Below are 57,671 nucleotides of genomic sequence, written 5' to 3'. Positions count from 1 at the left end.
GTGGTCGGTGCCGGCCTGTTTGAACTGGTTGGTATGAAAGCCGATCTCGGCGCACTTATCATGGGTCTGATGCTGGCCGGACACAAAAAAGCGTCTGAACTGTCCAAGTCTTTATTTAACCTGAAAGAACTCTTTTTGGTGTGCTTCTTCCTCAGTATCGGCCTGGAAGAGCACCCGACCCTGTCTGGTCTCGCTCTGGCCGTAGTGTTCCTATTGATGCTGCCGCTTAAAGGGGCGCTGTACTTTTTTGTCCTTAACCGTTTTAAGTTTCGTGTACGCACGTCGCTGCTGGCCTCTCTGAGTCTGTTTAACTACAGCGAGTTTGGACTGATTGTCGGTGGTCTGGCATTCAAGATGGGTTGGATGAGCGGCGACATTCTGGTCGCTATCGCGCTGGCGGTTTCGATTTCGTTTGTCTTATCTGCGCCTATCAATCGCATGGGCCATGACATCTACCGTAAATCCGGCCGCTGGCTGAAAGAACATGCCGCCGAAGAACTGAATGTCCGCGATCAATTGATCAATCCTGGCAGTGCGCAAATTCTGATCCTTGGCATGGGCCGGATCGGAAGTGGGGCATACGATGCACTCAGAACTCGTTACGGCAAAGTGTGCCTTGGGGTTGAGATCCGTGACGATGCAGCCCAATTGCACCGTAAAGAGGGGCGGAATGTGATTGCCGGAGACGCCACCGATCCAGACTTCTGGGAGCGTATCTTGGATACGGGCCGGGTCAAGTTGGTTCTGCTGGCGATGCCGAATCATCAAGGAAATCAGATCGCGCTGGAACAACTGCGCAGCCGCGGTTACACCGGTCAGATAGCGGCGATTGCCGCTTATCAGGACCAAATGGATGAACTGCTCAATAACGGCGCCGACGCGGCTTTCAATATCTACAATGAAGCCGGTAGCGGTTTCGCTCGCCACGTTTGTGACCGACTGCATGTCACCTTTGACCACGTTCGATAAACTGTCTTAACAAGAAAGAGGTGCCAAAACGCCTCTTTTTAACCCCCATTCTGTTTAAAAAGCGTCCGCACTTAACTTTTGTTCACTCAAACAGAGTTAACATTAAATAAAATTCACCTCAATGGCTTTTATATAAACTTTTCAATCAACCCTGGTTGCTTTTTTTAATCAAACTGGCACATTTTAACTCATCAGGTTAAACAAGATTTAAAAAAGGATGTGGTTATGTGCTCTATCTTCGGTATTCTAGACATCAAAAGTGATGCAACGGCATTGCGCCCTGTCGCTCTGGAAATGTCTAAAAAACTTCGTCATCGTGGCCCTGACTGGTCAGGAATTTACTCGTCAGACAAAGCCATTCTGGCTCACGAACGCTTGGCGATCGTTGGACTCAATAGCGGTGCACAACCCCTTTACAGCCCAGACAAAAAACTGATCCTGGCGGTAAACGGCGAAATCTATAACCACAAAGAAATTCGTGCCCGTTACGAAGACAAGTATGAGTTTCAGACCGATTCGGATTGCGAAGTCATTCTGGCGCTCTATCAAGACATGGGGGCCGACCTGTTGGAAGAACTCAACGGCATTTTTGCTTTTGTGCTCTACGATGAAGAAAAAGACCAGTATCTGGTTGGGCGTGACCATATCGGCATCATTCCGCTGTATCAGGGACACGATGAACACGGCAACTATTACGTGGCATCAGAAATGAAAGCGCTGGTTCCGGTATGTAAAACCGTCAGCGAGTTCCCCCCAGGCAGCTACTACAGCTCAACCGACAGCGAACCGCAACGTTACTACGTCCGTGACTGGAACGAATACGCAGCGGTCTCCGGCAACAGCACCAGCAAAGAGGAACTGACGGAAGCGCTTGAAGCCGCCGTCAAACGCCAGCTCATGACGGACGTGCCATACGGGGTTCTGCTGTCTGGCGGCCTGGATTCTTCCATCACTTCAGCGATCGCCAAACGTTTCGCCGCGATGCGTATTGAAGACGATGAACAGTCAGAAGCCTGGTGGCCACAGCTGCACTCCTTTGCCGTTGGCTTGGAGGGCGCGCCGGATCTCAAAGCGGCGCGTGAAGTTGCCGATAAAATTGGAACCGTCCACCATGAAATGACCTACACCATTCAAGAAGGTCTGGACGCGATTCGTGATGTGATTTACCACATTGAAACTTATGACGTCACCACCATTCGCGCGTCCACACCTATGTTCCTGATGGGACGCAAGATTAAAGCGATGGGCATTAAAATGGTGTTGTCCGGTGAAGGGGCTGACGAGATCTTCGGTGGTTACCTGTACTTCCACAAAGCACCGAATGCCAAAGAGTTCCACGAAGAAACCGTACGCAAACTGTTGGCACTGAACATGTTTGACTGCGCACGCGCCAACAAATCTCTGGCCGCTTGGGGAGTCGAGGGGCGCGTGCCGTTCCTTGATAAAGAGTTTATCGACGTGGCGATGCGCCTGAACCCGCAAGATAAAATGTGTGGCAACGGCAAAATGGAGAAGCACATTTTGCGTGAGTGTTTCGAACATTATCTGCCTGATTCCATCGCCTGGCGTCAGAAGGAGCAGTTCTCTGACGGCGTAGGTTACAGCTGGATCGATACGCTCAAAGAAGTGGCCGAAGCGAAAGTGACTGAGCAACAGATGGAAACGGCTAAGTTCCGTTTCCCGTACAACACCCCAACAACCAAAGAGGGTTATGTTTACCGCGAGATCTTTGAAGAGTTGTTCCCGCTGCCATCGGCTGCGGAATGTGTCCCAGGCGGTCCTTCTGTCGCATGTTCTTCAGCCAAAGCCATCGAATGGGATGAGTCGTTCAAAAACTGTGTCGACCCGTCTGGCCGTGCGGTTCAAACCGTTCACAACGATGCCTACGCAGCCGCTGAATAAACCATTAAAAGGCACCGTCAGGTGCCTTTTTTACATATCTAAATCTTTGTTGTCGATACTCATCGGCACCGACTGATTGATCATTTTCACCAGCATAATCGAACGGGCTTCCCCATCGGCTTCCTGATAAATCGCATCAATGCCAGCAAACTGACCACTTTTCACCCGCAGTACCTGACCCTTTTCAGGTAACGCATCCTGGGGAACCTCTACTTCGCTTCCCTCCATCTGTTTCAGGGTATAAATCAAATCTCCCTGAAGTTCCTGAGGGTAGCGGCCCTGGCGAACGAAATCCACCACGCCACGGGTGGAACGGACCGCAGTAAAGCTTGGTCCCTGCTCAAAATCAAAACGAACAAACACGTAACAGGGAAACAAAGGTTCGCGTTTCTTGATCCGTTTTCCACGCGCCATTTTTTCGAGCGAAATTTCCGGGTAGTAACACTCTACTCCCTGATTTTCCAGGTTCAGTTTCGCTCTTGTCTGTTCGCCGCGCTTACAATAGAGGAGATACCAACGTTTCATATTTCTAGCCAATTGTATTTTTTGCCAATTCTAACATTTCATCTCCCCTTCAGAAAGATTGCATCCAGTTAAACAATGCCAAGCCACTGATATATCAGCAATAATTATTACCAAAAATGAAATCTTACTTTTCACCACAATTTCAACTCGAGAAGTGACACCAAAGAACAATTATTTCAACCAGTTACAAAGAATTAATATTCATTGCAAAATATCACCGTATTGCAGTCTGAATAACTAAAGGGTATACGTAACTGTCGAATAAAATCCTTTCATAATCATAATTAGTAAAACTTATTATTGTTGGTAACCTTTACTAACATTTCCTGCCTTTACTTGGCCATTCCGGCCAAAAGTACCTGGCAAGCAATACAGGAAAACCTACTATGTCCGACTTGAATATATTCAAGCAACCTAAGTCTTTTTATCTGATCTTTTCGATTGAGTTCTGGGAGCGTTTCGGCTTCTACGGCATGCAAGCCATTCTCACCGTCTACCTAGTGAAAATCATGGGGATGGACGAGTCAAACTCGTTTGTCCTGTTTGGTGCTTTCTCTGCACTGGTGTTTGGTTTCGTCGCAGCTGGTGGCTGGATTGGTGACAAGCTGATCGGTACGAAGCGAGCAATCACGCTTGGTGCCATCATTCTAATGTTCGGCTATCTGTTACTGGGTCTGTCAACCACTAAACAACACTTTGGCGGTGAAACACTGATCTACATCGCGATGGGCTTTATTACTGTCGGTAACGGCTTGTTCAAAGCCAACCCATCCAGCTTGCTGGCAAAAGTGTACCCGGAAAACGATCCACGCCTCGATGGCGCCTTCACCATGTATTACATGGCGATCAATCTGGGGTCGTTCTTCTCGATGATCCTGACGCCACTCGTTGCAGAGAGGATGGGCTATGGCATGGCGTTTGGTGTCAGTGCCATCGGCTTGGCCATCACAGTCGTCAACTTTGTGATGTGTCAGCGCATGCTAAAAGGTGTCGGCTCACCTGCGGATCTTGCGCCGGTTGATAAGAGCAAACTATTGATGGTAGCTATCGGCGCTGTGATAGCCAGCTTCGTGTGCAGCTACCTGCTGCAGAACCTGACACTGGCACACATCATCCTGGTCATTGCTGGCCTGACGATTCTGGCATTCTACTTCAAAGAAGCGTTTTCTATTACCGGCCTGGAACGTGCCAAAATGCTCGTGGCTTTCGTTCTGATGTTGCAGGGTGTGGTTTTCTTCGTTCTGTATTTCCAGATGCCAACCTCACTGAACTTCTTCGCCATTCACAACGTAACCCACGATATTCTGGGTATGAATGTCGCTCCGGAACAGTTCCAGGCGCTGAACCCATTCTGGATCATGATCGCCAGCCCGGTTCTGGCGATGCTGTATGGCAAGATGGGCGATCGTCTGGCAATGCCATTTAAGTTCGCCACTGGTATGGTACTGTGTGCGCTCTCCTTCCTGGTACTGGGTTGGGGTGTCAACTTCGCCAACGCGGATGGCATCATCAGTTCTAACTGGTTGATCGCCAGCTACGCATTCCAGTCGGTGGGCGAGCTGCTGGTATCTGGTCTGGGTCTGGCCATGGTCGCTCAGTTGGTGCCTCAGCGTATGATGGGCTTTGCCATGGGCATGTGGTTTCTGACCTCTGCAACCGCGGCCGTGATCGCCGGCTGGGTTGCCAGCCTGACTTCGGTACCTGCTGGTATCTCCGACGCGCATCAGACCTTGGAAATCTATGGGGATGTATTCTCGAAGATCGGTTACGTCACCGCAGCGGTTGCAGTCGTTACATTCCTGATTGCACCGAAATTGACGAAAATTTGTAACGGAAAAGTGGATACCGCCGCCGCTCAATCTGAGCAAGCGACCGCCTAATCGGACATTTAAGTCATCAAAAAACCCCGGCCAGTGCCGGGGTTTGTTATATTTGACGCACTGATGCCTGTGGCGCTCAACACAGATGAGGATCCAGCAGCGTTTCCATCATCTCAATGTGTGGTTCTGAGTCGTTCAAACACTCAATGTAGGTAAAACGCTCCCCGCCTGCGTGTTGAAATATCTCCAGACACTGCTCGGAAATTTCTTCCAATGTCTCCAGACAGTCGACCGAAAATGCCGGACTGATGATGTCGAGATTGCGCACACCTTTAGACGGCAACGCTTCCAGTGTTTTATCCGTATAAGGCTGGAGCCACTCTTCGCGGCCAAAACGTGACTGATAACTGGTACCAATCTTGTCAGCAGGCAAACCCAGCTCTTCACCCAGTAAACGAGTTGTCTCTTGGCAATGTTGTGGGTAGACATCGCCGTTGTCAGCAAAACGCTTAGGGATGCCATGATAAGAGCAGAGCAAAAACTCGCCTTGACCGTTTTGTTGCCAGGACGCGCGCACTTTAGCCGCCAGTGCTTTGATATACAGTGGATGGTTGTAATAATCGCGAAGCAATGTATAGCCCGGGATCACCGCCATTGTTTTAAACGCTTTCGTCAAGCCATCAGACACTGCGGCTGTCGTAGTACCGGAATATTGTGGATACAAAGGCAACACAAGGATGTGTTCTACCCCTTGCGCCATCAACTCTTCCACCCCAGTTTGCAGACTCGGATTCCCATACGTCATACCAATTTCAACTGGCCGGTTCAGTCGTGCTTGCAGTTTTTGAGCCTGACGCTTGGAAAAGACCAACAACGGAGAGCCTTCATCCATCCAGACACTCTGATACAGTTTGGCGACCTTCGGCGCCCGAACAGGTAAGATCACACCATGCAATAACGGACACCACAGCCAACGAGTCAGATCGACCACCCGATGATCATGGAGAAACTGGCTCAGAAAACGTTTCACTGCCGGAGCAGTCGGTTCATCAGGCGTCCCCAGATTGACCAGCAACACGCCCAGTTTTTTGTAATTCTTCATAGACACCAAAAGCTTATACGTGAAAGAACCTAAGATGTACGTACAGCACAAGGCAAGGGTTCATAAAAAAAGCGACCCATTACGGGTCGCTTTACTATACCAAATCTGAATTACCAGCCGATAGCCAATTATGCCAGTGCTTTCTCAATATCCGCACTCACTTCAGCCACCGCTTTGGTACCGTCGAATTTCAGGTACTGGGTGTTGCCCGCCGCCGCTTCTTTACCGTAGTACTCAATCAGAGGTGCGGTTTGCTCGTGGTATACCCCCAGACGCGCGCGTACGGTCTCTTCTTTATCGTCATCACGTACAACCAGATCTTCACCAGTGACGTCGTCTTTCCCTTCCACTTTCGGCGGGTTGTAAACAACATGGTAAGTACGACCAGAAGCCAGGTGCGCACGACGACCCGCCATACGTTCAACGATAACATTGTCCGCAACGTCGAATTCGATTACGTAGTCGATGTCAATGCCCATCTCTTTTAGGCCATCAGCTTGAGGAATGGTGCGAGGGAAGCCATCCAGCAGGAAGCCTTTCTCACAATCATCCTGAGCGATACGCTCTTTGATCAGACCCAGAATGATATCGTCTGAAACCAGCTGACCAGCATCAATTACAGCTTTCGCTTGTTTGCCAAGCTCAGTACCCGCTTTGATAGCAGCACGCAGCATGTCACCAGTAGAGATTTGTGGAATACCAAACTTCTCCATGATGAACTGAGCTTGTGTGCCTTTACCTGCACCTGGAGCACCTAGAAGAATGATGCGCATGTTTAATCCTCTTTAGAAATGATGTTTATACCGAAGCTCACAATCTCGCCCTACGCTACGGTAAGTTTCGGTATAAGGTAATAATAATCATAAACAGGCAAGCAAAATACACGCCTTAGTTATGACATTCAAGCCCCGGATTCTACCATAAAAATGACTCCCGAGGCCGGGTTTACGACTAAAGAATGCAAACTGAACGGTTTTTCACTGCAGAAAATGAAACAGTTAACCTTTTTCAGCCTTTGTACTGCCTGCATGAAACAAAAAGCTCGCCAGAAGCGAGCTTTTTACCGTGCAATGCGATTATTCCACCTTAGTCAAAAGGCTGTTAATCGCGCCAAGGAACTGAGACGGATCTTCCATTGCCCCACGTTCGGCCAGCATCGCCTGCCCCAACAGTACTTCAACCCAGCGACCAAATGCTGCTTCGTCTGCTTCATCCGCCATGCGCTTGACCAGCGGGTGATCCGGGTTGATCTCGAAAATGTACTTCACATCTGGCACCGCTTGTCCGGCGGCCGCCAGCAATTTCGCCATCTGGGTCCCCATTTCAAAATCATCGGTCACCACTACCGCCGGCGTCGACGCCAGCTTGAAGGTGGTGCGCACTTCTTTTACTCGTTCACCCAGGTAAGTTTTGGTGCGTTCCACCACCGACTTGAACTCTTCTTCCGTCTCTTTGCGCTTCTCTTTTTCCGCGTCGTCCTCAAACTGGCTCAGATCTAAGCCGGCTTTGGTGATTGACTGGAAAGATTTGCCATCAAATTCGGTCAGGTAGTTCATCAGCCACTCATCGATGCGATCGTACATCAGAACAACTTCAATGCCTTTGGCTTTGAACTGCTCCAGGTGTGGGCTGCTCTTCGCCGCAGCGTAGCTGTCCGCCGTCAGGTAATAGATCTTGTCCTGACCTTCTTTCATTCGCTCAACATACGAGGCCAGATCCACCGACTGCTCATCCGAGTCCACCTCTGTCGACGCAAAGCGCAGCAGAGCGGCAATCTTTTCTTTGTTGCTAAAGTCTTCCGCCGGGCCTTCTTTCATTACCAGACCGAACTCTTTCCAGAAACTCTGATACTTATCCGCGTCGTTTTTCGCCAGACGTTCCAACATGGTCAGCACCCGTTTGGTACAGGCATTTCGCAAAGACTGTGTCACTTTGTTGTCTTGCAGAATTTCACGCGAGACGTTCAGCGGCAGGTCATTGGAATCAATCAGACCTCGTACGAAACGCAGATATGACGGCATGAACTGCTCAGCGTCGTCCATGATAAAGACACGCTGGACGTACAACTTCAGACCAGATTTGTGGTCACGGTTGAACATATCCCAAGGCGCTTTGGCCGGGATATACAACAGGCTGGTGTAGTCGTTTTTGCCTTCGACACGGTTGTGGCTCCAAAGCAGTGGGTCCGCAAAATCGTGGGACACGTGCTTGTAGAATTCGTTGTACTCGTCATCACTGATGTCTGACTTGTTACGCGTCCACAGAGCCTGAGCTTTGTTGATCTGCTCCCACTTGGTTTCCCCTGTTTCGTTGCCTTCTTCATCACGGACTTGGGTCTGAATCGACACTGGAATACCGATGTGATCAGAATATTTACCAATCACCTCACGCAAACGCCATTCGTTCAAAAACTCTTTGCCGTCTTCGCGCATGTGAAGAATGATGTCCGTACCACGACTCTCTTTGCTGATGGTTTCGATGGTGTACTCACCTTCGCCTTGCGAATACCACTGCACCGCCTGATCAGCCGGCTGGTCAGCCGCGCGAGTGCGTACCGTCACCGCATCAGCCACAATAAATGCCGAGTAAAAGCCGACACCAAACTGGCCGATAAGTTGAGAATCTTTACTCTGCTCTTGCGACAGTTTGGAGAAGAATTCCGCGGTTCCGGATTTGGCAATGGTACCCAGATGCTCAATCACATCTTCGCGGCTCATACCAATACCGTTGTCGGAAATGGTCAATGTGTTGTTGTCCTGATCAAACGACAGCTTGACGCCCAGGTCAGCATCACCCTGATACAAATCCGGATCAGAAAGAGCCTGGAAACGTAATTTGTCTGACGCATCGGATGCGTTCGAGATCAGTTCACGCAGGAAAATCTCTTTGTTTGAATAAAGCGAATGAATCATCAAGTGAAGTAGCTGTTTTACTTCAGACTGGAAACCACGAGTTTCTTTGTTCTGTGTAGCTGTTTCGCTCATGTTAACTCCATGACATCTTGGACCGGATCTCCGGCGGAATGGCCGTCGGAGACTATTGATATTTGCTATTTAACATGAGGATGACAAATGTAAATTCAAGGTCAAAAACCATAAAAACAATATTTTTTTTGATTTGTTTTGAGTTATCCTTGGGCGGCAAGTTATCAATTTATCTAAATTCCCCTGTTCCAGTTTGCTATTTTAGAGAGCCGATTCCGGAATTAAACTGACCAAACAGTCCAATTATAAGAAGAGCTAAATGAGTAACATAGGCACAAAGTTTATCTTAGCTAACCGATTTACTTTTGACCCCAATAGTAACTCACTGGTCGATCAGTCAAATGACAATGAGGTTGTCAGACTCGGCAGCAACGAAAGTCGTATCCTGCTGATGCTGTCTGAGCGCCCTAACGAGGTTGTCTCGCGCAATGATCTGCACGAGTTCGTCTGGCGTGATCAAGGTTTTGAAGTGGATGACTCTAGCCTGACCCAGGCCATTTCAACATTACGCAAAATGTTGAAAGATTCCACAAAATCCCCCCAGTTTGTGAAAACCGTCCCCAAACGTGGTTATCAGTTGATTTGTAACGTTGAGCGCTCTGCCCCGCTATCGGGTCAGGAAAATACCGGCCAGGACGAGATTGACACGGAAGAGAGCGCAATCGTTTCCGCCGATGGTCTCCCCCCATCCGCAGAGAGCGAAAGCGTGACTGAACCGCAGCCGTCTGTGACGCCAACATCAACCCCGGTACGCCGGGCAAAAACCAGCATGCTGACCAAGATCCTGTTATTAGTGGCTATCTTACTGCCATTGTGTGTGGTGCTATTTACCAACCCGTCTGAGTCGAAATTCCGTGAACTGGCAATTTATGACAACGTCCCGGTGATGACCCCAATCAATCACCCGGACCTGTCGCGCTGGCTGCCATCCATCGAACAATGTGTGAGAAAATACAATGAATCTCACGCTGATCGCAGCAAGCCCGATCAAATCATCGCGACCGGTGGGCAGAACAATCAGCTCATCCTCAATTACATTCATTCCATCGCTCAATCCGGTGAAAACATCACTGTGCGCATATTTGCCGAGCAGGAAGACCTGGGAAAAGTGTGTAAATAAGGGCCGAGAAGAATGAACGAAAAAATTGCAGTATTAATTCTGGCGTTATCCGCGGCTTTCAGCGGCTGGCTCTATTGGGGCAGCGATCTGAAAGTGGAGCAGGTACTGACCGCCAAAGAGTGGCAATCGAAGATGGTCACCGTGATCACCGACAAGATTCCAGAAAGTTCAGTAGGGCCGCTGCGTAAAGTCGCAGTGGACTCGAATGTAAAGTATCTGCCAAATGGCACGTATATTCGCATCTCATCAGTACGTCTGTTTGCTGAAAACACCGCAAATCAGAGTGTGATCAATATTTCGGAAACGGGTGAGTGGAACATTAGCGATAATTATCTGCTGATCACACCGACCGAGTTCAAAGACATTTCGTCTGCCGACTCAAAAGATTTCACTCAGGAGCAGTTGGAGCTCATCACTCAGATCTTTAAGATGGACGCGCAACAAAGCCGTCGTATCGACGTGATCAACGAGAAATCGCTGTTGCTAACTAGCCTAAGCCACGGCTCAACGGTCTTGTTTACCAACTAAACCACATACGATTAGGGGCATTTTCATGCCCCTTTTAGTTCGCTGTAAAAACCGACCTGCCCAAGCGGCCACTTGACCCAACGAGCCCGCCCCCGCATGATGTTTTTCCTAACTCGATCCTGAGCAATACACTCCAAAGAGGGACAGATGGAAAAAGCACGTATTGATATTTACTACTGCCGCCAATGCAATTGGATGCTTCGTTCTGCCTGGCTGGCTCAAGAATTACTCCACACCTTCAGCGAAGAAACTGAACAGGTTGCATTGCATCCCGATACGGGCGGACGATTTGAAGTGTTCTGTAATGGTCAGCGGATATGGGAGCGCAAAGCAGAAGGGGGCTTTCCGGAAGCAAAACAACTCAAACAACGGGTTCGCGATATCATCGCCCCGGAGCGCAATTTAGGTCACTCCGATTCTAAATAAACAGGGCAGCCAAGACGCAGCCCTGCCGGTTTGGGTTTACAACGGAGTGTGCACCATAACCTGCTCGTCAAAACTGCGCACTTCGAATCGGCCTTGATGATAAAGACCATAACTGGGTGGTAAACCGTTACGCGGGAACGTGACTGACCCCGGATTGAAAATAAACTGTTGTTGGTTGCGCTCTGCAACCGGAACATGGGTGTGTCCATGCACAATAACATCACCATCGCGCAGCGGCGGGCGTTTTTCAGCATTGTACAAATGACCGTGAGTCAGAAACAGACGCTGACCGGAAGGCAACATCACCCACGCATAATCGGCCATCATCGGAAACTGCAGCAACATCTGATCGACCTCACTGTCACAATTGCCCCGAACCGCAATAATCTCGGATGCGTACTGGTTGAGAGCCTCAGCCACGGCGCTCGGCTGATAATGCTCCGGGATCGGGTTTCTCGGCCCGTGGTTGAGCATATCACCCAACAGGATCAATCCATCACACCCCAAACGCTGATATTGCGCTAACGTGCGTTCTGTTGCAGCCAAATCCCCATGTAAATCGGATGCGAAAAAGAGTTTCACAACGTCACCTCCTTACTGTTTATAAGGAAATTCTACGCCGTTTGGCTTTCTTCGTCATCCAATGCCATGCCATTAATCACAATGTTGTTGTAACTGACCATACCAATGACGCGACCATTCTCAATCACCGGAGCACGGCTGATCCCAAAACGCTCAAACAGCCGAGCACAATATTTAACGTTCATCTCCGGTGAAACCGATAAGGCCGGCTTGGTCATGATCTCGTAGATGTTGGTGCGCTTGGGGGAGCGATTTTGCGCCAGAACCTTTTTCGCGATGTCGTTCATTAACACCAGTCCGAATTCATCGTCATCATGGCGCTTACTGACCACCAGGGCTTTCACTTCGTGCTGCCGCGCCAAGGCAATGCCTTCATGTACTGTCGTCAGACCGTCAATCATCACATAAGTGTTGGCCATGACATCTCTGACTCGAATCACCGTATGACTTTTCATAGTTCATCCTCCACCACTTTCGTCAGACGTTCCACCTGATGAGCCACCCCGACCGCGTCCTCGATATCAATCTGAACGGCGATCCCCTGACCGGACTCTTCATCAAACTCCCCAACCTCGCTGATGGTTTCCAGGATCTGCCGTGACAGATGCTCTTCAACCACCAGCAACACCACATCGCGCTGTACTTCGAGGGTCAGACCAAAAAACGTTCGTTTCTGATTCAGTCCCTGCCCGCGGGCATTGTTGATCACCGTCGCCCCAGTCGCCCCTGCCTCACGGGCGGCATCCAGCACTTTGTCGGTTTTACTGTCTTCCACAAATGCCAGAATCAGTTTAAAGCGCATCTTCATCCTCCTGAATGCAAGCTTCTCGGTTGAGCCAGCGTGTAATCTGAGCGTAGCCCATCACTGAAATTATCGGAAACAGGCTGGCAAAAGCGATCAAGCCAAACCCATCAATCATTGGGTTCCGGCCTGGCACCGTCGATGCCAGCCCCAATCCGAGTGCGGCCACCAACGGAACAGTCACGGTTGATGTCGTCACGCCTCCGGAGTCATAAGCCAGGGGCACGATCATTTTGGGAGCGTAGTAGGTTTGAATCACCACTATCAGGTATCCGGCGATGATGTAGTAATGGATCGGGTCGCCGACCACAATCCGGTAGCTACCCAGTGCAATACCGACGGCTACTCCAATCGCAACCGCAATGCGCAACCCGTTTACACTGATGGTCCCCCCTGAGACCTGATTGGCTTTGATCGCGACTGCGATCAACGATGGCTCCGCAATCGTCGTACTAAACCCAATCAGAAATGCAAACAGATAGACCCAGTAATAATCCAGCCAGTCGAGTACCCCACCGACACTGACGCGCACTTGTGCCAGGAAGTCCGGTGCCGTCAGTTGTCTCGCCATGGTTTCCCCGAGCGGAAATAACGCCATCTCCAGACCAAGCAAAAACAAAGACAGACCGATGATGACATACACAAAGCCCAGCAAAACTTTAGGAAGATTGGTCACTGGTTTACGTAAAATCACCAGTTGGAAGCCAAAAATCAGGGTGGTAATAGGAATAACATCGTGAATGGTATCCCATAACGTGTGCAAAAACGCGCTCAGAGCCATCATGACAATACCATTCCGTAAACCATGACAAACATCATTGGCAATAGAGATGCAAACGCGATCAAACCAAACCCGTCCAGCATGGGATTGCGACCTTTTATCGAAGAGGCAAGCCCCACGCCGAGCGCTGTCACCAGAGGAACCGTGATGGTGGAAGTGGTCACTCCGCCCGAGTCATACGCCACACCAATGATCCATTTAGGCGCAAAACTGGTTAACACCATCACGCCGAGATAACCCGCAATGATCACATAATGGATCGGCCAGCCTTTGAGGATCCGTAACACCCCCAACATAATCGCCACACCAACCGACAGTGCCACCGTCAGTCTCAGTCCATTGGCGTAGGATTCACGCTGCATCTGATTGTTGGTGATCACCCCTCCTTCTGCAGCCACTTCTGCCGCTTCCGCCGCAACAGCGGTCAGCGCAGGCTCCGCAACTGTGGTACTAAACCCGAGTCCAAATGCAAATGTCATCAGCCAGAAGATGCTGCCTTTGCGCGCAAACGCTTTTGCCATCGATTCTCCGATTGGAAACAGCCCCATTTCCAAACCAAAAACAAACAACGTCAGCCCGAGTACCACCAGCAGCAAGCCCGACAGAATCGCCCCCATTTGTGGCAGAGGCTCCTGCAAAACCACCAATTGAAAAAAACCGATCACCACGATGATCGGCAGCAAATCCCGAAGACTGCTGAGCAACGCCCGCAACAATGCTCCCAATGCCCTCACTCGTCCTCCGGTATGCCGTCCAGTTGTTTTTATGATGGCAAACCAAGCGCCTGATCGGTGTGATGGAATTATCGTCCTGGACAGAAACGTAACTAAATGTAAAAAAACGTGAAGTTGAATAAAACCTGATGCATAACATACTGTGCGATTAGCAGCATCACGAGCAACAAGTCGCTATAATTGAAAGTGCCTGATTGACGAATCAGTTCGTATAAACCGGATGTTCCCCCACAACATGACTTCCGGAATGAGGAGACACGGATGAGAATATTACTGACTGGCGGTTCAGGGTTTATCGGCAAAGAGCTGCTTAAACATCTGGCCACCCATCAGATCGTTCTGCTGACCAGAAACGTGGACAACACCAAACGCCTGATCAAGCACGCTGATCTGGGTAATGTTCGCTATATCACCACTCTGGATGACTTTCATGATCTCAATGACTTCGATGCGGTCATCAATCTGGCTGGTGAGCCGATTGCCGACAAGCGCTGGACCCGTGCCCAAAAAAAGCGCATTTGTCAGAGCCGCTGGTCACTGACAGAAAAACTGGTCGAACTGATGCATGCCAGTACACAACCACCAGGTGTTTTCATCAGTGGCTCGGCGGTAGGTTATTATGGCGACCAACAACAGCATCCTTTTGATGAGAGTCTGCATGTGCACAACAACGGTTTTCCCCATCAAGTGTGCGCCGAATGGGAAGCCATAGCCAAACGTGCCCGCTCCGACGACACCCGAGTCTGCTTATTGCGCACCGGTTTGGTACTTGGTCACGACGGCGGCGCTCTGGCGAAAATGCTACTGCCATACAAGCTCGGGCTAGGTGGCCCAATCGGTAACGGTAAACAATATTGGCCCTGGATTCACATCCTCGATATGGTGCGCGGTATTGTCTACCTGCTCGAAACCACGCACGCGCATGGTGCATTTAACTTTTGCGCTCCTCATCCGGTAACCAATAGACACTTCAGTGGCACACTGGCAAAAACGCTGCGGCGACCTCATCTCTTGTTTACACCTAAGTGGGCTCTGAAACTGGCGATGGGCGAAAGTTCAGTGTTGTTATTTGATAGCGTCCGCGCTAAGCCCAAACGCCTGACAGAGCTTGGCTTCCAGTTCAGTTACTCCCGTCTGGAGCCGGCCCTGAAAAACCTGTTACAACACGAAGACTAATCCGGTACCCTTAAGTCACTGTAGATCAATGAATTAAGTGGGTTTGCTATGGGCAAGTCGATTCTTATAACAGGTTGCTCCTCCGGCATCGGGTACGAGTGCACACACGCGTTGCATCAACGCGGCTATCGCGTGATTGCGTCATGTCGTCGACGTGAAGACGTCGAACGTTTACGCGCCGAAGGAATAACGTGCATTCAGCTCGATCTCTCTGACTGTGACAGCATCACTGAGGGCGTACAACAGGCGTTGTCACTGTGCGATGGCCAACTGGATGCGCTGTTCAATAACGGCGCTTATGGTCAGCCTGGCGCTCTGGAAGATCTGCCGACCAATGCGCTCAGAGCTCAATTTGAAACCAATTTTTTCGGCTGGCATGAACTGGTACGGCAACTGCTTCCGGTGCTTCGCCAGCACCAGGGACGCATCATACAAAACAGTTCGGTGCTGGGCTTTGCCGCCATGAAGTATCGCGGCGCTTATAACGCATCAAAGTTTGCTCTGGAAGGCTGGACGGATACTCTGCGTCTTGAGTTACATGGTAGCGGCGTCCATATCTCACTGATTGAACCCGGTCCGATCGAAACCCGTTTTCGCGCAAACGCGCTGCTCGCCTTTCAGCGCTGGATCACTGTGCCCGGCAGTCCCCATCAGACACAATACGAGCAACAGTTAGCCAGATTGGAGAAGGATAAATCCGGTAATGCATTTGTCTTGCCCGCATCCGCTTGTGTTGATCCACTCATTCATGCCCTTGAATCCTCGAGGCCAAAACTGCGCTACCGGATCACCACACCAACCAAAGTGTTCTGGTATCTTAAACGCCTGTTGCCATCGCGCTGGCTCGATGCTCTTTTGCGCCGTGCGGCATGATGGTGTCATTAATCCGTAATAAAGGTGTGTCATTCTCCCTCCTGAAGCTGGAAAGCTCTATCCACAACAACACAGCGTTGCATTCGGCGGAATATGACTATGACCCTAAAGCAATTAAATTGGCTCAGTGTGGGTGTTGCGCTAACTCTATTTCTGGTTTTCTGACACCTTTGCTTGCCTGCCTCCCTTTGGGAGCAACAAAAAACACCGCTTCTGCGGTGTTTTTTGTATTTAACCACCTCAAACGCTTGATAAATGCCGAATTCACCCTTACCTCTAAGGTAATAACTCAAGTGAGCAAGGATTTTTACTATGCAAACCGCCTCCATTGTGGAACTGACCGAGCAGAATTTTCGCGAAGTGCTCGAGGGCTCTGTACAGACTCCGGTACTGATTCATTTCTGGGCCCCGATGAGTCAAGAAAGTGCGGCGATCATTCCCGAACTGCAAACGCTGGCACAAAACTACGCAGGCGCCTTTACCCTGGCTTTGCTCAACTGCGAACAACAGCAGGCTATCGCCATGCAATTTGGTGTCCAGGCCTTGCCGACCATCGCATTGTTCGTGAACGGTCAACCAGTCGATGGACTGGGAGGTCCACAACCGATCGACGCCATTGAACAGATGTTGATCAAACATCTGCCAAGTCAGGATGAGCTGGTTCTGCGTCAAGCGATGGAGCTGGTCGATGAGCACAACTACGCACAAGCGTTGTCATTGTTGCAAACCCTTGCCGAGGAGATCCAACTCAAGGGGGACGTGAAACTGGTGACGGCACAGTGTCTGCTGGAAACCCAACAGTTCGATCAGGCAGAGGCACTACTCGCCACAATTCCGCTCGAATACCAGGACAATGCCTATAAAAGCCTGATCGCCAAACTGGAACTCCACAAACAGGCCGCAGACAGTCCCGAGATTCAGGCTCTGGAGAGTCAATTCAGCCAGGATCCGACCAACGTGCAACTCGCGCACGATCTGGCGATTCAATATCATCAGGTCCAACGTGATGAAGAAGCTTTGGAACTGATGTGGACGATGCTGCGCGGCGATCTCAATGCACTGGATGGCGAAATCAAGAAAACCTTTATGGATGTGCTTAGCGCTCTCGGACAAGGCAATGCGATCGCTGCCAAATATCGTCGTCAGCTTTATTCTCTGCTCTATTAACTTCCACTTACCGTCGATGAAAGGCCGGATAGCCCGGCCTTTTTTGATCGTAAAAACTTGATATCTAGCCGTTATTGCCGCGTGATTTGACTTATACTGGCTAGATCAAAACCACAATAAGGACACATCGTCATGGCTGTTGACTCCCTCATTACCATTGGCGTCTTTATCGCCGTCGCTGTGATTGTGATAGCGGCAGGGATAAAAACCGTTTCGCAAGGGAACCACTGGACGGTTGAACGCTTTGGCCGCTACACCCATACGTTAAAACCCGGCCTCAACATGATCATCCCGTTTATTGATCGCATCGGGCATAAAATCAACATGATGGAACGCGTACTCGACATTCCAGCTCAGGAAGTGATATCGAAAGATAACGCCAACGTGACCATAGATGCGGTTTGTTTCGTGCAAGTCATCGATGCGGCCAAAGCCGCTTATGAAGTGAATGATCTTGAGCATGCTATCCGTAACCTGACTCTGACCAACATCCGGACGGTTCTCGGTTCACTCGAATTGGATGAGATGCTGAGTCAACGCGATATGATCAACACCAAGCTGTTGTCGATTGTTGACCAGGCGACCAACCCCTGGGGAGTTAAGGTCACCCGGATTGAGATTAAAGATGTACGCCCCCCGACTGATTTAACAGCCGCCATGAACGCGCAAATGAAAGCTGAACGTAACAAACGAGCGGAAATCCTTGAAGCCGAGGGGATCCGTCAGGCTGAAATTTTGCGCGCAGAAGGACAAAAACAATCCGAGATCCTCAAAGCGGAAGGCCAGAAGCAGGCCGCAATTCTGCAGGCAGAAGCGCGTGAGCGCGCGGCTCAAGCGGAAGCAAAGGCCACCGAAATGGTATCGAATGCGATTGCTCAGGGTGACATGCAGGCGGTGAACTACTTTGTCGCCCAAGGCTACACCGATGCTCTCAAATCCATTGGTCAGGCAGAAAACGGCAAAATCGTCATGCTACCTTTGGAAGCATCTGGGCTGATGGGCTCCATCGCCGGTATCGCAGAAATGTTCAAACACAGCCAACAACCTTCCGATCACTGAGGTGCACGTGATTCCACTACTTGAACAAATGAACTACTGGCACTGGCTGGCTTTCGGTCTGATCTTGCTAGCGATTGAGCTGCTCGGTACAGCTGGCTACTTTTTGTGGCTTGGGATCTCGGCATTATTGGTTGGGCTACTGATGACCTTACTCCCGATGAGCTGGCAACTGCAATGGGTGGCATTCGGAGTATTTTCGCTGGCTACCACCTGGTTGTGGTGGCGCAGACAACTCACGCGCGACCGCAGTGAAGATGCCCAGCGAAATCTGAATCAGAAACAGAAGCAGTTGATCGGGCAGCGTATCCGTCTGGAGCAAGATGTCGTGATTGGTGCAAATCGAATAAAGCTGGGTGATACCACTTGGTCTGCCCACTCTGAACAAGAGATCAGCGCGGGTAGTCTGGTCGAAGTGGTTGCCGTAGATGGTATTATTCTCGTCATTACACCCGTAAAAAATTAATCAATTTATTAGGTGTTTCACGCAAGGGAAACACCTAAAGTCACTCTTATTCACAGAAACACAACATAAACACTTATTATTCAACATATTAATAAGTATATTTCTAAAACAAAGTATCAGATCAAGCGCCATAGTTACATTAATGACTCACTTCCACTCCAATTATCAGATTATTAAAGTTCCTATTTTTCAATGCATTATTATTTATCGAGACATAATAAGTTGAACTTTATTATTAAAGAAAAATTTGATTATTTACTGATTTTTTTGATCTTCAATGGATTAATTGCATACTAAGAATACGTCTCTTAAAGAGGCGTTATTATTCAAATTTTCGGTAAGTGAGGGATTTATGAAATATTTAGCAACGGCATTGCTGGTCGCTTTATTTGCGGTTCCTGCCAGTGTTAGCGCGTCCAATAGCGCAGGGAAAGTATTCGGCGCCGGTATTGATTGCACGTTTAACGACGGTTCTGTCAAGCAGTTACCACGCGCGTTGTGCAAAGCCTATGGTGGTAGCCACAAATAGCACCAGAGCGCGGCACCAAGTGTCGCGCTGCCCATCAAGGGTGGAAATCGAAGTCCATGCCGATAAACGCCTGCCATCCTCGCTCCCATTCGGCTCTAAGCATGGTTTCATTCTCGGCACCAGCACACTGGCCGATATACCGAACTCCAGCCCGGCCTTTATCAAACGCTTTGAACGGATCACAGTAAACGGCTTTCCCTTCCTGGTATCCCTGACGATAATCTGTTTCAATAAATGAACGTTTGGTTTGCGCTTGTTGGATCTCTGTGAGTGCCTGACTCTGATAGGCATACCCATTCGATCCCAAACGATAACCTTGCTTATACCAAAACTCATCGTCGGATTGCGGTGCTGTACTGCACCCTGCGGTGAACAACAGTGCGATTAAAACTGTATTGCGCATGACCATTCGAGCCTCCAAATAAAAAATGGGCAGATAAAACATCTGCCCATTTATACGTCACTGTATACGAATTATTTCACTGTGAACGGGATGGTTAACATCAGTTTGAAGTCCGTCTCGTCCTGGAACAAGTTGGTGTAACCTGCCCAGCTAGGTGCATCAGTATCGTTAAAGTATTCAGTGTAGTAGAAGCTGATGTTGGCGTCTTTCAGCGCTCCGCCCTGAATCGCGTAGTTCGCAAACAGGCTGTATGCGTACTCTTTCAGATCATCGTAGCCTTGCGCTTCTGAGCCAAAGCCGTACGCACCGTTGATACCCGCACTGAAACCTGTCGCGCCGATGTCAGAGAAGTCACGACTTGCAGACAAGAAGAACGCCAGCTCTTCATCGTGGTTGTAGTCTGAACGGTTGTTCCACCAGATCTCGTAAGCACCGTTTGAACCGCCGTACTGGCTGGTCAGACGGTAAGCCAGGTTACCGGACAACGCATCGTCTTTAGCTTCAGCTGACGTATAGGTGGCTTCAGCACGGTAAGAGTATTGACCTGAAGAGAAGCTGGACAGGAACGCCAGTTGGTAAGCCGTGCTATCGTATTGCTCATCGTCATCCACCACGTACAACTGAGGAGACCAGTACAAACCGCCCTCTGTAGTACCTTTCACTTTGAAGTGCGCGTTCACGCGGTCGCCGTCAGACAGGGCGCCGTAGGCAGCGTCAAACGAAATACCGTTGCTCAAGGTGTAACGAGCACCGATCGAGTAAGCGGTACCCGCGTCGTCGCCGTCAGTAGTCTGGAAATCATAAGTTTCTTTAAACCAAGGTGCTTTGTACTCGTCGGCAACAACCAGGCCCACAGCCAGGTTACCGAACGTGCCACCGAGTTCACCACCACGATACGTGCCTGGCGCAAATGACCAGTTCACACCCAACGTGCTCGGAACAGAAGGCTGGAAGTAACCCAGTTTGGCTGTGACTGCATCACCAAACTTAAACTTCAGCGCTGCGGTCGCAAAAGACACCCCATTGTCGGTACAATCGGCATCCCACGTACCCGTACACTTACTGTCATCCGGCACTTTATCGTATGGGTTATTTACACCCCAGAAGTTCATCTCATGGTCAGGACCACCGTCTTGCCACATATCGAATGTGCTGTAGATCACCGCATCCAGACCCACGACGTCAGCGACATAACCTGAATTGAAACCCAGATTGGCAAACACCGAGCCGTGGTCCAGGTTGGTCACCTTTTTGGTGTCGTTTCCGTTTGCATCGGTACCGGCACGGTCACGAGCGCGCATGAAAAAGTTCAGGTTACCGCTGACGGTCGATTCTGAGAAAAACTCAGACACTTCGCTCGCGTATTCTGGACCTACTGGATCTTCTGCCATCGCAGGTGCTGCTGCCATTGCACTCAGCATTGCAGCAGTGACAGCTGAAACTTTAAAAAATTTGTCCATGGAAAACTCCTAAAAATGGCTATAGCTGTTTTTTGTTTCTCACCTTAAGTTGGCCGCCGAAGGGAGAACGCATTTCCTTTTTTCGAAAATCGTTATTCGTCATGAAAATTGATTTTCTTATTTCCTGCATACACGTTGTGTATCCATGCGTTAAGACTAACTTCGCAACAAAAAACATCAACGAGAACTTAATTTCTATCTAAAAAAATATGAGCCGCTACAAATTTTTATCAAGTTAGTGATCAAGATCTTATTTAACTCTGGAACTTCCTATAAATAAAAATATATTCATAATAAACAATAAGTTAAAAAGTTAATATTAATACTAATAGTGAAGTGCGTCGCATACTTATTACGCTAAAGGTGAGGATTCAGAGGAGTTTGAGGAGGATCACAGCAAAAAACACTGTTTACAGCAGGGTCATTTTTTATGAGAAATAAAAAGCCCCGAGAATCACTCTCAGGGCGTTTCGCTATTGCGTGAGGCAAACCGCTAGATAAGATCAAGTAAATCCTGTTCTGTTTTGATCTCAATACCTAAATCTTGTGCTTTCGCCAATTTTGATCCGGCATTTTCGCCGGCAAACAGCACATCGGTATTCTTTGAAACGCTGCCCGTCACCTTTGCGCCAAGAGCTTGCAGGGCGGCTTTGGCGTCAGAGCGAGAGAGCTGAGTCAGTGTCCCCGTCAGCACCACGGTTTTACCAGCCAGCGGCTGAGGTGTCGATTCATCCGGTGCAGCGACTTGAGGCCAATGGATACCCATTTCAAGCAGTTCCCGAATCACCGCTTGGTTGTTCTCTTCCGCGAAAAAAGCCGTGATATGGCTGGCGACGATTGCACCGATGTCTGGCACCTCAACCAACGCCTCGTGACTTGCTTCCTGAATCTTTTCCAATGTTTTGAAATGCATGGCCAGATTCGCTGCCGTCGCTTCACCCACTTCGCGGATCCCCAGTGAGTACAAGAATCGCGGTAACGTCGTCTCTTTTGCCTGCTTTAGGGCATCCACAACATTTTGTGCGGATTTAGGCCCCATGCGATCCAGTACCGTCAATACTCCGGCTGACAACTTAAACAAATCTGCCGGGGTGTGAACCATTTCACGATCCACCAGTTGTTCAATGACTTTTTCACCTAACCCATCCACGTCCAGCGCTTTACGTGACACAAAGTGCTTCAATGCTTCTTTACGCTGGGCCTGACACACTAGTCCTCCAGTGCATCGCGCCACCGCTTCGCCTTCCACTCGTTCCACTTCCGACTGACATACCGGACAATGGGTAGGAAAGTGTATGTCTCTGGCGTCGTCTGGGCGACGCTCAAGCACCACCGAAACAACCTGTGGAATCACATCGCCGGCGCGACGGATCACCACACTGTCACCGATTTTAACCCCTAGGCGGGCGATTTCATCGCCATTGTGTAACGTCGCGTTGCTGACCGTCACGCCACCGACAAACACCGGTTCCAGTTTGGCCACCGGGGTAACGGCTCCGGTTCGCCCAACCTGAAACTCGACGTCTTTAAGCAGAGTGATCTCTTCCTGAGCTGGAAACTTATACGCGATCGCCCAGCGCGGTGCGCGGGCAACAAACCCTAACTGCTCCTGAATGTCGATATCATCGACCTTAATCACGACACCATCTATCTCGTACGCAAGTTGATCACGACGCTGCAAAATATCCTGATAATAAGCTTTTACGGCCGTCAAAGAACTCACCTGACGGGTTTCCGGGCACATAGGTAATCCCCAGCCCTTCAGCTGCAGGAAGCGTTGGTAGTGACTGTCCGACAGGTCCGCACCTTCAACCACGCCAACACTGTAAGCATAAAAGTTCAGTGGACGTTTGGCCGTAATCCTTGAGTCGAGCTGTCTCAGGCTTCCCGCCGCCGCATTGCGCGGATTCACAAACACCTTTTCGCCTTTTTTCAGCGCATCTTCATTAAGTTTGTCAAAACCGGCTTTGGGCATAAACACTTCACCACGCACTTCAATCCGTGTTGGCCACCCTTGTCCATTCAAGCGTAATGGAATCGCTTTGATGGTGCGGACATTTTCTGTGATGTTCTCGCCCGTGGTACCGTCGCCACGCGTAGCAGCCTGTACCAGCACGCCATTTTCATACAGCAGACTCACTGCGAGACCATCGAGTTTCGGCTCACAGCAGAACGTTTTCACTTCCCCGCCAGACAAACGGTCATTCATCCGCTTGTAAAAACTGTCAATTTCCTCGTCATCAAACGCATTGTCGAGCGAGAGCATCGGAATTTCATGGGTCACGGGTTTGAAACCGTCAAGCGGCATCCCACCAACACGCTGACTTGGCGAATCGACCGTCACCCACTCCGGATGTTCCGCTTCGATATCCAGCAATTCACGCATCAGACGATCGTATTCGGCATCCGGGATCTCCGGGCTGTCTTCCACGTAGTAGCGCACCGCATGGTAATGCAGAGTATTTTTAAGTTCTTCCAGTCGTTCTTGTAGAGAATGAGACATATCAGGGCTCTCATGTGGTGTAGCATTAAAAAAGGCTCCGGGATGGAGCCTTAGGCTAATGATTTTATAACAAATCAGGCCGATTGTGCGGCTTTAAAATCCTGGATTTGCTTGCGGTACGTATCCAGACGAGTTGGTGTCATCAGATTGCGATGATCATCCAGCACGTTACCGCCCATATCATCGGCGATCTGTTGTGCGGTTTTCAGCATCAGTTTGAAGTTCTGATCCGCTTCACCGAAACACGGTAGAGTCATAAAGAAGGAAATCCCTTTGGTGGTAAAATCTGCCGGGTCATCGTGTTGCAGCGTTCCCGGTTGCATCATGTTGGCCACGCTGAACAAAATCTTACCGGTACCCGATAAGTCGGCATGGCGGTGGAAGATGTCCATCTCACCATACAGCAGACCATTTTGCTGCATGCTGTCAAACAGCTTAGTGCCGACAAACGGCTCTTCACCGGCACAGTGTACGTTAAGTACGATCACTTGCATTTCGGGCTCAGGCTTAGGTTCCGGCTCGGTTGGAGCCGCGGCGGTAACCATCGCTTCTTGCGCAGGTTGCTCTTCGACAATTTCGCTGAATGCGTCGGCAAACGGAGCCGGTTGCTTATCGAGCTCCTCATCCAGATCTTTAAAAGCTTTGATTGACGGCAAATCGTCTTCGCTGTTTTCACGATCACTAACGGTCGGCTCAGCAGGCGCCTGATAAGTGCCGGGCTCTGAGGTTGCCGTGCTCACGGCAGCGTCATGGTATCCGTCAATCAATGGATCAGCAGCGGCGGGTTCTACCGAGAAATTCGCAGAGTGCTTGTCCTTGCGGATAATTTCGTAATCATCTTCCGGTGCAAAAGCGCGCTCTTGTGCCTCCGGGGTATCCTCTTCGTCGTGTTCGACATCGATTCTGCCAAGTGGTTTGTCCGCAAATTTGGCTTTGCCCTCTTTCTTACTTGTCCAAAGTCCATGAAATAGCAGCGCAGCAATAGCTAAAGCGCCAACAATAATGAGTACGAATCGCAATTCCTGCATTTTACACTCTCGGTTTCTCGATGTTATTTGGCGTCGATCGCGTGGTCATCGAACGCTTCACCAAGTTTGATGTCAATAGTATTCAGGTTACTTTACCAAAACTAACCCCCGTTTTAGAACAACTTAATGTTAGAAGTTCTATTTATGGTGTGACTTTGACCACGCTTTTTTTCCTGTTAAGGTTCGTTAGAATACAAAACAGCAATATTAACGTTAATTCCTAAGACATTATGAGTACACATTTGAGACAACGTAGCGGTTTTGGCTACTTTTTTTACGGGCTGGAGCTGGCTTTTCAGCCTGGCATACGCCGATTTGTCATGATGCCTCTACTGGCCAACATCTTATTGGTCGGAGGGGCGCTGTTCTATTTATTCTCTCATCTCGACACCTGGATTGGTCAGATGATGGGGCAACTCCCGGATTTTCTGTCCTGGTTAAGCTACCTCCTATGGCCAATTATAGTGTTGACCATTCTGGCCACATTTTCCTACTTCTTCAGTACCCTGGCAAACTTCGTTGCCGCCCCGTTTAACGGTCTGCTGGCAGAAAAAGTGGAAGAAAAGCTGACCGGACACAAAATCAATGACGACGGCATTTTCGACATTATTAAGGATGTTCCCCGCGTTATGGCCCGGGAGTGGCGTAAACTGATTTATATGCTGCCCAAAGCCATTGGCCTGTTTTTGTTGCTGCTGATCCCGGCTTTGGGTCAGACACTCGGACCCGTGTTATGGTTCGCGTTTACTGCCTGGATGCTGGCTATCCAGTACTGTGACTATCCATTTGATAACCACAAAGTCCCGTTTCACGACATGCGTAATAAATTGAAACAAAATCAAAGTAAGGCGTATGGCTTTGGGGCGCTGGTCGCAGTGTTCACCACCATTCCGATTCTCAACTTATTCATCATGCCTGTGGCGATCTGTGGTGCCACCGCCATGTGGGTCTCTGAGTTCAAAACGCCGCAACGTTGAGAAATCCTGGCACCGACTTTTTAAGTGGGTGCCAATTTGCACGCTTCACCTTTCTTATTTCAGTCTCATATCTTATAACTTTTTAATCCTTTTCCGCTTTTTACCAACAACATATGCTTTTCAGTGTATTCACTAAACGTGTAATGAAGGAACATCACCATGAGCAAGATCTACGAAGATAACTCACTGACCATTGGTAACACCCCCCTGGTTCGTTTGAATAAAGTCAGCAACGGCAAAGTACTGGCTAAAATTGAAGCGCGTAACCCAAGTTTCAGCGTGAAGTGCCGTATCGGTGCCAACATGATTTGGGATGCCGAAAAACAGGGTAAGCTGAAACCAGGCGTCGAACTGGTTGAGCCAACCAGTGGTAATACAGGGGTTGCGCTGGCATTCGTTGCCGCCGCTCGTGGTTACAAACTGACGCTGACAATGCCAGAGTCCATGAGCTTGGAGCGCCGTAAACTGCTGAAAGCACTTGGCGCGAATCTGGAACTGACCGAAGCGGCGAAAGGCATGAAAGGCGCCATCGCGAAAGCGGAAGAAATTGTCGCCAGCAACCCGGACAAATACCTGCTTCTGCAACAATTTAACAACCCGGCCAACCCGGAAATTCATGAAAAAACAACCGGCCCTGAAATCTGGGACGCGACCAACGGCGAGATTGACGTGTTTGTTTCAGGCGTCGGTACGGGCGGTACGCTGACCGGGACCAGCCGTTACATCAAAGGCGAAAAAGGCAAAGCGATCGTGTCGGTTGCGGTTGAGCCAGCCGAGTCTCCGGTTATCGCACAGGCACTCGCCGGCGAAGAAATCCAACCTGCTCCGCATAAAATTCAAGGTATCGGCGCAGGCTTCATCCCTGGCAACCTGGATTTGGAACTGATTGACCGCGTAGAAGCCGTGACGTCTGAAGAAGCGATTGAAATGGCTCGCCGCCTGATGGAAGAGGAAGGTATCTTAGCCGGTATTTCTTCTGGCGCAGCGGTTGTCGCGGCAAATCGACTTGCAGAACTACCTGAATTTGAAGGAAAAACCATTGTAACTGTGCTGCCAAGTTCTGGTGAGCGTTACCTCAGTACCGCCCTGTTTGCGGGCATCTTTACCGACAAAGAGAACCAACAGTAAACCTGTGGTCAAATCAATTTTTGGTTTAAAAAAGCCCCTTTTAGGGGCTTTTTTGTTGATCCTTGCCTCACCTTTGGTAATATCGGGTCAGCTTTATTTCTAGCTTCAAAATAAAAGAAGCGGAAGAATTTATATCGACGGCTAGTTTTCCTAACGGAATGCAAAGCGGTTGCAAAAAGTTCACTCCAGTATCAGCTGTAACACGTAAAAGGCGGGGTTGCGCTAGCGCAACCCAACAGTTGCGGTTAAGCTGAAACTGGTTAAGAAACTGAAAAAAATAAATCAATTGGGGTATATAACATGTACGAGAAGCAAGTAGAAATCACTGCAGAAAACGGTCTTCACACTCGTCCAGCTGCACAGTTCGTAAAAGAAGCAAAAGCATTCGACGCGGACATCACTGTGACTTCTAACGGCAAAAGCGCTAGCGCAAAGAGCCTGTTCAAACTACAAACTCTTGGCCTAGTTAAAGGTACTGTAGTAACAATTTCAGCGGAAGGCCCTCAGGCTCAACAAGCTGTAGACCACCTAGTTGCTCTGATGGACCAACTGCACTAATCCGGTCTCCTATTTCAAAGCCATTTTGCCCACGCAAAATGGCTTTGTTGGAAATAGGCCCAAACTTAAGCTACAAATATTCGTTAGCGCACTCATAAATCTCCCGTTATAAAGTTGACCAATTTAAGGTAAGGCTATGATTTCAGGCATCCTGGCATCTCCTGGTATTGCTATCGGTAAAGCACTACTACTTCAAGAAGATGAAATTGTCCTAAATACGACCACTATTTCTGACGCTCAAGTTGAAGCAGAAGTTCAGCGTTTCTATGACGCTCGCAACAAATCTTCCGCTCAGCTGGAACTGATCAAACAGAAAGCACTGGAAACTTTTGGTGAAGAAAAAGAAGCGATCTTTGAAGGTCACATCATGCTTCTTGAAGATGAAGAGCTAGAGGAAGAAATCCTAGCACTTATCAAAAACGACAAGCTGCACGCTGATAACGCCATTCATACTGTGATCGAAGAGCAAGCCACTGCGCTTGAATCTCTGGACGATGAATATCTGAAAGAACGTGCGACTGATATCCGCGATATCGGGACGCGCTTTGTTAAAAATGCACTGGGTATCAACATTGTGTCACTGAGTGACATCAATGAAGAAGTTATCTTGGTTGCATACGACCTGACGCCATCAGAAACCGCGCAAATCAACCTGGACTACGTACTGGGTTTTGCGTGCGACATCGGCGGTCGTACTTCTCACACTTCCATCATGGCTCGTTCGCTCGAACTTCCTGCGATTGTGGGTACCAATGACGTCACCAAACGTGTGAAAAACGGCGATACTCTGATCCTGGATGCGGTTAACAACCAGATCATCGTTAACCCGTCCGAGGCTCAGCTCGACGAAGCAAAGCAAGTTCAGGCGGCAGCGATCGCAGAGAAAGAAGAACTGGCGAAACTCAAAGATCTGCCAGCCGAAACTCTGGACGGCCACCGCGTTGAAGTGTGTGGCAACATCGGTACTGTAAAAGACTGTGACGGCGTACTGCGTAACGGCGGCGAAGGCGTTGGTCTGTACCGTACAGAATTCCTGTTCATGGACCGTGACGCCCTGCCAACGGAAGAAGAGCAGTACCAGGCGTACAAAGAAGTGGCAGAAGCGATGCATGGCGAAGCCGTCATCATCCGTACCATGGACATTGGCGGTGACAAAGACCTGCCATACATGGATTTGCCACAAGAAATGAACCCATTCCTGGGCTGGCGTGCGGTTCGCATCAGCTTGGATCGCCGTGAAATTCTGCGTGATCAGCTACGCGGTATCCTGCGTGCATCGGCTCATGGCAAACTGCGCATCATGTTCCCGATGATCATTTCTGTTGAAGAGATTCGTGAACTGAAAAAAGCCATTGAAGAGTACAAAGCAGAGCTGCGTACTGAAGGTCTGTCGTTCGACGAAAACATCGAAATCGGTGTGATGGTTGAAACACCGGCAGCTGCTGCAATCGCTCACCATCTGGCAAAAGAAGTTTCGTTCTTCTCTATCGGTACCAATGACCTGACTCAGTACACACTGGCGGTTGACCGTGGTAACGAAATGATTTCTCACCTATATAACCCGCTGTCTCCAGCCGTACTGAACGTGATCAAGCAAGTCATTGATGCGTCTCACGCTGAAGGCAAGTGGACCGGTATGTGTGGCGAACTGGCTGGTGATGATCGCGCTACATTACTGCTACTGGGTATGGGTCTGGATGAGTTCTCCATGAGCGGCATCTCAATCCCGAAAGTGAAAAAAGTGATCCGCAATACCAACTTTGCTGACGTCAAAGCGATGGCAGAAGAGGCTTTGTCTCTCCCGACTGCTGATGAAATTGAAGCGTGTGTAGAGAAATTTATTGCAGAAAAGTCTCAATAAATCTGCTAATACCAAAGGGATAGGCGACTAAAAGTAGTCGTCTATCGACTATGATTGGTATACTATAAATCGACAGAAAAAAACTCAACGTTAGGAGCATGACACAATGGGTCTGTTTGACAAACTTAAGAAGCTGGTCTCTGACGACAGCGCTAGCGCGGGTGCAATCGAAATCATCGCACCACTTTCAGGTGAAATCGTAAACATCGAAGACGTGCCAGATGTTGTTTTTGCTGAAAAGATCGTTGGTGACGGCATCGCTATCAAACCTGCGGGTAACAAAATGGTAGCTCCTGTAAACGGTACTATCGGTAAGATCTTTGAGACCAACCATGCGTTCTCAATCGAATCTGACGACGGCGTTGAGCTATTCGTTCACTTCGGTATCGATACTGTTGAGCTGAAAGGCGAAGGCTTTAAGCGCATCGCTGAAGAAGGCCAGACAGTGAAGGTAGGTGACACTATCATCGAATTCGATCTGGCTCTGCTGGAAGAGAAAGCAAAATCTACGCTGACTCCAGTGGTTATCTCTAACATGGACGAAATCAAAGAGCTGAACAAGCTGTCTGGTTCTGTGACTGTTGGTGAAACGCCAGTGCTTCGCGTCACTAAGTAACACTTAGTCATGCAACAAAAAACGCTGCCATAGGCAGCGTTTTTTTGTCGTTAAACTTTTACATGCCTAATGCATATTTGAGTACCTGTTGCTTCACCGGCCCCGAATGTTCCGCCAGTTTCAGCGCGGCATTGCGCAGCAATTTCAGCGGTGGTAAATCATTACTGAAGCCTTTGTAAAACACATCCATCCCCGTTTGCATTAACAGATTGTCCGGACGACGACGACGCTCATACCGCTTGAGCAAAACCGCCTCTAACTCATGACCGTCACTCTCGTCCAACAGCACCGCCACATCTTTGAAGCCGAGGTTGACTCCCTGTCCGGCCAGGGGATTGATGGTGTGCGCCGAGTCTCCCACCAGTACACATCCGCGCTGGGCGTACGTCTGTGCATGACGTCGGGTCAGAGGAAACGAGCCCATCCCCTGAACCTTCACATCGCCCAACTCAGGAGGAAACGTAGTGAGGATCTGTTCACGCAACTGATCATGATTGAGCGCACTTAACTGGCGTATTTTCTGCGGAGAGTCATACCAAACCAGTGATCCTTGATGACCACACAAAGGCAAAAACGACCGCGGGCCAGCTGAGGTGAACTGTTGCCAGGTGATGTCCTGTTGCGGCTTCGCCGTCTCAACACTAATCAGCATACAGTGCTGGCGATAGTCCCAGGCGGTCACCCCAATACCAGCCAGTTGTCTGACGTGCGAGTTAGCCCCGTCGGCCCCCACGACCCATTCGACGTCGAACGTCTCGCCAGAACTGAGAGTCACACGGTTGCGCGCCCCGAATTCGATGTCGCTGAGCGTATCCGGACATCTGACGGTCAGGTTGTCATACTGGTCGAACTGTTGCCACAGTCCGAGCTGAATCAGACGATTTTCGATAATGTAGCCCAGTTGCTCCAGCGCCATCGACTCTGCGTCAAAGCGGGTACGGCACTCTGGGTGCTCCCAGGTTTCCAATCGACGATACGGACAGACACGCATCGCGGCGATATCTTCCCAGGCGCCCAGTTCACGCAACAAAGCCACCGACGTTTCAGAAATTGCTGAAACACGGATATCCATGGGCTGAGCGGCGTCAAATGCCTTTGGCTCAGCCCCTTCCACCAACACCACACTGCGCCCCTGGCGAGCAAAACCGAGGGCGACAGCGGCACCGACCATACCGCCTCCGACAACGGCGACTTCATAGTTGTTCATTTCTTGCACTTCATCGTCTTGATTTTCGACCTGTTTTTCATTGTACGTTTTCATAACCAAAATGTAACTAAAAACCTTGAGCCGCGTGTGGTCAAAACCCAGTAAAAACAAGGCTTCTAAGAGAATTTACTGCAATACTGGTCAGTTGGTTTTTAAAGCAGTACAATACGCCGCTTACCGCCGAGAGGGCGGCTATAATTTGAACGGTAACGTTCATTATGTTGAGAATTAACACGAGCGAAAGTGAGATGAGTAAGAAACTGCTAATTAAAACCTGGGGCTGCCAGATGAATGAATACGATTCATCCAAAATGGCTGATCTGCTTAACGCGGCAAACGGCTACGAGCTGACAGAAGAACCAGAAGAAGCAGATGTACTACTACTGAACACCTGTTCGATCCGTGAAAAGGCACAAGAAAAAGTCTTCCACCAGCTTGGTCGCTGGAAAACACTGAAAGACAAAAAACCGGGCGTAGTGATTGGTGTGGGCGGCTGTGTAGCCACACAGGAAGGTGACCATATCCGTGAGCGTGCGCCGTTTGTCGACGTTATCTTCGGCCCTCAGACTCTGCACCGCCTGCCTGAAATGATCAAGCAGTCACGCGACGACGAGGCACCGGTTATGGACATTTCATTCCCAGAAATCGAGAAGTTTGACCGCTTGCCAGAACCGCGTGCCGATGGTGCAACCGCATTCGTTTCCATCATGGAAGGCTGTTCTAAATACTGCACCTACTGTGTGGTTCCATACACCCGTGGCGAAGAAGTCAGTCGCCCAATGGATGACGTGCTGTTCGAGATCGCTCAACTGGCTGAGCAAGGCGTGCGTGAAGTGAACCTGTTGGGTCAGAACGTTAACGCGTACCGTGGACCAATGCACGATGGTGATATCTGCAGCTTTGCAGAGCTACTGCGCCTGGTCGCTTCGATTGATGGTATTGACCGAATCCGCTTCACCACCAGCCACCCACTGGAATTCACTGACGATATCATCGCCGTCTATGAAGATACACCGGAGCTGGTGAGTTTCTTACACCTGCCAGTGCAAAGCGGCAGTGACCGTATCCTGACCATGATGAAGCGTCCTCATACAGGTATTGAGTACAAGTCGATCATTCGTAAACTGCGTAAAGCGCGCCCTGATATTCAGATCAGCTCTGACTTTATCGTGGGTTTCCCTGGTGAGAGCGACAAAGACTTCCAGGACACCATGAAACTGATCCGTGACGTGGATTTTGATATGAGCTTCAGCTTTATCTTCTCTCCTCGTCCGGGTACACCGGCGGCAGACTACCCTTGCGATCTGTCCGAGCAAACCAAAAAAGAGCGCCTGTACGAGCTACAACAGACCATCAACAGCCAGGCGATGCGTTACTCGCGCCTGATGATGGACACCGAACAGCGCATTCTGGTTGAAGGCCCGTCGAAGAAGAACCTGATGGAACTTCGTGGTCGTACTGAGAACAACCGTGTAGTAAACTTTGAAGGATCGGCGGATCTTATTGGTCAGTTTGTTGACGTGAAGATCGTTGACGTATTCCCGAACTCTCTGCGTGGTGAACTGCTCCGCACAGAGAAAGACATGAACCTTCGCCAGGTGATTTCGCCCACTCAGATGATGGCCAAAACACGTCGCGAAGACGAACTGGGTGTCGCTACATTTACGCCTTAAGTTCGTATAACCTGCCATAGGGAAGCCCGGTCGCAATCGGGCTTCCGCTAAAATGGCAAAATGAGAGGCAACATTGAGCACAAAAATAGTAACTCTGGAAATCAACCTAGAACCTTCAGACAACCGCCGCCTGGCCAGCCTTTGCGGCCCTTTCGACGACAACATCAAACACCTCGAACGCCGTCTGGGCGTTGAAATCAGCTACCGAGGCAACTTTTTTACTATCGTCGGGAAACCCCACACTTCCGCTGCGGCACTGGATATCATCAAAACGCTGTACGTCGACACCGCTCCGCTACGTGGCAATATTCCGGATATTGAACCTGAGCAGATCCATTTAGCGATCAAAGAGTCCGGTGTACTGGAACAAGCCAGCGAATCCAGTATTGAGCACGGCAAAGAAGTGTTCATTAAGACCAAAAAAGGGGTCATCAAACCGAGAACGCCGAATCAGGCTCAGTATCTGGTGAACATGGTCACCCATGATATCAGCTTCGGTATCGGTCCTGCGGGTACCGGTAAGACGTATCTGGCGGTCGCGGCGGCCGTGGATGCCCTGGAGCGTCAGGAAATCCGCCGAATTCTGCTGACCCGCCCAGCGGTCGAAGCCGGTGAAAAATTAGGCTTTCTGCCCGGCGATCTGAGCCAGAAAGTCGATCCGTACCTGCGCCCACTCTACGACGCGCTGTTTGAAATGCTCGGCTTCGAACGTGTGGAAAAGCTGATTGAGCGCAACGTGATTGAAGTCGCGCCTCTTGCGTACATGCGAGGCCGTACACTCAACGATGCGTTTATCATTCTCGATGAGAGCCAGAACACTACGGTAGAGCAAATGAAAATGTTCCTGACCCGTATTGGCTTTAACTCACGCGCCGTCATTACCGGTGATGTCACTCAGATCGATTTGCCACGCGGCGCGAAATCAGGTCTGCGTCATGCGATTGAAGTACTGAATGAAGTCGACGAAATCAGCTTTAACTTCTTCCAGTCTGATGACGTGGTACGTCACCCTGTGGTGGCCCGCATCGTGAATGCGTATGAGAAATGGGAAGCGCAGGATCAAAAAGAACGCAAAGAGTATGAACGTCGCCGTCGTGAAGAGCGCGAAGCCAAACAGAGCGATGCTGCCGTCTCAGAGCAAAACACCACACCGACTTCGATTCAGGAAACCAGTAAGTAATGACTATCGAACTTGATCTGCAATTGGCGGTCGAACAAGAATCCGGCCTGCCATCAGAGCAGGATGTTCAGCGCTGGCTGGATAACGCCATCCAGCGTTTTCAGGCCGACGCCGAAGTCACCGTCCGGATCGTTGACAACGAAGAAAGTCAGGCGCTCAATCGCGACTATCGCGGTAAAGATAAGCCGACAAATGTGCTGTCATTTCCGTTTGAGGCGCCACCGGGCATCGAAATGAACCTGTTGGGCGATCTGGTCATCTGCCGTCAAGTCGTTGAAAACGAGGCGAAAGAACAAGAGAAACCACTGGAGGCCCACTGGGCACATATGGTTGTACATGGCAGTCTGCATCTGCTAGGTTATGACCATATCGAGGAGGATGAAGCAGAAGAGATGGAGTCCCTCGAAACAGAAATCATGCTGGCGATGGGTTACACTGACCCGTATCTGGCAGAAAAGGAGTAGTGCTAACGCCCTGCTTCGTTCGTGACGGTTCCGGCTATTTCCCGAGCCGGGGCATCATTGGGATGCCTCACCGTCAATGTGTGCTATCACACTTCTGATAGCGTTACTTAATTGAGAAATAATGAGCGACGATAATTCTCCGAGTTCAACGGAAAGCAAAAAAGAAAAATCTGAAGGTCCGAGTAGAAAGTCCTTCTTTGAACGCCTGGGTCAGTTGTTCCAGGGCGAACCGAAAGATCGCCAGGAATTAGTGGATGTCATCCGAGACTCCGAAGTCAACGACCTGATTGACCATGACACCCGAGACATGCTCGAAGGGGTGATGGAAATCTCCGAAATGCGCGTGCGTGATATCATGATCCCACGCTCACAGATGGTCACTGTGGAACGCAGTGATGATCTGGATAAGCTGGTTCTGCTGATCACCGATGCTCAGCACTCCCGCTACCCGGTCATCAGTGAAGACAAAGACCATGTGGAAGGCATTCTGCTAGCGAAGGACTTACTCAAGTATTTGGGCTCAGACAGCTCGCCATTTGATATCGAAGAAGTGATCCGTCCTGCGGTCGTGGTTCCGGAAAGCAAGCGGGTTGATCGCTTGTTGAAAGAATTCCGTGAGGAACGTTATCACATGGCAATTGTCGTAGATGAGTTCGGTGGTGTTTCTGGTCTGGTGACCATTGAAGATATTCTCGAAGAGATCGTTGGCGATATCGAAGACGAATTCGACGACGAAGAAGCAATGGACATCCGTAAACTCAGTAAGCACACCTATGCAGTCAAAGCACTGACCACCATAGAAGAGTTCAACCAAACGTTCGGCACCCAGTTCAGTGATGAAGAAGTGGATACCGTCGGCGGCATGGTCATGACCGCATTCGGTCACCTGCCTTCTCGTGGTGAAATTGTGGAAATCGACAGCTACAGTTTCAAAGTGACAGCTGCGGACAATCGCCGAGTCGTTCAACTTCAGGTAACGGTTCCGGATGAACAGCCTCTGCCTCAAGCGGCCGGGGAGTAACGCTAACCACCCCTTTCGGGGTCTGTCAGAATGATAACAGATGATGAAATCGCTACTTCATCGCCTCAAGCGGCCCGTTGCGGCCGCTTTTGTTGGCGCCTTAACCACCCTTGCTTTTGCCCCCTATCAACTCTGGCCTCTGGCCCTGCTTAGCCCACTTCTGCTTCTGGCACTGCTTTACCAACAATCGGCAAGGCACGCACTCGCCATCGGCTACGCCTGGGGTCTCGGACAGTTTGCCACCGGCATCAGTTGGGTCCATGTCAGTATCGATAACTTCGGCGGCATGCCCAAAATCGCCAGCGTCTTCCTGATGGCACTTCTGGTGGGGTATTTGTCGGTTTATTCGGCGCTATGGGCCTGGTCACTAAACCGCTTTTTCCCTCGCAGCAACCGCAGCCGCTACTTACTGGCTGCGCCGGTATTGTGGCTGATCTTTGACTGGTTACGCGGCTGGGTAATGACGGGCTTTCCGTGGCTCTGGCTCGGCTATAGCCAGATTGACAGCCCGCTCGCCAACTTTGCCCCGCTTGGCGGCGTTGAACTGCTCACGCTGCTGATCATGATGTGTGCCGGTGCGTTAATGTATGCCATCGTTCATCGCGCCTGGAGCACCATCATGATCCCACTGGTCATTTTTGCCACCGGGTATGGCTTGCGTAATATCGACTGGGTAACGCCCAATCCAGACAGCAAAACCACGGTCGCACTGATCCAGGGGAACATTCCACAAGAGCTCAAGTGGAAACCCAGCCAACGCTGGCCGACCATCATGAAGTACACGGACCTCAGCCGCGAAAACTGGGACGCCGACATTATTGTCTGGCCGGAAGCCGCAATACCGGCGTTTGAATTCGAAATCCCGTCCTACTTACGCAACCTGGATGAAGCGGCACGCCTCAACCATAGCGCAATCGTCACCGGCGTCGTCAACATGGGTCAGAATAAAAAGTTTTACAACAGTATTCTGTCGCTCGGCAGCACGCCATACGGCGATTATGAGTATGACCCGACCGAACGCTATCACAAGCATCATCTGCTGCCGTTCGGTGAATTTGTGCCATTTGAACGCATCCTGCGCCCACTGGCGCCGTTCTTTAATCTGCCAATGTCATCATTCAGTCGCGGAGCGTTTGTGCAGCCAAACATAGTGGCCAATGGCCGTCACATGGCACCGGCACTGTGTTACGAGATCATCTTCAATGAACAGGTCCGACAAAATGTGACAGACGAAACGGATTTCATTCTGACGTTATCGAACGACGCTTGGTTCGGGCGATCAATCGGTCCTTTGCAGCACATGGAGATCGCCCGTATGCGCGCGCTGGAACTGGGCAAACCCTTGATTCGATCCACCAACAATGGCGTGACCGCGGTGACGGATTACAAAGGCAACGTCCTCACACAACTGCCACAATTTGAGACGGGCGTTTTGCGAGCCGAACTGGAATCAACGAGCGGCCAAACCCCGTATCGCCTGGTTGGCAGCTGGCCGTTATACGCGTGGACACTACTCAGCCTGATCGCCGGCTATCTGCTGAGCCGACGTAAACACTGACCATACAACAAGCCCCTGCATGACAGGGGCTTGTTTTTTTATGGCTTGAGCGGCTGCCGACTAAACGCCGTGTTGCCGCATTTGATGCACGGAACAATTTCTGTCGGATGATTGTACTCAACGCGATGCCCGCAGTTTTCACATACCAGCACTCCGAGCCCAATCATCTCCCCGGCCTGATACAATCCCTGATGCTCGAGGTCGGCAAACAGCTCTACCCACTCGACTTTGGTTCGATCGGTAATTTCCAACAACCCCTGCCAGATGGAGTCTGCAATCATCAGATAAAACGGCCCACTTTTGCCCTCTTCATAACTGTCAGCAAACTCTTTCAGATCCGATTTCACATACGCCGAAATCAGCGCGAGCTCGTCTTTGGTCATGTCATTCGCAGCTGCGACCACCTTTCCCGATTGCTCTAAGACGTGATTGACCTCTTCCGGGCTGTGCTTGAGTGTCTCAACCACATCTTCAAGCATCTCTTCATAGCCCGACTTGCGTTTTGGCATAAGGAACCTCCCGTTAACACAACTGTTGTTGTACTCCGCGCCTTTAGGTATTCTATGACGATCTATTAGTATCTGTTCTAACCGAACTCACAAATCCAAGATAACCGGACATCATCGATGCAAGAGCAATATAACCCGCAAGATATTGAACAAAAAGTTCAACAGCACTGGGAAAACAACAAAACCTTTGTTGTAAGTGAAGACCCAAATAAAGAAAAATTCTACTGTCTGTCTATGTTCCCATATCCAAGTGGCCGACTGCACATGGGTCACGTGCGCAACTACACCATCGGTGACGTCGTCTCTCGCTTCCAACGACTGCAAGGCAAAAACGTGATGCAGCCTATTGGCTGGGACGCGTTTGGTCTGCCGGCAGAAAATGCTGCCGTAAAAAACAACACGGCACCGGCGCCTTGGACTTACGAAAACATTGAATACATGAAGAACCAGCTGAAACTGCTGGGTTTTGGCTACGACTGGAATCGTGAATTTGCTACTTGTACTCCAGAATACTACCGCTGGGAACAAGAGTTCTTCACCAAGCTGTACGAAAAAGGCCTGGTTTACAAGAAGACATCTTCAGTGAACTGGTGTCCGAACGATCAGACCGTTCTGGCTAACGAACAGGTCGAAGACGGCTGTTGCTGGCGCTGTGATACGCCGGTAGAACAAAAAGAGATCCCACAGTGGTTCATCAAAATCACTGAGTATGCTCAAGAACTGCTGGACGATCTGGATAACCTGGATGGCTGGCCAGAAATGGTCAAAACCATGCAGCGCAACTGGATCGGTCGCTCTGAAGGTGTTGAACTCAAGTTCGAAGTGAAGGGGCAGCAAGACCTAGAAGTGTACACCACACGTCCAGACACACTAATGGGTGTGACGTACGTGGGTATCGCGGCGGGCCACCCACTGGCGACTATCGCAGCAGAGAGCAACCCTGAACTAGCGGCATTCATCGAAGAGTGTAAGAACACCAAAGTAGCCGAAGCTGAACTAGCAACAATGGAGAAGAAAGGTATGGCGACTGGCCTTACTGCTATTCATCCATTGAACGGCCGTGAAGTGCCAGTTTACGTAGCAAACTTCGTACTGATGGACTATGGCACAGGCGCGGTTATGGCAGTACCTGCGCACGACCAACGTGACTTCGAGTTCGCCACTAAGTACGGCCTGGACATCGTGCCTGTGATCAAGCCAGTTGACGGCAGCGAGCTAGACATCTCGGAAGCGGCATACACTGAGAAAGGTGTGCTGTTCGATTCTGGTGAATTCGACGGCCTGGAATTCCAAGCGGCATTCGATGCAATCGCTGCCAAGTTAGAAGCAGAAGGCAAAGGCACTAAGACAGTTAACTTCCGTCTACGTGACTGGGGTGTATCTCGTCAGCGTTACTGGGGCGCACCAATCCCAATGGTCACCACGGAAGACGGTGAAGTTCACCCAGTACCTGCTGACCAACTACCAGTGATTCTTCCTGAAGATGTGGTCATGGACGGCGTAACCAGCCCAATCAAAGCCGACAAAGAATGGGCGAAGACCACCTTCAACGGCGAACCAGCTCTACGTGAGACCGATACGTTCGATACGTTCATGGAATCTTCTTGGTACTACGCACGCTACTGTTCACCACAAGCGGACGACATCCTAGACCCAGAAAAAGCCAACTACTGGCTACCAGTAGACCAGTACATCGGTGGTATCGAGCACGCTTGTATGCACCTACTGTACTCACGCTTCTTCCACAAATTGCTTCGTGACGCAGGTTACGTGACCTCTGACGAACCGTTCAAGCAACTGCTTTGTCAAGGCATGGTACTGGCTGACGCATTCTTCCACACCAACGAGAAAGGCACCAAAGAGTGGGTAGCCCCTACCGATGTGAAAGTGGAACGCGACAGCAAAGGTCGTATCGCCTCAGCGATCGATAATCAGGGCCGCAACGTGGAACACTCAGGCATGATCAAAATGTCTAAGTCGAAAAATAACGGTATCGACCCGCAAGAGATGGTTGACAAGTACGGCGCTGACACCGTACGCCTGTTCATGATGTTTGCATCACCGGCAGACATGACTCTGGAATGGCAGGAGTCTGGCGTTGAAGGCGCTAACCGCTTCCTGAAACGTGTATGGAAACTGGTGAATGAGCACACGGCAAAAGGTACAACAGAAACCGTTGATGCCTCTGCGTTGTCTGGCGACCAGAAAGCGTTGCGTCGTGACGTACACAAAACCATCGCCAAAGTGACGGACGATATCGCTCGTCGTCAAACCTTTAACACTGCGATTGCAGCCATCATGGAGCTGATGAACAAGCTCGCGAAAGCACCTCAAGCATCGGCGCAAGATCGCGCGATCCTTGATGAAGCGCTCAAAGCTGTCGTTGCGATGCTTTACCCTATCACTCCGCACATTTCATACGAACTATGGACTGCGCTGGGTGAAACAGACATCGACAACGCACGATGGCCAACGTTTGATGAGCAAGCATTGGTTGAAGACGAAAAAACCATCGTTGTACAAGTAAACGGCAAGTTGCGTGCCAAGCTGACCGTAGCGGCTGACGCCAGCAAAGAGCAGGTTGAAGAGTTGGGTCTGACCAACGAGAACGTCACTAAGTTCACCGAAGACAAAACCATTCGTAAGGTGATTTACGTTCCGGGTAAACTGCTGAATATCGTTGCAAACTAAGATTCAGTCGAACTAATTTGCATTTATGCAGTCCTTAAACAGGGCAGGTCACTGCCCTGTTGATTTATCTCAGCTCATTCAACGTGAGTGGCCTGAGATAAATACTCCAATAACTGAGAACCATCAACCCATGCGCCTATTTTCTGTTTCCTCTTTCAAATTGACTTGTGTTGTTGCGACAGCGAGCCTACTGACGGCTTGTGGATTCCATTTGCGCGGTGACTATTCTGTACCTCACGAGTTGAGTACCTTGTCAGTCACCAGTTACGACCAGTACAGCGTTTTTACCCGTCAGGTGAAAAACCAGTTACGTATCAATGACGTCGAACTCGTGACACCAGCAGAAAACGTACCGAACCTGCACCTGATCAACGAAGGAGTGGGTGAACGTACTTTGTCTCTGTATCAAAACACCCGCGCAGCGGAAAAAGAACTGACTTTCCGCACCTCATACCGAGTCACTATTCCCGAGGTAGGCACCAAAACCTTCTCGACCAGTGTAACGCGCAGTTATCTTGATAACCCACTGACTGCACTGGCAAAATCAGTAGAGCGTGACATGATCGAGGACGAAATGCGCAAATTGGCGGCATCACAGATCATCCGTCAGATGGCACGCCTGAAAGTGGACATCCAGAACCATCAGATGGACGACAGCAACCTACCGGCGAATGACAACCTCAACCAGTACGACGAGCAGTACGATGTCAAAACCTATGAGGGTGACTTCCCGGCCGAGACACCGGCCGGCACACCTCAAACAACCGATGACGCAGCGGAGCAATAAGGGATCCGGATGCGTATTTTCGCTGACCGACTGGCCGAGCAGCTGGACAAACAACTGTCCGGTATCTACCTGCTGTTCGGTAACGAACCGTTACTGATTCAGGAATCGCGCAGTGCGATTCAACACAAAGCCAGAACGCAGGGCTTTGAAGAGCGACACCGTTTCAGTGTCGACGCCAGCCTGGATTGGAATGAAGTGTTTGACTGCTGTCAGGCGCTCAGTCTGTTCTCCGCCAGGCAAATCATTGAGCTGGAAATTGGCGACGCTGGACCAGGCGCCGCCGCTGCCAAAGAGCTGGTTTCGCTGGCGGACATGCTGCATCCAGACATCTTGCTGGTACTGGTCGGCAGTAAACTGACCAAGGCTCAGGAAAGTGCGAAATGGTTCAAGGCACTCAGTGCTCAAGGCTGCTGGGTTAACTGCCTGACACCGGATATCCAGCGTTTACCTCAATTTGTGCAAACACGCTGCCGCCAGTTGGGCCTCAAACCCGACCCGGAAGCGGTTCAAATGCTGGCCCAGTGGCACGAAGGTAATCTGTTTGCTCTGGCGCAAAGCTTGGAAAAGCTCGCTCTGCTCTACCCGGACGGCCAGTTGACTCTGATCCGTCTTGAAGAATCCCTCAGCCGCCACAATCACTTTACGGTGTTTCACTGGGTGGATGCCTTGCTGGCAGGCAAAGCCAACCGCGCCCAACGTATTCTGCGCCAGCTTGAGGCAGAAGGCATTGAGCCCGTGGTGCTGATCCGTTCGATTCAAAAAGAACTGATCACGCTCGCAACGATGAAAAGTCAGACGTTTCAGATGTCACTGGCACAGGTGTTTGATAAACACCGGGTCTGGCAATCCAAACGCCCACTGTACTCGGCAGCACTCAGCCGACTGACGCCTACGGCTCTGCACCAATGCATTCATACTCTGGCGACGGCTGAAATTCAGGCGAAAACCCAGTACGACATTTCACCCTGGCCATTTATCCATCAGATAAGCGTGCAATTGTGCCTGCCGGAGGTAAAGCTGGATTTACCGGCCTAAAAGCGTGATATACTCCCCGATCACATTTTCCCTATTTCATTTTCAGAGGATTACAACTTGCAACGCGAAGAACTGAGAGACTTTTTGGCCGATAAAGCGGATGACATGAAAGCTCAGGACATCATCACCCTGGATGTACAAGGAAAATCCAGCGTGACCGACTACATGATCGTATGTACTGGTACGTCAAAAAGACACGTATCCTCGATTGCCGATCACGTAGCCAGCGAAGCGAAAAAAGCCGGATTAGAACCTCTGGGCATTGACGGCGAAGCAGAAGGCGAATGGGTCGTGGTCGACATGGGCACTACCATGGTCCACGTTATGCAAGAAGATCAGCGTGAACTGTACCAGCTTGAGAAGCTGTGGGGCTAGCGCATGAAGTTACAGCTGGTTGCCGTCGGCACCAAAATGCCAAAGTGGGTCGAAGAAGGTTTTCAGGAATACAAACGCCGTTTTCCTCACGACATGCCGCTTGAACTGGTGGAAGTGCCGGCAGGCAAACGCGGCAAGAACGCTGATATTGCAAGAATCTTGCAAAAAGAAGGCGAAGCGATGCTGGCCGCCGTGCCAAAAGGCAATCGAATTGTTACTCTCGATATTCCGGGCAAACGCTGGGATACCGAACAACTGGCGGGTCAATTGGAAGCCTGGAAACTCGATGGTCGTGACGTATCGATTTTAATCGGCGGTCCGGAAGGCTTGGCTCCGGCGTGCAAAGCGGCAGCCGACCAGAGTTGGTCCCTGTCACCGCTGACGCTGCCCCACCCTCTGGTGCGTGTGGTGATGGCGGAAAGCTTGTACCGAGCCTGGAGTATTACCGCAAATCACCCTTATCACAGAGAATAATCTTGTCGTTGAGAACCGTTAGCCATGTTGCGTAAACGTAGCAAAATTCGTGACTATCAGGAAGAAGCACGGCTGTTTAAAAGCCGTGCTGTAGTGGCGTTTCTGGGCATTATTCTGCTGGTGGGCTTGCTGGTCGCCAACCTGTATCACATTCAGGTCAACCAGTATCAGGACTACAAAACCCGTTCCAACGACAACCGCATTAAAGTCGTGCCTATCGCCCCGAACCGTGGGCTGATCTATGACCGTAATGGTGTCCTTCTGGCGGAAAACCGCCCGGTATTCAGCCTCGAAGTGATCCCGGAAAAAGTCAAAGACATGGACGACACCATTGCTCGTCTGCAACAAATTGTCGAGATCACCCCTGAGCAGATCGAGCGCTTTGAGCGTGAACGCCGTCAGACACGACGTTTCAACTCGGTCCCCCTGCTGACCCAACTGAGTGAAGATCAGGTCGCCCGCTTTTCGGTACAACAACACAATTTCCCTGGTGTGTCCGTCAGTGCCAGCCTTAAACGCTACTACCCTTTTGGTGAAATGCTCACGCACGTTCTCGGATATGTCTCGCGCATCAATGACCGCGACCTGGAACGTTTGACTCGCGAAGAAAAAGCGGCCAACTATCAGGCAACGCGCGACATCGGCAAACTTGGGATTGAACGCTACTACGAGGACATGCTGCACGGCACGGCCGGGTATCAGGAAGTGGAAGTCAACAGCCGAGGCCGAGTGATCCGGACCCTGAAATACGTGCCACCAGAGCCTGGCAAAGACATCGTGCTGAACATTGACATCAATATCCAGATGTTTGTGCACAACCTGCTTGACGGCCGACGCGGCAGCGCCGTGGTACTTGACCCCAGCGACAATGGCGTTCTGGCGATGGTGTCCAGCCCGAGTTACGATCCCAATGCGTTTGTGCATGGCATCTCCGGTAAGGCGTACAGCGACTTACTGAACGACAAAAACCGCCCTTTGGTCAATCGTGCCACGCTGGGGATCTACCCTCCAGCGTCAACCATCAAACCCTTTATGGCGGTAGCCGCGTTGCAGGAAGGGGTCATCACACCGTTCACCACACGCAACGACCCGGGCTACTGGCGTATTCCAAACTCGAAAACCAAACCATTTCGTGACTGGTTACGCTGGGGACATGGCCGTGTGGATATCACCAAGTCGATTGAAGAGTCGGTGGACACCTTCTTCTATCAGGTCGCTTATGACATGGGCATCGACCGCATTTCCAACTGGATGATGGCGTTTGGTTTCGGTGATTACACCGGCATCGATATTTACGAAGAAAGCAAAGCCAACATGCCGACACGCGAGTGGAAAATGGCGCGTCACCGCCAGCCTTGGTATCAGGGCGACACCATTCCGGTCGGGATCGGTCAGGGCTACTGGACGGCCACACCGATGCAGATAGCCAAAGCTACATCAGTCCTGGTCAAACACGGCAAGGTGGTGGCACCGCATCTGCTGCGCGCTACGATCGAAAATGGCCAGAGCTTTGACACACGTAAAACAACTGAAGTGGACACATACCCACCGATCACTGGTGTGCCTGAAAAGTACTGGGATATTGCCATCAACGGCATGCGTCTGGTCAACCATGGTAAACGCGGCACGGCTCGACGGTCGTTCACTCAGATGGACTACGTCACCGCCGGTAAATCTGGCACCGCTCAGGTCTTTGGCCTGGGTGAAAATGAAGAATACAACGCCGAAGAACTGGCGGAACACCTGCGCGATCACGCGCTGTTTACCGGTTTTGCTCCGGTAGACGACCCGAAAGTCATTACCACCATCGTGCTGGAAAATGCCGGTGGCGGCTCCAGTAACGGTGGACCAGTGGCACGCAAAATCTTTGACCGGGTCGTACTCGGCGAACAAGAGGCTGAAAAATAATGGAATTCGATCCATCTACCGGGCAGAACCGCGCCCTGTTTGAGCGTTTTCATATCGATCTCCCATTATTGCTGGGCATATTACTGCTGATGGGTTTTGGCCTGGTTGTGATGTACAGTGCCAGTGGACAAAATCTGGCGATGATGGATCGCCAGGCGATGCGTATGGCGCTGGCGATGGGCGTGATGCTGCTGCTGGCGCAAATTCCGCCGCGAACCTATGAATCGGTCGCTCCCGTGATGTTTTTTGTCGGTGTCGTGCTGCTGGTGTGTGTACTGTTGTTCGGTGAAATCTCCAAAGGGGCACAGCGCTGGCTCAACCTTGGCTTTGTTCGCTTCCAGCCATCAGAATTTCTTAAACTGGCGGTGCCACTGATGGTCGCGCGCTTTATCGGTAAGCGCTCACTCCCCCCCACATTGCAAACGCTGGTGCTCTCCCTGGTAATGGTGTTCGTTCCAACCATACTGATCGCCAAACAGCCGGATCTGGGGACGTCGATTCTGATCGCCGCATCCGGTATTTTTGTTGTGTTCCTGGCGGGCATCAGTTGGCGTATCATCACCGCCGCGGCGCTCGCAGTCGGTGGTTTTATCCCGATTTTGTGGTTCTTCCTGATGCGCGAATACCAGAAAACCCGGGTACGAACGCTGTTTAACCCTGAATCGGATCCACTCGGTGCAGGCTACCACATCATCCAGAGTAAAATTGCGATCGGTTCAGGCGGTGTTTCCGGCAAGGGCTGGTTACAAGGTACGCAATCGCAACTGGAATTCTTGCCAGAGCGACATACTGACTTTATTTTTGCAGTCATTGCGGAAGAATGGGGCATGATAGGCATTCTTGCCCTGCTGAGTATTTATCTGTTCATCATAGGTCGTGGCCTGTATCTGGCCAGCAACGCGCAAACCGCGTTTGGCCGAATGATGGCAGGCAGTATTGTACTGAGCTTCTTTGTTTATGTGTTTGTAAACATTGGCATGGTAAGCGGCATTTTGCCGGTTGTAGGCGTACCCCTGCCCCTGATCAGTTACGGCGGTACATCCATGGTTACTCTGATGGCGGGTTTTGGCATCCTGATGTCAATTCATACCCACAGAAAAGCGTTTTCAAAGGCGACGTAAATACATGCAAATCAGACATCTTCTGGCTTTTGCCAGCTTAGCTGCCATTTTGGCCGGTTGTTCCTCTACTCCGGGAGGACGTTACGATATCGACGACGATGTAGCTCCTAACGAGCCGATATCGGTTGACCATATTGAAGATGCCCAGCCGCAATTCGAACCTTACAGTCTCGGTGGCAACAAAAATTATTCACTGCGCGGTGAAGATTACCAGATCGTCAAAAACACCTCGGGCTTTAGCGAAAAAGGCAAAGCCTCTTGGTATGGAAAGAAATTCCACGGCCACCTGACATCCAATGGCGAAATCTACGACATGTATTCCATGACCGCGGCACACAAAACCCTGCCACTGCCAAGCTATGTCAAAGTGACCAATCTCGACAACGGCAAAAGCGCGGTGGTACGCGTGAACGATCGTGGCCCTTTCCATCAAGGACGGATCATAGATCTTAGCTACGCCGCTGCGGCCAAACTCGACGTCATCAAAACCGGCACCGCTAATGTCGAAATTCAGGTGATCAACGTCGACAAAGCCAGCGCGAAAAGCAAAGCAGCGGCCTTTCAGGGGTATCTGATTCAGGTCGCGTCGTCAAAATTTGCGGATCGCTCGCGAACTTTAGCCCAGGATCTTGGTCAGAAGTTATCTGTGGACAGTTTTGTCAGCAGTGAAAGTGACGTGCACCGAGTGTTTCTCGGCCCGTTTGCTGACTATTCCCTGACTCAGGAAACCCTTGAAAAGGTTAAAGTGCTCGGCTATTCGACCGCGTTTATCAAAAAGCAGACAGCAACCCAATAGTCCTCAATCCAGTGTCGGTTTAAACCTGCACTGGTTTGAGAGATTGTTTCTGTTAAGATATGGACAGTAAAAGAAAACTTGCATTCATCATGAAAAAAACAACTCTTCTAAAACCAGTTCTTGCGTCTACTGTTGCACTCTCTGCAACTTTCGCTTCCGCGGCTTACGCTGCCCCTAGTGTCGTTCCTGATGCGCCTCAAATCGCGGCGAAAGGCTACGTTCTGATGGACTACAACTCGGGCAAGGTCTTGGCGGAACAAAACGCCAACACCAAAATGCACCCGGCCAGTCTGACCAAAATGATGACCAGTTACGTCATCGGTCAGGAAATCAAAAGTGGCAATGTCTCACCTGAAGACGATGTCACCATCAGTAAAAATGCCTGGGCCAAAAACTTTCCAGATTCCTCCAAGATGTTCATCGAAGTGGGGACCACGGTTAAAGTTAAAGACCTGAACAAAGGCATCATCATCCAATCAGGTAATGACGCGTGTGTGGCGATGGCCGAGCACGTTGCCGGCTCTGAAGACGCGTTTGTGGAACTGATGAACGCCTGGGCGAAATCGATCGGCATGAAAAATTCCCATTTCGCCAATGTTCACGGCCTGGACAACGACGACCTCTACTCCACGCCATACGACATGGCGCTGCTGGGTCGTGCCCTGATCCACGACGTGCCTGAAGAATACCGCATTTACTCAGAGAAGAAATTCACCTACAACGGCATCACACAGTACAACCGGAACGGTCTGCTGTGGGATAAAAGCATGAACGTTGACGGCATTAAAACCGGCCACACCAGCGGTGCAGGCTACAACTTGGTCAGCTCGGCGACCGAAGGTCAGATGCGTCTGGTCGCTGTCGTGATGGGCACCAAAAGCGCCAATGCCCGTAAAGCGGAAAGTAAAAAGCTGTTGAGCTACGGTTTCCGCTTCTACGAAACAGTGGCCCCCCATAAAGCGGGTCAGACGTTTGTTGAAGAAAAAGTCTGGATGGGCGACAAAGACAAAGTCGCGCTAGGCGTGAACGAAGACACGTATGTCACTCTGCCTCGCGGCCAGGCAAAAGATCTGAAAGCCAGCTTCGTCCTTGAAAAACAGCTGGAAGCCCCAATTATGAAAGGTGACGTTGTTGGCACACTTTACTATCAATTGGACGGTAAAGACGTAGCGAAATATCCGCTGCTGGCCCTTGAAGACGTGAACCAAGGCAGCTTGTTCAGCCGTTTGTGGGATTACATTGTCATGCTATTCAATAGCTTGTTCTAATCCTCCCTTCGATTGTCGAAAGCCGCCATCTAGGCGGCTTTCTTTTTGTCTGTCGCGCGCCCTTTATATAAACTTGAGATATGGTCCAATAGTCATTACTATTGCGCACCGACAGAATTCTCAACTTGGAGTGTCCCTTATGCTAACCATTAACTCAGACGCCAAACTGAAAGACTTGCTTGAGTTCCCTTGTTCGTTTACTTACAAGGTGATGGGCCATGCGAAGCCAGAACTGCCTGAACTGGTTCTGGAAGTGATTCAGCGCCATGCTCCAGGTGATTACAGCCCGACCGTGAAACCAAGCGCAAAAGGCAACTATCACTCAGTGTCGGTGAACATCACCGCGACCTCAATCGAACAGGTTGAAATCCTCTACAAAGAGCTGGGCGAAATCGAAATCGTGCGCATGGTTCTGTAATTATTTGATTGATTAAACTTTTTTTGAAAGCAGCACTTTGCTGCTTTCTTTTTATTTATCAACAAGATAAATAAACATTAAGTTTTTTGAGGTTAAAAAACTGTTATTTGTGTGTAGTCCCTGCACGCGAAGAAGTTTATAATCCAAACACTTTATTAAGCGCTGACGGGAGTCAACATGGATAATCAGCTCGTCGTAAGAATGCTGGGTAAGCGTGATTACGAGCCGGTGTGGCAAGCTATGCATGAATTTACCGATACTCGCACCGAGCAGACCAACGATGAAGTCTGGCTGGTGGAGCATAACCCGGTCTTTACTCAAGGCCAGGCCGGTAAAGCCGAACACCTGCTGAACACGGGTGATATTCCTGTTATTCAAAGCGATCGCGGTGGCCAGGTTACCTACCATGGCCCGGGTCAGTTAGTCGCTTACTTCATGATTAACCTACGCCGTAAAAAAATGGGCGTGCGGGATCTCGTTACTCATATAGAGAACCTCGTCATCAATACCCTGAACGCTTACAATATCGAATCAGCTGCCCGCCCCGATGCACCGGGTGTGTATGTCGACGGGAGAAAAATCTGCTCCCTCGGACTGCGGATTCGCCGTGGCTGCTCTTTCCATGGTCTGGCGCTCAACATCAACATGGATTTGTCGCCGTTTATGCGCATTAATCCGTGTGGTTATGCCGGTATGGAAATGGCCCAGGTCAGCCAGTTAGGCGGCCCTGATCAGGTCAATGTTGTCGCAGAACAACTTGTCGAAGAATTAGTGAAGTTGCTTGACTACAAACAAGTCGATTTCAGCACAGAAGCACCTTTAATAGGTAAGAAAGCATGAGCAAACCAATCCAAATGGAAAAAGGCGTTAAGTACCGTGACGCCGACAAAATGGCATTAATTCCTGTTAAAAACATGCCAGCGGAGCAAAAAGAAGTGCTGCGCAAACCGGAATGGATGAAAATCAAACTGCCTGCAGACAGCCAGCGTATTCAGGACATCAAAGCAGCGATGCGCAAAAATAACCTGCACTCGGTATGTGAAGAAGCCTCCTGTCCAAACCTGGCTGAGTGTTTCAATCACGGTACTGCGACCTTTATGATTCTGGGTGCGATCTGTACCCGCCGCTGCCCATTCTGCGATGTTGCTCATGGTCGCCCTCTTCCACCGGAAGCGGAAGAGCCAACCAAACTGGCTCAAACCATTAAAGATATGAAACTGAAATACGTGGTGATCACCTCTGTCGATCGCGATGACTTACGTGATGGCGGAGCTCAGCACTTTGCGGACTGCAACCGCGAAATCCGCGCACTGAACCCAGAAATTCGTATCGAAACGCTGGTCCCGGATTTCCGTGGTCGGATGGATGTGGCGCTTGATCTGATGAAAGACAACCCGCCAGATGTGTTCAACCATAACCTGGAAACGGCGCCGCGTCTGTACCGTAAAGCTCGCCCTGGTGCGAACTACAAATGGTCGCTTGAGTTACTGAAGAAATTCAAAGAACAGCACCCGGGGGTTCCGACCAAATCGGGCCTGATGATGGGTCTTGGTGAAACCAAAGAAGAGATCGTCGAAGTATTGAAAGATCTGCGCGCCCACGGCGTGACCATGCTGACACTGGGTCAGTATCTCGCACCAAGTCGCCACCACCTGCCGGTTGAACGCTACGTACCACCAGCAGAGTTCGAAGAGCTGAAAGAGATCGCGTTGGAGCTTGGTTTTACCCACGCGGCATGTGGTCCGTTTGTGCGTTCGTCTTACCACGCAGACCTGCAAGCCAAAGGGATGGAAGTGAAGTAACGCCTCTCCTCTCAAAATTCAAAAGCCGGTGCTCTGCATCGGCTTTTTTGTTTCAGGCCTGACAACACCTCACTGAAACGAACTGTCTTCGTATGATAAATGTTTTATAGTCGCTTGAATCTGGCAGCCGAGTTATATAGGCTAAGCCACAATCAATAAGAAACACCACGCTCATCCTTTGAGACTTGGCTAAGGAAAACACAATGAAAAAGCTCGGAATCTTTGCTCTGGTCGCAGCGGCATTTACTGTCGGCTGTGCCTCGAATACTCAGCAAGACAACTACCGTGAAGCCTCTTTTGAACTTTGCAACACCGAAGTCGACATCTACTCAGTCAGTGATGATGGCCGTGTGCGCATCGTCTGTTCAGACGGCTCTAAGTTTGCGCTGACCAGCGAAAGTACCTTGGAAACCATGCGTGACATCAACATCGATTACTGCGATGGCGAAGGTCTGGGCAAGTTTAACGAGAGCAGCAAATACTACTCGTTCAAATGTAAGTCGGGCACATTGCTCAGCATTGCGAAATAACCTTCCAACGCCGGTTTCAGGCTGGCGAGTGGACATCACGCACAAAAAAGGCTCCGTAATGGAGCCTTTTTAAATGCGATTGCGGATTACGCGTAAACCGGCAAACGCTGACAGATCTCAAGTACTTTAGCTTTCGTGGCTTCGATCACTTCTGGGTTATCAATGTTATCTAGAACATCACACATCCAGTTAGCCAGTTCTTTGGCATCATCGTCAGTGAACCCGCGGCGCGTGATTGCCGGCGTACCAACACGGATACCAGACGTGACAAACGGGCTACGTGGATCGTTAGGCACAGAGTTCTTGTTCACCGTGATGTTCGCGGCGCCCAGCGCGGCGTCTGCATCTTTACCTGTGATGTTCTTATCAATCAGGTCAACCAGGAACAAGTGGTTTTCAGTACCGTTTGACACAATCTTGTAACCGCGTTCCTGGAACTGAGCCACCATGGCTTTGGCATTTTGCACGACACGAGCCTGGTACGCTTTGAATTCTGGTTCCATCGCTTCTTTGAACGCCACGGCCTTACCCGCGATAACATGCATCAAAGGACCACCCTGGCCACCCGGGAATACCGCCGAGTTCAGTTTCTTGTACATGTCTTCACCAGCATTGGACAGGATCAGACCACCGCGTGGCCCCGCCAGTGTTTTGTGCGTCGTCGTCGTTACCACGTGTGCATGAGGCACAGGCGTCGGGTAAACGCCAGCCGCAATCAGGCCTGCAACGTGCGCCATATCCACGAACAGGTACGCGTCAACTTTATCTGCGATTTCACGCATGCGTTTCCAGTCAACGATTTGAGAGTAGGCAGAGAAACCACCGATGATCATCTTAGGTTTGTGCTCCAGTGCCAGCGCTTCCATCTCGTCGTAATTGATTTGACCTGCTTCGTCGATACCGTAAGGAATCACGTTGTAGTGCTTACCCGAGAAGTTAACCGGAGAACCGTGAGTCAGGTGTCCACCGTGTGCCAGACTCATACCCAATACGGTGTCGCCCGGATTCAGCAAAGCCATGTAGACCGCGCTGTTAGCCTGGGAGCCAGAGTGTGGCTGTACGTTCGCATATTCACAGTTAAACAGCTGACATGCACGCTCAATCGCCAGAGCTTCTGCTTTATCAACATACTCACAACCGCCGTAGTAACGCTTGCCTGGGTAACCTTCCGCGTATTTATTGGTTAGCTGAGAACCTTGCGCTTCCATTACACGCGGACTGGTGTAGTTTTCAGAAGCGATCAGTTCAATGTGTTCTTCCTGGCGAAGTGTTTCTTCCTGGATGGCTGCGAACAGTTCCGCATCGTAATCAGCGATGTTCATATCACGCTTTAGCATCTGTATCTCCTGACTCAGATTAAGACTTAAAGTTGCAAAAAAACTGACTTTTGACCCTAACAATCTACGCACTTATAGCTGCGCAAACGTTTGCATCAAGCTAATGGCGCGCATTCTACATAATTTGATCTAGCTCATAAAGAGAAAATTACATTTTTTGCCATGCAGTTTTTTCATAATAGCTGACAAGGTTTGTCATGATGTTGGCACAAGACCTGTGTGCACTCAAACCAGTGTCAATTTTATCCTTTACACCCTGTAAAACGATAATTACATAGGTTTACCTTAATTTTTGCTCGCTAGCTACCGAAAACGCACTCTTTTCAATAGTATGCTCGCCTCTGTTGATAAGGTCGTATATAAATTAATGGAAAAACATTCCCGCAAAGAAGACTGGATAGCCATCCTGACTGGTACCTTTTTGGTGGCTCAGGGGGTCTTTTTTCTCCAACAAGCTCAGCTGCTAACAGGCGGCACGACGGGGCTGGCACTGCTTGTCAGTCAATTTGTTCCTTGGACATTCGGCACTCTGTATTTTCTCGCCAACAGCCCGTTTTACCTGCTGGCCTGGAAACGTTTCGGCGCCCGTTTTGCGATCAACAGTGCGATGTCAGGCGCGTTGGTATCGATTTTTGCCGATCATCTGTATCTGGTGATTTCGCTTGAGCGGATTAACGAGCTCTACTGCGCCATTGCCGGTGGTCTACTGATGGGGCTGGGCATGCTGATCTTGTTTCGCCACCGCTCCAGTCTTGGTGGTTTTAACGTCCTGTGCCTGTTTATACAAGATAAGTTCGGTGTTTCGGTCGGCAAAAGCCAGATGGTGATCGACGCGATGATCCTGATCGCCTCCTGCTTCTTCGTCACGCCAGAGACCATTGGTTTGTCTATTCTGGGCGCCATTGCACTCAATCTGGTGTTGGCCATGAACCACAAACCGACCCGCTATAGCGTCACTTACAGTTAATTCAGGAAATAAAACAGGGCGCCAACTGGCGCCCTGTTCACATCCCGCTTAATGAATGCTGCGGGTTTTCACATCGTGACTCAGCTCTTTATTCAGCTCCGCTTCCACATGGCCTGGCGCTTGTGTTGAGGCCGAAATCAAACGGTACATCGACGGAATCACAAACAGCGTTACCAGAGTGGCAAATCCCATGCCGAAGAAGATCACCGTACCCACCGCTACCCGGCTTTCATAACCGGCCCCACTGGATAAGATTAACGGGACCGAGCCAGCCAGAGTGGTAAAAGCGGTCATCAAAATCGGACGCAGACGGCGTGACGCCGCATCAATGATGGCTTTTTCGAACTCGATACCCCGGTCACGTAACTGGTTAGCAAACTCCACGATCAGGATGCCGTTTTTGGTCACCATCCCGATCAGCATGATCATACCGATCTGACTGTAGATGTTCATCCCCTGCCCCATGACAAATAGGCCAAGGAACCCACCAAACACCCCCATTGGCACCGTGAACATCACCACCAGCGGGTTGATAAAGCTCTCAAACTGAGCCGCCAGTACCAGGTACGCCACCAGCAACGCCAGTGCAAACACCACCGCGACACTCGACTGGTTCTCTCTAAAGTCCTTCGATTCACCGGAGTAGCTCACCGAGATATCACTCGGCAGCATTTCGATGGCTTTCGCGTCGAGGAAATCCAGCGCCTGACCCAGCGTGTAACCGTTGGACAGGTTGGCGGTCACGGTAATTGCTTTCTGCTTATTGTAATGCGACAACTTTATCGACGACGCCACCTCTTCAATTTTGGTCACCGTATCCAACGTAACCAGATCGCCGGATGCGGTGCGCATGTAGATCTGACTCAGATCCGCCGCGTTGTTAAAGCTGTTCTCATCGCCGCGCAGGTACACATCATACTCTTCCCCCCGCTCAACATAAGTGGTTTCACTTTTGCCGCCCAACATGATTTCCAGGGTATCCGAAATATCCGCCACACTGATACCAAGCTCTGCTGCGCGTTGGCGATCGACGCTCACCACCAGCTCCGGTGTCTTCTCTGAATAATCTATGTCCGCCCCTTCCATGAAAGGCGAATTTTCCGCTTCCAGTTCAAGGATTTCAGCCCATTTTTTCAGCTCAGCGTAATCCGAACCACCGAGCACAAATTGCACTGGCTCACTAGAGCCGCCGCGAAATCCCGGCATAAACGGAAACACCCGAACGTCCGGAATACCCGCCAGCGCTTTTCGCACCTGCCCGAGCGCCTGCTGCGCCGTCACCGTCCGGTCGTTCCAATCCTCCAGTATCATGATCACAAAGCCGGTCTGATCGCCCGCATTTCCGCCAAACGCTGGTGACTGAATGCTGAACGACTTAAGAAACCCTTGCCCCAGCAGTGGCATCAGACGTTCTTCGACCAAGTCCATATTGGCCGACATCCGGTTATAACTGGTCGCATCGGCGCCGCGGACGAAAGCAAACACCACTCCACGATCTTCCGACGGAGTGAGCTGAGCCGGCACCCGATCCATCAACAGATAGCTGCCGCCAATACAGGCCAGGATCACAACTGGTGCCGCCCATTTCCATTGCAGGGCGCGTTTCAGTAGTGAGCGATAGCCAGACTCCAGACGAGCAAACAGGCGATCGACCACCTGGTTGAAACGGTTCGGTTTCACGTTGGCCTGAAGAATTTTACTTCCCAGCACCGGGGTCAGGGTCAGCGCGATCAATGAGGAAAAAATCACCGCCATGGCCAGCAAGACGGAAAACTCGGTGAACAGCAAGCCAACCATGCCATCCATAAAGGAGATCGGCAGGAACACCATCACCAGAACCAGAGTGGTAGCAACCACCGCAAACCCCACTTCACGCGTACCTTTATACGCGGCCAGCAGCGGCTTTTCGCCCCGCTCAATATGGTGATAAATGTTCTCGACCACCACGATGGCGTCGTCCACCACCAAGCCTATCGACAGGATCAGCGCCATCAAGGTAATGAGGTTAATCGAAAAACCAAAGTAGTACGCCGCCATGAAGGCTGAAATCAGTGACACTGGTACAGTCACCGCTGGGATCAGCGTTGCCCGCGCCTGACCGATAAAAATGTACAGCACCAGAATCACCAGGCCGCCAGTGATAAACAGCGTACTGTAGACTTCCGCGATCGAGCGCTCAATAAACACAGTAGAGTCGTAATCGATCGCTAAGCGCGTGCCTTCCGGTAGGAACTTCTGCACTTTATCGACTTCCTGATGCACCCGGTCTGCCACTTCTAGCGGGTTGGCATCAGATTGTGGAACGATCCCCATGCTGACGTTCACCACGCCATCGCTTTTAAACGTCGAGTTTTCGTTCTCAGCACCGATAAACACATCGGCCACGTCTTTCAGATAGACCGGACTGCCATCGCTGGCACGCTTGACCACCAGATAGTCAAAGTCTTCTGGTTGAGTGTAGGCCCGGGCGGTGCGCACAGACATCACGATCGAATCGTTGCGCACTTCGCCCCCCGGGCTTTCAATATTTTCGTTGCGCAGCGCCGATGTGATGTCTGACGTGGTTACGCCGCGTCCGGCCATCAACTCGGGTTTTAGGCGCACATACATGACTTTGTAGAGTCCCCCGGACACATCCACCGAACTGACCCCGGAGATCAGGCTGAATCGGTCAATCAGCACCCGTTCGACATAATCGGTCAACTGGGTGCGGTCCATCTCGGAAGAACTGAGGTTGATGTAGAGCGACGCTTCACCGGAGCCGTTATTTTTAAACACCAGAGGGTCATCGGCTTCATCCGGCAGTGCACGTTGCGCGCGCGCAACCGCGTCACGTACATCACTGACACCGGTGTTGAGGTCATAGCCGAGCTCAAAAGTGATGGTGATGCGCGACATGCTGTTGCGAGTCACTGAGGTGATTTCATCAATTCCGCTGATCCCGGACAGCTGGTCTTCCAGTACCGAAGTGATCTGGCTTTCGATGATGGTGGCCGATGCGCCTTCATAGCGCGTTGAAATCGACACCACCGGACTTTCAATGTCCGGCATTTCCCGTACCGCCAGTTTATTGAACGACACGATACCGAACACACACAGCAACAGACTCAGAACCACCGCCGCTACCGGGCGCTTAACAGAGACATCCGATAACCACATCAGCCGTTATCCTTCTGCTTAGGTTTGCCATCGCTACCCAGTTCACTGACAGTCACCCCGTCACGCATATTAACGATGCCCTGTACTACAATCTTCTGACCGATGGCCAATCCCTTTTCAATCACCACCTGATTGTCAATCCGCGCACCAAGGAAGACTTCGGTACGGACCGCTTTGTTATCGTCGCCAATCACATAGACGTAACGTTTGGTGCCGGAATACTCCAACGCCTGAACCGGAATGATCGGCGCTTCGATCGCCGGAAACGCCATGCTCGCCGACATCAGCATGCCGGGCTTAAGGCGGCGCTCGCTGTTATCAAAATGGATTCGCACACGCAGATTGAGCGTTTCACGGTTGATGCGTGAATCAACGCCCACCACTTCCCCTTCAAATGTCCGTTCGCCCCAAGCGGCGGTCTTGGCTTTGACGAGCATGCCTTTGCTGATCATCGCCAGATAACGCTCTGGGATCTGCAAGTCCAGTTGCATCACAGAAAGATCATCCAAGGTCAGTAAATCATCACCGGCACTGACCAATCGACCACGGCTGAAGTCAATAAACCCCACCGTACCGTCAAATGGCGCACTGATGTGCATGTCTTTCAAATTGGCTTTTGCGGCATCCAGCCGCGCCTGCGCGATTGTTACGCTCGACTTTTGAGCATCAATTTCCGTCTGTGTGATCGCGTTGCGCTTCACCAGACGTTCAAATTCACGCAGTTTGCGCTGCTCATCTTTCAGATAAGCTTCGGCTTCAGTCAGAGCCGCTTTGGCTTTATCGTCATCAAGGCGAATCAGTAGCTGGTCTTTCGTCACTTCCTGATTGGCGCTCACGGCAATTTTGTCCACCTTGCCAGACACCTCTGACGAAATCATGACCGACTCTTCGGCTTCGAGCTTGCCCACCAGAGAAAGAGATTGAGAAACTTTATGGGTCTGAACCAGTTCGGTAATCACCGTGACGGCCGGCGAGCGCCCCGGTCCGTTAGCGGAGACAGAAGGAGCACTGAATGACATTGCCAGCAGCAGAGCCCCGATAATTGTTTTGTTGTTCATACATTTGCTTCTGTAACTATCACTGAGATCTATTGTAATCACTCGAAGTGTATTTGAACGTCAAGGAATGTAAATCTTAGAAAAGAAAGTGTTATGAGTGTCACTTTCTCGGGATTATCAGCATCAAATGGGTAATAACTGTCATCTTTGCCCAAAAAGACAGCATTCAATTCAAAAACATAAGAAAACTCTTTACAGCTTGGGCGAGTTTGCTATGATGCGCTCCGCACTTGAGAGATGCGTTGGGAAAACGTCGC

54 protein-coding genes (1 of these 54 running past the window's edge) are annotated in these 57,671 nt (G+C 50.4%); 36 read left to right on the top strand and 18 right to left on the bottom strand.

Going from position 1 to position 57,671, the window contains the following annotated elements; genetic code table 11:
• Both VPR01S_RS02860 and asnB read left to right on the top strand, forming a co-directional pair.
• Positions 1-969, top strand: partial view of a cation:proton antiporter domain-containing protein gene (locus VPR01S_RS02860; protein WP_021703794.1) — the 3' portion only. 621 nt of this gene lie to the left of the window's left edge; only the last 969 of its 1,590 coding nucleotides appear in the window; its start codon lies beyond the left edge, outside the window; it ends in the stop codon at positions 967-969.
• 225 nt (positions 970-1,194) lie between these two features.
• A complete protein-coding gene (gene asnB / locus VPR01S_RS02855; protein WP_021703793.1) occupies positions 1,195-2,871 on the top strand; it encodes an asparagine synthase B in 1,677 nt (558 codons plus the stop codon).
• 30 nt (positions 2,872-2,901) lie between these two features.
• Here the strand turns inward: asnB and rfaH are convergent, their stop codons facing one another.
• Positions 2,902-3,396: a transcription/translation regulatory transformer protein RfaH gene (gene rfaH, locus VPR01S_RS02850; protein WP_021703792.1), complete on the bottom strand. Its 495-nt coding sequence runs from the start codon at positions 3,394-3,396 to the stop codon at positions 2,902-2,904.
• A 359-nt stretch (positions 3,397-3,755) separates the two neighbouring features.
• On the opposite strand from rfaH, the gene dtpA reads away from it, so the two are divergent.
• Positions 3,756-5,276: a dipeptide/tripeptide permease DtpA gene (gene dtpA, locus VPR01S_RS02845; RefSeq protein ID WP_272924744.1), complete on the top strand. Its 1,521-nt coding sequence runs from the start codon at positions 3,756-3,758 to the stop codon at positions 5,274-5,276.
• Positions 5,277-5,352: 76 nt separating this feature from the next.
• On the opposite strand, the gene hemH is transcribed toward dtpA, so the two are convergent.
• The 3 genes from hemH to htpG form a co-directional block, all read right to left on the bottom strand.
• Positions 5,353-6,318: a ferrochelatase gene (hemH, locus tag VPR01S_RS02840; RefSeq protein WP_040902223.1), complete on the bottom strand. Its 966-nt coding sequence runs from the start codon at positions 6,316-6,318 to the stop codon at positions 5,353-5,355.
• Between the two features lie 128 nt (positions 6,319-6,446).
• Positions 6,447-7,091, bottom strand: a complete 645-nt coding sequence (gene adk, locus VPR01S_RS02835; RefSeq protein WP_021703789.1) for an adenylate kinase — start codon at positions 7,089-7,091, stop codon at positions 6,447-6,449.
• 303 nt (positions 7,092-7,394) lie between these two features.
• Positions 7,395-9,302, bottom strand: coding sequence for a molecular chaperone HtpG (htpG, locus tag VPR01S_RS02830; protein WP_021703788.1), 1,908 nt, complete (start codon positions 9,300-9,302; stop codon positions 7,395-7,397).
• Positions 9,303-9,561: 259 nt separating this feature from the next.
• Here htpG and VPR01S_RS02825 point away from each other — a divergent pair, with 259 nt between their 5' ends.
• The 3 genes from VPR01S_RS02825 (at position 9,562) to VPR01S_RS02815 (ending at position 11,376) form a co-directional block, all read left to right on the top strand.
• On the top strand, positions 9,562-10,422 hold the full coding sequence (locus VPR01S_RS02825) for a winged helix-turn-helix domain-containing protein (protein ID WP_021703787.1): 861 nt from the start codon (positions 9,562-9,564) through the stop codon (positions 10,420-10,422).
• A gap of 12 nt (positions 10,423-10,434) precedes the next feature.
• Entirely contained in the window at positions 10,435-10,950 is a 516-nt protein-coding gene (locus VPR01S_RS02820) for a regulatory protein ToxS (RefSeq protein WP_021703786.1), read from the top strand.
• Positions 10,951-11,097: 147 nt separating this feature from the next.
• Positions 11,098-11,376, top strand: a complete 279-nt coding sequence (locus tag VPR01S_RS02815) for an Rdx family protein (RefSeq protein ID WP_021703785.1) — start codon at positions 11,098-11,100, stop codon at positions 11,374-11,376.
• 36 nt (positions 11,377-11,412) lie between these two features.
• Here VPR01S_RS02815 and yfcE read toward each other — a convergent pair whose 3' ends face one another.
• Genes yfcE through VPR01S_RS02790 form a run of 5 tightly spaced genes read right to left on the bottom strand, consistent with a single transcriptional unit; the run spans position 11,413 to position 14,275 of the window.
• On the bottom strand, positions 11,413-11,958 hold the full coding sequence (gene yfcE / locus VPR01S_RS02810) for a phosphodiesterase (RefSeq protein ID WP_021703784.1): 546 nt from the start codon (positions 11,956-11,958) through the stop codon (positions 11,413-11,415).
• Positions 11,959-11,990: 32 nt separating this feature from the next.
• Positions 11,991-12,413, bottom strand: a complete 423-nt coding sequence (locus tag VPR01S_RS02805) for a CBS domain-containing protein (RefSeq protein WP_021703783.1) — start codon at positions 12,411-12,413, stop codon at positions 11,991-11,993.
• Positions 12,410-12,760 carry a P-II family nitrogen regulator gene (locus VPR01S_RS02800; protein ID WP_021703782.1) on the bottom strand — a complete coding sequence of 117 codons (351 nt, stop codon included), beginning with the start codon at positions 12,758-12,760 and terminating at the stop codon, positions 12,410-12,412. The genes VPR01S_RS02805 and VPR01S_RS02800 overlap by 4 nt, the downstream gene beginning before the upstream one ends.
• Positions 12,750-13,544, bottom strand: coding sequence for a DUF1538 domain-containing protein (locus tag VPR01S_RS02795; protein ID WP_021703781.1), 795 nt, complete (start codon positions 13,542-13,544; stop codon positions 12,750-12,752). The genes VPR01S_RS02800 and VPR01S_RS02795 overlap by 11 nt, the downstream gene beginning before the upstream one ends.
• On the bottom strand, positions 13,541-14,275 hold the full coding sequence (locus VPR01S_RS02790; protein ID WP_040902221.1) for a DUF1538 domain-containing protein: 735 nt from the start codon (positions 14,273-14,275) through the stop codon (positions 13,541-13,543). The genes VPR01S_RS02795 and VPR01S_RS02790 overlap by 4 nt, the downstream gene beginning before the upstream one ends.
• Positions 14,276-14,536: 261 nt before the next feature.
• Here VPR01S_RS02790 and VPR01S_RS02785 point away from each other — a divergent pair, with 261 nt between their 5' ends.
• The 6 genes from VPR01S_RS02785 to VPR01S_RS22845 all read left to right on the top strand — a co-directional run bounded on the left by VPR01S_RS02785 (position 14,537) and on the right by VPR01S_RS22845 (position 19,542).
• Entirely contained in the window at positions 14,537-15,451 is a 915-nt protein-coding gene (locus tag VPR01S_RS02785) for a TIGR01777 family oxidoreductase (protein WP_021703779.1), read from the top strand.
• Between the two features lie 48 nt (positions 15,452-15,499).
• Positions 15,500-16,324, top strand: a complete 825-nt coding sequence (locus VPR01S_RS02780; protein ID WP_021703778.1) for an SDR family oxidoreductase — start codon at positions 15,500-15,502, stop codon at positions 16,322-16,324.
• Positions 16,325-16,636: 312 nt separating this feature from the next.
• Positions 16,637-17,491 carry a co-chaperone YbbN gene (locus tag VPR01S_RS02775; protein ID WP_021703777.1) on the top strand — a complete coding sequence of 285 codons (855 nt, stop codon included), beginning with the start codon at positions 16,637-16,639 and terminating at the stop codon, positions 17,489-17,491.
• A 132-nt stretch (positions 17,492-17,623) separates the two neighbouring features.
• Positions 17,624-18,550: an SPFH domain-containing protein gene (locus VPR01S_RS02770; RefSeq protein WP_021703776.1), complete on the top strand. Its 927-nt coding sequence runs from the start codon at positions 17,624-17,626 to the stop codon at positions 18,548-18,550.
• A 7-nt stretch (positions 18,551-18,557) separates the two neighbouring features.
• Positions 18,558-19,013 (top strand): NfeD family protein, encoded by a 456-nt coding sequence (locus VPR01S_RS02765; RefSeq protein WP_021703775.1) that lies wholly within the window; start codon positions 18,558-18,560, stop codon positions 19,011-19,013.
• Positions 19,014-19,365: 352 nt separating this feature from the next.
• The gene (locus VPR01S_RS22845; protein WP_169727784.1) at positions 19,366-19,542 is read left to right on the top strand and encodes a hypothetical protein; all 177 of its coding nucleotides are present in this window, start codon (positions 19,366-19,368) and stop codon (positions 19,540-19,542) included.
• 34 nt (positions 19,543-19,576) lie between these two features.
• On the opposite strand, the gene VPR01S_RS02760 is transcribed toward VPR01S_RS22845, so the two are convergent.
• From VPR01S_RS02760 to zipA, 4 genes are all read right to left on the bottom strand, one after another.
• Entirely contained in the window at positions 19,577-19,945 is a 369-nt protein-coding gene (locus VPR01S_RS02760; RefSeq protein WP_040902250.1) for a DUF2799 domain-containing protein, read from the bottom strand.
• Between the two features lie 71 nt (positions 19,946-20,016).
• Positions 20,017-21,405, bottom strand: coding sequence for a hypothetical protein (locus tag VPR01S_RS02755; protein ID WP_021703772.1), 1,389 nt, complete (start codon positions 21,403-21,405; stop codon positions 20,017-20,019).
• 493 nt (positions 21,406-21,898) lie between these two features.
• The gene (gene ligA, locus VPR01S_RS02750; protein WP_021703771.1) at positions 21,899-23,908 is read right to left on the bottom strand and encodes an NAD-dependent DNA ligase LigA; all 2,010 of its coding nucleotides are present in this window, start codon (positions 23,906-23,908) and stop codon (positions 21,899-21,901) included.
• Positions 23,909-23,982: 74 nt separating this feature from the next.
• Positions 23,983-24,936 carry a cell division protein ZipA gene (gene zipA, locus VPR01S_RS02745; RefSeq protein WP_021703770.1) on the bottom strand — a complete coding sequence of 318 codons (954 nt, stop codon included), beginning with the start codon at positions 24,934-24,936 and terminating at the stop codon, positions 23,983-23,985.
• A 230-nt stretch (positions 24,937-25,166) separates the two neighbouring features.
• Between zipA and cysZ the strand changes: the two genes are divergently transcribed.
• The 5 genes from cysZ to crr all read left to right on the top strand — a co-directional run bounded on the left by cysZ (position 25,167) and on the right by crr (position 30,076).
• Positions 25,167-25,913 carry a sulfate transporter CysZ gene (gene cysZ / locus VPR01S_RS02740; protein ID WP_040902220.1) on the top strand — a complete coding sequence of 249 codons (747 nt, stop codon included), beginning with the start codon at positions 25,167-25,169 and terminating at the stop codon, positions 25,911-25,913.
• A gap of 159 nt (positions 25,914-26,072) precedes the next feature.
• Positions 26,073-27,041 carry a cysteine synthase A gene (cysK, locus tag VPR01S_RS02735; RefSeq protein WP_021703768.1) on the top strand — a complete coding sequence of 323 codons (969 nt, stop codon included), beginning with the start codon at positions 26,073-26,075 and terminating at the stop codon, positions 27,039-27,041.
• A 300-nt stretch (positions 27,042-27,341) separates the two neighbouring features.
• On the top strand, positions 27,342-27,599 hold the full coding sequence (locus VPR01S_RS02730) for an HPr family phosphocarrier protein (protein ID WP_011078325.1): 258 nt from the start codon (positions 27,342-27,344) through the stop codon (positions 27,597-27,599).
• Between the two features lie 136 nt (positions 27,600-27,735).
• Complete coding sequence (gene ptsI, locus VPR01S_RS02725) at positions 27,736-29,460, top strand: phosphoenolpyruvate-protein phosphotransferase PtsI (protein ID WP_021703767.1); 1,725 nt, start codon at positions 27,736-27,738, stop codon at positions 29,458-29,460.
• Between the two features lie 106 nt (positions 29,461-29,566).
• A complete protein-coding gene (gene crr, locus VPR01S_RS02720) occupies positions 29,567-30,076 on the top strand; it encodes a PTS glucose transporter subunit IIA (protein WP_021703766.1) in 510 nt (169 codons plus the stop codon).
• A gap of 58 nt (positions 30,077-30,134) precedes the next feature.
• Here crr and VPR01S_RS02715 read toward each other — a convergent pair whose 3' ends face one another.
• Positions 30,135-31,283 carry a 2-octaprenyl-3-methyl-6-methoxy-1,4-benzoquinol hydroxylase gene (locus VPR01S_RS02715; RefSeq protein WP_040902248.1) on the bottom strand — a complete coding sequence of 383 codons (1,149 nt, stop codon included), beginning with the start codon at positions 31,281-31,283 and terminating at the stop codon, positions 30,135-30,137.
• 248 nt (positions 31,284-31,531) lie between these two features.
• On the opposite strand from VPR01S_RS02715, the gene miaB reads away from it, so the two are divergent.
• The 5 genes from miaB to lnt all read left to right on the top strand — a co-directional run bounded on the left by miaB (position 31,532) and on the right by lnt (position 37,179).
• Positions 31,532-32,956, top strand: a complete 1,425-nt coding sequence (gene miaB, locus VPR01S_RS02710) for a tRNA (N6-isopentenyl adenosine(37)-C2)-methylthiotransferase MiaB (RefSeq protein WP_021703764.1) — start codon at positions 31,532-31,534, stop codon at positions 32,954-32,956.
• A 73-nt stretch (positions 32,957-33,029) separates the two neighbouring features.
• Positions 33,030-34,136, top strand: a complete 1,107-nt coding sequence (locus VPR01S_RS02705; RefSeq protein ID WP_021703763.1) for a PhoH family protein — start codon at positions 33,030-33,032, stop codon at positions 34,134-34,136.
• Positions 34,136-34,600, top strand: a complete 465-nt coding sequence (gene ybeY, locus VPR01S_RS02700; RefSeq protein ID WP_021703762.1) for an rRNA maturation RNase YbeY — start codon at positions 34,136-34,138, stop codon at positions 34,598-34,600. The genes VPR01S_RS02705 and ybeY overlap by 1 nt, the downstream gene beginning before the upstream one ends.
• Before the next feature lie 121 nt (positions 34,601-34,721).
• Positions 34,722-35,621, top strand: coding sequence for a CNNM family magnesium/cobalt transport protein CorC (gene corC, locus VPR01S_RS02695; RefSeq protein WP_021703761.1), 900 nt, complete (start codon positions 34,722-34,724; stop codon positions 35,619-35,621).
• Between the two features lie 40 nt (positions 35,622-35,661).
• Entirely contained in the window at positions 35,662-37,179 is a 1,518-nt protein-coding gene (lnt, locus tag VPR01S_RS02690; RefSeq protein WP_021703760.1) for an apolipoprotein N-acyltransferase, read from the top strand.
• 38 nt (positions 37,180-37,217) lie between these two features.
• Here the strand turns inward: lnt and VPR01S_RS02685 are convergent, their stop codons facing one another.
• Positions 37,218-37,688, bottom strand: a complete 471-nt coding sequence (locus VPR01S_RS02685) for a zinc ribbon-containing protein (protein ID WP_021703759.1) — start codon at positions 37,686-37,688, stop codon at positions 37,218-37,220.
• Positions 37,689-37,805: 117 nt separating this feature from the next.
• On the opposite strand from VPR01S_RS02685, the gene leuS reads away from it, so the two are divergent.
• The 13 genes from leuS to VPR01S_RS02620 all read left to right on the top strand — a co-directional run bounded on the left by leuS (position 37,806) and on the right by VPR01S_RS02620 (position 50,893).
• A complete protein-coding gene (gene leuS / locus VPR01S_RS02680; RefSeq protein ID WP_021703758.1) occupies positions 37,806-40,379 on the top strand; it encodes a leucine--tRNA ligase in 2,574 nt (857 codons plus the stop codon).
• Positions 40,380-40,509: 130 nt separating this feature from the next.
• Entirely contained in the window at positions 40,510-41,166 is a 657-nt protein-coding gene (locus VPR01S_RS02675) for an LPS-assembly lipoprotein LptE (protein ID WP_040902218.1), read from the top strand.
• A 9-nt stretch (positions 41,167-41,175) separates the two neighbouring features.
• Positions 41,176-42,201 carry a DNA polymerase III subunit delta gene (gene holA / locus VPR01S_RS02670; protein ID WP_021703756.1) on the top strand — a complete coding sequence of 342 codons (1,026 nt, stop codon included), beginning with the start codon at positions 41,176-41,178 and terminating at the stop codon, positions 42,199-42,201.
• 57 nt (positions 42,202-42,258) lie between these two features.
• Complete coding sequence (gene rsfS, locus VPR01S_RS02665; RefSeq protein WP_021703755.1) at positions 42,259-42,576, top strand: ribosome silencing factor; 318 nt, start codon at positions 42,259-42,261, stop codon at positions 42,574-42,576.
• Positions 42,577-42,579: 3 nt separating this feature from the next.
• The gene (gene rlmH, locus VPR01S_RS02660) at positions 42,580-43,050 is read left to right on the top strand and encodes a 23S rRNA (pseudouridine(1915)-N(3))-methyltransferase RlmH (RefSeq protein ID WP_021703754.1); all 471 of its coding nucleotides are present in this window, start codon (positions 42,580-42,582) and stop codon (positions 43,048-43,050) included.
• A gap of 24 nt (positions 43,051-43,074) precedes the next feature.
• Entirely contained in the window at positions 43,075-44,958 is a 1,884-nt protein-coding gene (mrdA, locus tag VPR01S_RS02655; RefSeq protein WP_021703753.1) for a penicillin-binding protein 2, read from the top strand.
• The gene (gene rodA / locus VPR01S_RS02650) at positions 44,958-46,079 is read left to right on the top strand and encodes a rod shape-determining protein RodA (RefSeq protein WP_021703752.1); all 1,122 of its coding nucleotides are present in this window, start codon (positions 44,958-44,960) and stop codon (positions 46,077-46,079) included. The genes mrdA and rodA overlap by 1 nt, the downstream gene beginning before the upstream one ends.
• Before the next feature lie 4 nt (positions 46,080-46,083).
• Complete coding sequence (locus tag VPR01S_RS02645; RefSeq protein ID WP_021703751.1) at positions 46,084-46,875, top strand: septal ring lytic transglycosylase RlpA family protein; 792 nt, start codon at positions 46,084-46,086, stop codon at positions 46,873-46,875.
• A gap of 89 nt (positions 46,876-46,964) precedes the next feature.
• Entirely contained in the window at positions 46,965-48,143 is a 1,179-nt protein-coding gene (locus tag VPR01S_RS02640; RefSeq protein WP_040902217.1) for a serine hydrolase, read from the top strand.
• Between the two features lie 139 nt (positions 48,144-48,282).
• Positions 48,283-48,561: a DUF493 family protein YbeD gene (ybeD, locus tag VPR01S_RS02635; protein WP_021703749.1), complete on the top strand. Its 279-nt coding sequence runs from the start codon at positions 48,283-48,285 to the stop codon at positions 48,559-48,561.
• A gap of 177 nt (positions 48,562-48,738) precedes the next feature.
• Positions 48,739-49,401, top strand: a complete 663-nt coding sequence (gene lipB / locus VPR01S_RS02630) for a lipoyl(octanoyl) transferase LipB (protein WP_021703748.1) — start codon at positions 48,739-48,741, stop codon at positions 49,399-49,401.
• The gene (gene lipA / locus VPR01S_RS02625) at positions 49,398-50,363 is read left to right on the top strand and encodes a lipoyl synthase (protein WP_021703747.1); all 966 of its coding nucleotides are present in this window, start codon (positions 49,398-49,400) and stop codon (positions 50,361-50,363) included. Before lipB ends, lipA begins: the two co-directional genes overlap by 4 nt.
• A 203-nt stretch (positions 50,364-50,566) precedes the next feature.
• A complete protein-coding gene (locus VPR01S_RS02620) occupies positions 50,567-50,893 on the top strand; it encodes a hypothetical protein (RefSeq protein WP_021703746.1) in 327 nt (108 codons plus the stop codon).
• Positions 50,894-50,979: 86 nt separating this feature from the next.
• Here VPR01S_RS02620 and glyA read toward each other — a convergent pair whose 3' ends face one another.
• A complete protein-coding gene (gene glyA, locus VPR01S_RS02615) occupies positions 50,980-52,230 on the bottom strand; it encodes a serine hydroxymethyltransferase (RefSeq protein ID WP_021703745.1) in 1,251 nt (416 codons plus the stop codon).
• 367 nt (positions 52,231-52,597) lie between these two features.
• Between glyA and VPR01S_RS02610 the strand changes: the two genes are divergently transcribed.
• On the top strand, positions 52,598-53,197 hold the full coding sequence (locus VPR01S_RS02610) for a YitT family protein (protein ID WP_021703744.1): 600 nt from the start codon (positions 52,598-52,600) through the stop codon (positions 53,195-53,197).
• 48 nt (positions 53,198-53,245) lie between these two features.
• On the opposite strand, the gene vexH is transcribed toward VPR01S_RS02610, so the two are convergent.
• On the bottom strand, positions 53,246-56,356 hold the full coding sequence (vexH, locus tag VPR01S_RS02605; protein WP_021703743.1) for a vibriobactin export RND transporter permease subunit VexH: 3,111 nt from the start codon (positions 56,354-56,356) through the stop codon (positions 53,246-53,248).
• Complete coding sequence (locus VPR01S_RS02600; protein WP_021703742.1) at positions 56,356-57,414, bottom strand: efflux RND transporter periplasmic adaptor subunit; 1,059 nt, start codon at positions 57,412-57,414, stop codon at positions 56,356-56,358. The genes vexH and VPR01S_RS02600 overlap by 1 nt, the downstream gene beginning before the upstream one ends.
• Positions 57,415-57,671 lie beyond the last annotated feature (257 nt).

Source organism: Vibrio proteolyticus NBRC 13287, from assembly GCF_000467125.1.
In the GTDB taxonomy this organism is placed as follows: Bacteria; Pseudomonadota; Gammaproteobacteria; order Enterobacterales; family Vibrionaceae; genus Vibrio; species Vibrio proteolyticus.
This window is presented reverse-complemented; position numbering and strand designations above follow the sequence as displayed.

Bases quoted from the DNA above. Each gene is read 5' to 3' on its own strand.
- asnB (WP_021703793.1), top strand. From the start codon at position 1,195: ATGTGCTCTATCTTCGGTATTCTAGACATCAAAAGTGATGCAACGGCA.
- rfaH (WP_021703792.1), bottom strand. From the start codon at position 3,396: ATGAAACGTTGGTATCTCCTCTATTGTAAGCGCGGCGAACAGACAAGA.
- hemH (WP_040902223.1), bottom strand. From the start codon at position 6,318: ATGAAGAATTACAAAAAACTGGGCGTGTTGCTGGTCAATCTGGGGACG.
- adk (WP_021703789.1), bottom strand. From the start codon at position 7,091: ATGCGCATCATTCTTCTAGGTGCTCCAGGTGCAGGTAAAGGCACACAA.
- htpG (WP_021703788.1), bottom strand. From the start codon at position 9,302: ATGAGCGAAACAGCTACACAGAACAAAGAAACTCGTGGTTTCCAGTCT.
- VPR01S_RS02825 (WP_021703787.1), top strand. From the start codon at position 9,562: ATGAGTAACATAGGCACAAAGTTTATCTTAGCTAACCGATTTACTTTT.
- VPR01S_RS02820 (WP_021703786.1), top strand. From the start codon at position 10,435: ATGAACGAAAAAATTGCAGTATTAATTCTGGCGTTATCCGCGGCTTTC.
- VPR01S_RS02815 (WP_021703785.1), top strand. From the start codon at position 11,098: ATGGAAAAAGCACGTATTGATATTTACTACTGCCGCCAATGCAATTGG.
- VPR01S_RS02805 (WP_021703783.1), bottom strand. From the start codon at position 12,413: ATGAAAAGTCATACGGTGATTCGAGTCAGAGATGTCATGGCCAACACT.
- VPR01S_RS02800 (WP_021703782.1), bottom strand. From the start codon at position 12,760: ATGCGCTTTAAACTGATTCTGGCATTTGTGGAAGACAGTAAAACCGAC.
- VPR01S_RS02795 (WP_021703781.1), bottom strand. From the start codon at position 13,544: ATGATGGCTCTGAGCGCGTTTTTGCACACGTTATGGGATACCATTCAC.
- VPR01S_RS02785 (WP_021703779.1), top strand. From the start codon at position 14,537: ATGAGAATATTACTGACTGGCGGTTCAGGGTTTATCGGCAAAGAGCTG.
- VPR01S_RS02780 (WP_021703778.1), top strand. From the start codon at position 15,500: ATGGGCAAGTCGATTCTTATAACAGGTTGCTCCTCCGGCATCGGGTAC.
- VPR01S_RS02775 (WP_021703777.1), top strand. From the start codon at position 16,637: ATGCAAACCGCCTCCATTGTGGAACTGACCGAGCAGAATTTTCGCGAA.
- VPR01S_RS02770 (WP_021703776.1), top strand. From the start codon at position 17,624: ATGGCTGTTGACTCCCTCATTACCATTGGCGTCTTTATCGCCGTCGCT.
- VPR01S_RS22845 (WP_169727784.1), top strand. From the start codon at position 19,366: ATGAAATATTTAGCAACGGCATTGCTGGTCGCTTTATTTGCGGTTCCT.
- VPR01S_RS02760 (WP_040902250.1), bottom strand. From the start codon at position 19,945: ATGCGCAATACAGTTTTAATCGCACTGTTGTTCACCGCAGGGTGCAGT.
- VPR01S_RS02755 (WP_021703772.1), bottom strand. From the start codon at position 21,405: ATGGACAAATTTTTTAAAGTTTCAGCTGTCACTGCTGCAATGCTGAGT.
- ligA (WP_021703771.1), bottom strand. From the start codon at position 23,908: ATGTCTCATTCTCTACAAGAACGACTGGAAGAACTTAAAAATACTCTG.
- zipA (WP_021703770.1), bottom strand. From the start codon at position 24,936: ATGCAGGAATTGCGATTCGTACTCATTATTGTTGGCGCTTTAGCTATT.
- cysZ (WP_040902220.1), top strand. From the start codon at position 25,167: ATGAGTACACATTTGAGACAACGTAGCGGTTTTGGCTACTTTTTTTAC.
- cysK (WP_021703768.1), top strand. From the start codon at position 26,073: ATGAGCAAGATCTACGAAGATAACTCACTGACCATTGGTAACACCCCC.
- VPR01S_RS02730 (WP_011078325.1), top strand. From the start codon at position 27,342: ATGTACGAGAAGCAAGTAGAAATCACTGCAGAAAACGGTCTTCACACT.
- ptsI (WP_021703767.1), top strand. From the start codon at position 27,736: ATGATTTCAGGCATCCTGGCATCTCCTGGTATTGCTATCGGTAAAGCA.
- crr (WP_021703766.1), top strand. From the start codon at position 29,567: ATGGGTCTGTTTGACAAACTTAAGAAGCTGGTCTCTGACGACAGCGCT.
- VPR01S_RS02715 (WP_040902248.1), bottom strand. From the start codon at position 31,283: ATGAACAACTATGAAGTCGCCGTTGTCGGAGGCGGTATGGTCGGTGCC.
- miaB (WP_021703764.1), top strand. From the start codon at position 31,532: ATGAGTAAGAAACTGCTAATTAAAACCTGGGGCTGCCAGATGAATGAA.
- ybeY (WP_021703762.1), top strand. From the start codon at position 34,136: ATGACTATCGAACTTGATCTGCAATTGGCGGTCGAACAAGAATCCGGC.
- corC (WP_021703761.1), top strand. From the start codon at position 34,722: ATGAGCGACGATAATTCTCCGAGTTCAACGGAAAGCAAAAAAGAAAAA.
- lnt (WP_021703760.1), top strand. From the start codon at position 35,662: ATGATGAAATCGCTACTTCATCGCCTCAAGCGGCCCGTTGCGGCCGCT.
- VPR01S_RS02685 (WP_021703759.1), bottom strand. From the start codon at position 37,688: ATGCCAAAACGCAAGTCGGGCTATGAAGAGATGCTTGAAGATGTGGTT.
- leuS (WP_021703758.1), top strand. From the start codon at position 37,806: ATGCAAGAGCAATATAACCCGCAAGATATTGAACAAAAAGTTCAACAG.
- VPR01S_RS02675 (WP_040902218.1), top strand. From the start codon at position 40,510: ATGCGCCTATTTTCTGTTTCCTCTTTCAAATTGACTTGTGTTGTTGCG.
- holA (WP_021703756.1), top strand. From the start codon at position 41,176: ATGCGTATTTTCGCTGACCGACTGGCCGAGCAGCTGGACAAACAACTG.
- rlmH (WP_021703754.1), top strand. From the start codon at position 42,580: ATGAAGTTACAGCTGGTTGCCGTCGGCACCAAAATGCCAAAGTGGGTC.
- mrdA (WP_021703753.1), top strand. From the start codon at position 43,075: ATGTTGCGTAAACGTAGCAAAATTCGTGACTATCAGGAAGAAGCACGG.
- rodA (WP_021703752.1), top strand. From the start codon at position 44,958: ATGGAATTCGATCCATCTACCGGGCAGAACCGCGCCCTGTTTGAGCGT.
- VPR01S_RS02645 (WP_021703751.1), top strand. From the start codon at position 46,084: ATGCAAATCAGACATCTTCTGGCTTTTGCCAGCTTAGCTGCCATTTTG.
- VPR01S_RS02640 (WP_040902217.1), top strand. From the start codon at position 46,965: ATGAAAAAAACAACTCTTCTAAAACCAGTTCTTGCGTCTACTGTTGCA.
- ybeD (WP_021703749.1), top strand. From the start codon at position 48,283: ATGCTAACCATTAACTCAGACGCCAAACTGAAAGACTTGCTTGAGTTC.
- lipB (WP_021703748.1), top strand. From the start codon at position 48,739: ATGGATAATCAGCTCGTCGTAAGAATGCTGGGTAAGCGTGATTACGAG.
- lipA (WP_021703747.1), top strand. From the start codon at position 49,398: ATGAGCAAACCAATCCAAATGGAAAAAGGCGTTAAGTACCGTGACGCC.
- VPR01S_RS02620 (WP_021703746.1), top strand. From the start codon at position 50,567: ATGAAAAAGCTCGGAATCTTTGCTCTGGTCGCAGCGGCATTTACTGTC.
- glyA (WP_021703745.1), bottom strand. From the start codon at position 52,230: ATGCTAAAGCGTGATATGAACATCGCTGATTACGATGCGGAACTGTTC.
- VPR01S_RS02610 (WP_021703744.1), top strand. From the start codon at position 52,598: ATGGAAAAACATTCCCGCAAAGAAGACTGGATAGCCATCCTGACTGGT.
- vexH (WP_021703743.1), bottom strand. From the start codon at position 56,356: ATGTGGTTATCGGATGTCTCTGTTAAGCGCCCGGTAGCGGCGGTGGTT.
- VPR01S_RS02600 (WP_021703742.1), bottom strand. From the start codon at position 57,414: ATGAACAACAAAACAATTATCGGGGCTCTGCTGCTGGCAATGTCATTC.